43 protein-coding genes and 2 pseudogenes (1 of these 45 running past the window's edge) are annotated in these 57,671 nt (G+C 74.8%); 26 read left to right on the top strand and 19 right to left on the bottom strand.

Annotation, left to right across the window (positions count from 1 at the left end; translation table 11 throughout):
• From ACZ6EJ_RS12645 to ACZ6EJ_RS12595, 11 genes are all read right to left on the bottom strand, one after another.
• A protein-coding gene (locus tag ACZ6EJ_RS12645; RefSeq protein ID WP_469266721.1) for a phosphatidylinositol-specific phospholipase C/glycerophosphodiester phosphodiesterase family protein crosses the window boundary here: on the bottom strand, positions 1–108 show its 5' portion. The gene continues 783 nt to the left of window position 1, outside the view; 108 of the gene's 891 nt are visible here — the first part of the coding sequence; its start codon is at positions 106–108; its stop codon lies beyond the left edge, outside the window.
• A 170-nt stretch (positions 109–278) separates the two neighbouring features.
• On the bottom strand, positions 279–959 hold the full coding sequence (locus ACZ6EJ_RS12640; RefSeq protein ID WP_469266720.1) for an ABC transporter ATP-binding protein: 681 nt from the start codon (positions 957–959) through the stop codon (positions 279–281).
• On the bottom strand, positions 952–1,944 hold the full coding sequence (locus tag ACZ6EJ_RS12635; protein WP_469266719.1) for an ABC transporter ATP-binding protein: 993 nt from the start codon (positions 1,942–1,944) through the stop codon (positions 952–954). Before ACZ6EJ_RS12635 ends, ACZ6EJ_RS12640 begins: the two co-directional genes overlap by 8 nt.
• Positions 1,941–2,798 (bottom strand): ABC transporter permease, encoded by an 858-nt coding sequence (locus tag ACZ6EJ_RS12630; protein ID WP_469266717.1) that lies wholly within the window; start codon positions 2,796–2,798, stop codon positions 1,941–1,943. Before ACZ6EJ_RS12630 ends, ACZ6EJ_RS12635 begins: the two co-directional genes overlap by 4 nt.
• The gene (locus ACZ6EJ_RS12625; RefSeq protein ID WP_469266799.1) at positions 2,791–3,756 is read right to left on the bottom strand and encodes an ABC transporter permease; all 966 of its coding nucleotides are present in this window, start codon (positions 3,754–3,756) and stop codon (positions 2,791–2,793) included. Before ACZ6EJ_RS12625 ends, ACZ6EJ_RS12630 begins: the two co-directional genes overlap by 8 nt.
• 23 nt (positions 3,757–3,779) lie before the next feature.
• Entirely contained in the window at positions 3,780–5,390 is a 1,611-nt protein-coding gene (locus ACZ6EJ_RS12620) for an ABC transporter substrate-binding protein (RefSeq protein ID WP_469266797.1), read from the bottom strand.
• Positions 5,391–5,525: 135 nt separating this feature from the next.
• Positions 5,526–6,644, bottom strand: a complete 1,119-nt coding sequence (locus tag ACZ6EJ_RS12615) for an acyl-CoA dehydrogenase family protein (RefSeq protein WP_469266716.1) — start codon at positions 6,642–6,644, stop codon at positions 5,526–5,528.
• On the bottom strand, positions 6,641–7,828 hold the full coding sequence (locus ACZ6EJ_RS12610; protein WP_469266715.1) for an acyl-CoA dehydrogenase family protein: 1,188 nt from the start codon (positions 7,826–7,828) through the stop codon (positions 6,641–6,643). Before ACZ6EJ_RS12610 ends, ACZ6EJ_RS12615 begins: the two co-directional genes overlap by 4 nt.
• A complete protein-coding gene (locus ACZ6EJ_RS12605; protein ID WP_469266713.1) occupies positions 7,825–8,790 on the bottom strand; it encodes an NADPH:quinone oxidoreductase family protein in 966 nt (321 codons plus the stop codon). The genes ACZ6EJ_RS12610 and ACZ6EJ_RS12605 overlap by 4 nt, the downstream gene beginning before the upstream one ends.
• Positions 8,791–8,907: 117 nt before the next feature.
• A complete protein-coding gene (locus ACZ6EJ_RS12600) occupies positions 8,908–9,504 on the bottom strand; it encodes a helix-turn-helix domain-containing protein (protein WP_469266711.1) in 597 nt (198 codons plus the stop codon).
• A 42-nt stretch (positions 9,505–9,546) separates the two neighbouring features.
• Positions 9,547–10,842: an alpha/beta fold hydrolase gene (locus ACZ6EJ_RS12595; RefSeq protein WP_469266710.1), complete on the bottom strand. Its 1,296-nt coding sequence runs from the start codon at positions 10,840–10,842 to the stop codon at positions 9,547–9,549.
• Between the two features lie 141 nt (positions 10,843–10,983).
• Here ACZ6EJ_RS12595 and ACZ6EJ_RS12590 point away from each other — a divergent pair, with 141 nt between their 5' ends.
• Positions 10,984–12,147, top strand: coding sequence for an ABC transporter ATP-binding protein (locus ACZ6EJ_RS12590; RefSeq protein WP_469266709.1), 1,164 nt, complete (start codon positions 10,984–10,986; stop codon positions 12,145–12,147).
• 24 nt (positions 12,148–12,171) lie between these two features.
• Here ACZ6EJ_RS12590 and ACZ6EJ_RS12585 read toward each other — a convergent pair whose 3' ends face one another.
• From ACZ6EJ_RS12585 to ACZ6EJ_RS12575, 3 genes are read right to left on the bottom strand one after another with little or no spacing between them, the layout of a single operon-like run.
• A complete protein-coding gene (locus tag ACZ6EJ_RS12585; protein ID WP_469266708.1) occupies positions 12,172–13,125 on the bottom strand; it encodes an ABC transporter substrate-binding protein in 954 nt (317 codons plus the stop codon).
• Positions 13,122–13,790 (bottom strand): ABC transporter permease, encoded by a 669-nt coding sequence (locus ACZ6EJ_RS12580; protein ID WP_469266706.1) that lies wholly within the window; start codon positions 13,788–13,790, stop codon positions 13,122–13,124. Before ACZ6EJ_RS12580 ends, ACZ6EJ_RS12585 begins: the two co-directional genes overlap by 4 nt.
• Positions 13,787–14,464, bottom strand: a complete 678-nt coding sequence (locus ACZ6EJ_RS12575; protein ID WP_469266704.1) for an ABC transporter permease — start codon at positions 14,462–14,464, stop codon at positions 13,787–13,789. Before ACZ6EJ_RS12575 ends, ACZ6EJ_RS12580 begins: the two co-directional genes overlap by 4 nt.
• A gap of 539 nt (positions 14,465–15,003) precedes the next feature.
• Here ACZ6EJ_RS12575 and ACZ6EJ_RS12570 point away from each other — a divergent pair.
• The 9 genes from ACZ6EJ_RS12570 (at position 15,004) to ACZ6EJ_RS12530 (ending at position 24,811) form a co-directional block, all read left to right on the top strand.
• Positions 15,004–16,170, top strand: coding sequence for a glycosyltransferase (locus ACZ6EJ_RS12570; protein ID WP_469266795.1), 1,167 nt, complete (start codon positions 15,004–15,006; stop codon positions 16,168–16,170).
• Positions 16,167–17,648 (top strand): exopolysaccharide biosynthesis polyprenyl glycosylphosphotransferase, encoded by a 1,482-nt coding sequence (locus tag ACZ6EJ_RS12565; protein WP_469266702.1) that lies wholly within the window; start codon positions 16,167–16,169, stop codon positions 17,646–17,648. Before ACZ6EJ_RS12570 ends, ACZ6EJ_RS12565 begins: the two co-directional genes overlap by 4 nt.
• 2 nt (positions 17,649–17,650) lie before the next feature.
• Positions 17,651–19,006, top strand: a complete 1,356-nt coding sequence (locus ACZ6EJ_RS12560; protein ID WP_469266701.1) for an O-antigen ligase family protein — start codon at positions 17,651–17,653, stop codon at positions 19,004–19,006.
• On the top strand, positions 19,003–20,652 hold the full coding sequence (locus ACZ6EJ_RS12555) for a lipid II flippase MurJ (RefSeq protein ID WP_469266699.1): 1,650 nt from the start codon (positions 19,003–19,005) through the stop codon (positions 20,650–20,652). Before ACZ6EJ_RS12560 ends, ACZ6EJ_RS12555 begins: the two co-directional genes overlap by 4 nt.
• Positions 20,642–21,454 (top strand): polysaccharide deacetylase family protein, encoded by an 813-nt coding sequence (locus ACZ6EJ_RS12550; protein ID WP_469266697.1) that lies wholly within the window; start codon positions 20,642–20,644, stop codon positions 21,452–21,454. The genes ACZ6EJ_RS12555 and ACZ6EJ_RS12550 overlap by 11 nt, the downstream gene beginning before the upstream one ends.
• Positions 21,451–22,587 carry a glycosyltransferase gene (locus ACZ6EJ_RS12545; RefSeq protein ID WP_469266696.1) on the top strand — a complete coding sequence of 379 codons (1,137 nt, stop codon included), beginning with the start codon at positions 21,451–21,453 and terminating at the stop codon, positions 22,585–22,587. The genes ACZ6EJ_RS12550 and ACZ6EJ_RS12545 overlap by 4 nt, the downstream gene beginning before the upstream one ends.
• Positions 22,584–23,258, top strand: coding sequence for a YveK family protein (locus tag ACZ6EJ_RS12540; protein ID WP_469266694.1), 675 nt, complete (start codon positions 22,584–22,586; stop codon positions 23,256–23,258). Before ACZ6EJ_RS12545 ends, ACZ6EJ_RS12540 begins: the two co-directional genes overlap by 4 nt.
• On the top strand, positions 23,255–24,400 hold the full coding sequence (locus ACZ6EJ_RS12535; RefSeq protein ID WP_469266692.1) for a GNAT family N-acetyltransferase: 1,146 nt from the start codon (positions 23,255–23,257) through the stop codon (positions 24,398–24,400). The genes ACZ6EJ_RS12540 and ACZ6EJ_RS12535 overlap by 4 nt, the downstream gene beginning before the upstream one ends.
• A 138-nt stretch (positions 24,401–24,538) precedes the next feature.
• On the top strand, positions 24,539–24,811 hold the full coding sequence (locus ACZ6EJ_RS12530; protein ID WP_469266691.1) for a chaplin: 273 nt from the start codon (positions 24,539–24,541) through the stop codon (positions 24,809–24,811).
• A 76-nt stretch (positions 24,812–24,887) separates the two neighbouring features.
• On the opposite strand, the gene ACZ6EJ_RS12525 is transcribed toward ACZ6EJ_RS12530, so the two are convergent.
• Both ACZ6EJ_RS12525 and ACZ6EJ_RS12520 read right to left on the bottom strand, forming a co-directional pair.
• Entirely contained in the window at positions 24,888–25,751 is an 864-nt protein-coding gene (locus ACZ6EJ_RS12525; RefSeq protein WP_469266689.1) for a tyrosinase family protein, read from the bottom strand.
• A gap of 19 nt (positions 25,752–25,770) precedes the next feature.
• The gene (locus ACZ6EJ_RS12520) at positions 25,771–26,229 is read right to left on the bottom strand and encodes a tyrosinase family oxidase copper chaperone (RefSeq protein WP_469266687.1); all 459 of its coding nucleotides are present in this window, start codon (positions 26,227–26,229) and stop codon (positions 25,771–25,773) included.
• A gap of 230 nt (positions 26,230–26,459) precedes the next feature.
• Between ACZ6EJ_RS12520 and ACZ6EJ_RS12515 the strand changes: the two genes are divergently transcribed.
• The 3 genes and pseudogenes from ACZ6EJ_RS12515 (at position 26,460) to ACZ6EJ_RS12505 (ending at position 30,378) form a co-directional block, all read left to right on the top strand.
• Positions 26,460–27,740, top strand: coding sequence for a cytochrome P450 (locus ACZ6EJ_RS12515; protein ID WP_469266685.1), 1,281 nt, complete (start codon positions 26,460–26,462; stop codon positions 27,738–27,740).
• Between the two features lie 97 nt (positions 27,741–27,837).
• Positions 27,838–29,191, top strand: a pseudogene (locus ACZ6EJ_RS12510) (glycoside hydrolase family 26 protein).
• Positions 29,128–30,378 carry an APC family permease gene (locus ACZ6EJ_RS12505; protein WP_469266683.1) on the top strand — a complete coding sequence of 417 codons (1,251 nt, stop codon included), beginning with the start codon at positions 29,128–29,130 and terminating at the stop codon, positions 30,376–30,378. Before ACZ6EJ_RS12510 ends, ACZ6EJ_RS12505 begins: the two are co-directional and overlap by 64 nt.
• A 37-nt stretch (positions 30,379–30,415) precedes the next feature.
• Here the strand turns inward: ACZ6EJ_RS12505 and ACZ6EJ_RS12500 are convergent, their stop codons facing one another.
• Positions 30,416–30,856, bottom strand: a complete 441-nt coding sequence (locus tag ACZ6EJ_RS12500; RefSeq protein ID WP_469266681.1) for an SSI family serine proteinase inhibitor — start codon at positions 30,854–30,856, stop codon at positions 30,416–30,418.
• 264 nt (positions 30,857–31,120) lie between these two features.
• The gene (locus ACZ6EJ_RS12495) at positions 31,121–31,780 is read right to left on the bottom strand and encodes a TOPRIM nucleotidyl transferase/hydrolase domain-containing protein (RefSeq protein ID WP_469266680.1); all 660 of its coding nucleotides are present in this window, start codon (positions 31,778–31,780) and stop codon (positions 31,121–31,123) included.
• A gap of 251 nt (positions 31,781–32,031) precedes the next feature.
• Between ACZ6EJ_RS12495 and ACZ6EJ_RS12490 the strand changes: the two genes are divergently transcribed.
• From ACZ6EJ_RS12490 to ACZ6EJ_RS12475, 4 genes are all read left to right on the top strand, one after another.
• Positions 32,032–32,781, top strand: a complete 750-nt coding sequence (locus ACZ6EJ_RS12490; RefSeq protein WP_469266678.1) for a type VII secretion system-associated protein — start codon at positions 32,032–32,034, stop codon at positions 32,779–32,781.
• Positions 32,778–34,079 (top strand): ricin-type beta-trefoil lectin domain protein, encoded by a 1,302-nt coding sequence (locus ACZ6EJ_RS12485; RefSeq protein ID WP_469266676.1) that lies wholly within the window; start codon positions 32,778–32,780, stop codon positions 34,077–34,079. The genes ACZ6EJ_RS12490 and ACZ6EJ_RS12485 overlap by 4 nt, the downstream gene beginning before the upstream one ends.
• A gap of 133 nt (positions 34,080–34,212) precedes the next feature.
• Positions 34,213–37,518 (top strand): right-handed parallel beta-helix repeat-containing protein, encoded by a 3,306-nt coding sequence (locus ACZ6EJ_RS12480; RefSeq protein WP_469266674.1) that lies wholly within the window; start codon positions 34,213–34,215, stop codon positions 37,516–37,518.
• A gap of 14 nt (positions 37,519–37,532) precedes the next feature.
• Positions 37,533–38,780, top strand: a complete 1,248-nt coding sequence (locus tag ACZ6EJ_RS12475) for a S8 family serine peptidase (RefSeq protein ID WP_469266673.1) — start codon at positions 37,533–37,535, stop codon at positions 38,778–38,780.
• 214 nt (positions 38,781–38,994) lie between these two features.
• Here the strand turns inward: ACZ6EJ_RS12475 and eccCa are convergent, their stop codons facing one another.
• Positions 38,995–42,927, bottom strand: a complete 3,933-nt coding sequence (gene eccCa, locus ACZ6EJ_RS12470; protein WP_469266671.1) for a type VII secretion protein EccCa — start codon at positions 42,925–42,927, stop codon at positions 38,995–38,997.
• 418 nt (positions 42,928–43,345) lie between these two features.
• Here eccCa and eccD point away from each other — a divergent pair, with 418 nt between their 5' ends.
• The 9 genes and pseudogenes from eccD to ACZ6EJ_RS12425 form a co-directional block, all read left to right on the top strand.
• Positions 43,346–44,746 (top strand): type VII secretion integral membrane protein EccD, encoded by a 1,401-nt coding sequence (gene eccD / locus ACZ6EJ_RS12465; RefSeq protein WP_469266669.1) that lies wholly within the window; start codon positions 43,346–43,348, stop codon positions 44,744–44,746.
• A 51-nt stretch (positions 44,747–44,797) separates the two neighbouring features.
• Positions 44,798–46,321 carry a type VII secretion protein EccB gene (eccB, locus tag ACZ6EJ_RS12460; protein ID WP_469266667.1) on the top strand — a complete coding sequence of 508 codons (1,524 nt, stop codon included), beginning with the start codon at positions 44,798–44,800 and terminating at the stop codon, positions 46,319–46,321.
• A 281-nt stretch (positions 46,322–46,602) separates the two neighbouring features.
• Positions 46,603–46,926: a hypothetical protein gene (locus ACZ6EJ_RS12455; protein WP_469266665.1), complete on the top strand. Its 324-nt coding sequence runs from the start codon at positions 46,603–46,605 to the stop codon at positions 46,924–46,926.
• 109 nt (positions 46,927–47,035) lie between these two features.
• Positions 47,036–47,359, top strand: coding sequence for a WXG100 family type VII secretion target (locus tag ACZ6EJ_RS12450; RefSeq protein WP_469266664.1), 324 nt, complete (start codon positions 47,036–47,038; stop codon positions 47,357–47,359).
• Positions 47,360–47,614: 255 nt separating this feature from the next.
• The gene (locus ACZ6EJ_RS12445; RefSeq protein WP_469266662.1) at positions 47,615–48,094 is read left to right on the top strand and encodes a type VII secretion system-associated protein; all 480 of its coding nucleotides are present in this window, start codon (positions 47,615–47,617) and stop codon (positions 48,092–48,094) included.
• A 72-nt stretch (positions 48,095–48,166) separates the two neighbouring features.
• Complete coding sequence (locus tag ACZ6EJ_RS12440) at positions 48,167–51,931, top strand: AAWKG family protein (protein WP_469266660.1); 3,765 nt, start codon at positions 48,167–48,169, stop codon at positions 51,929–51,931.
• Between the two features lie 112 nt (positions 51,932–52,043).
• Positions 52,044–52,493, top strand: coding sequence for a YbaB/EbfC family nucleoid-associated protein (locus tag ACZ6EJ_RS12435; RefSeq protein ID WP_307671080.1), 450 nt, complete (start codon positions 52,044–52,046; stop codon positions 52,491–52,493).
• Between the two features lie 2 nt (positions 52,494–52,495).
• Complete coding sequence (locus tag ACZ6EJ_RS12430) at positions 52,496–52,852, top strand: hypothetical protein (RefSeq protein ID WP_469266658.1); 357 nt, start codon at positions 52,496–52,498, stop codon at positions 52,850–52,852.
• A gap of 84 nt (positions 52,853–52,936) precedes the next feature.
• Positions 52,937–57,671, top strand: a pseudogene (locus tag ACZ6EJ_RS12425) (lonely Cys domain-containing protein); the annotation flags it as partial.

The following is a 57,671-nucleotide window of genomic DNA, read 5'->3' as shown; positions in this document are numbered from 1 at the left end:
GGAGGCCGCGCGGGTCGCGGCGGACGCGGTCCCGGTCGGGAGGGCGAGCCCCGCGGTCGCGGTGGCGAGGGCGACCGTGAGCGCGCGGCGGCGGGTGGGGTGGGCCATGGGAGCTCCCTGGGTGCGGTCGGGCGGGGTGGGGTCGCGACGAGTATGGGGGCGCGCGCCGCCCTGCAGAGCAGGTACCTGACAAGTCTTCGGTGATGTTCACGCCCCGGTCACCTCCCCTCCCGCCGCGCCGCCCGCCGGACCCGCGGCGGCCGTCGTGCGCGCCCGGCTCAGAGGGGCGCGGTGCGCGGGGCGTCCGCGTCCTGCCGGCCCCAGCGGACCGTGCGGTCGCACCAGCGCTCCAGCAGGACCCGGTCGTGGCCGACGGCCAGGAGGGCGGCCCCGGACGCGGCGCGGTAGCGCTCCACCACGGCGACCAGGGCCGCCGTCGTGGACGCGTCGAGCATCGCGGTCATCTCGTCGCAGATGAGCAGCTTGGGGCTCAGGGCCAGCGACCGGGCCAGGCAGGCGCGTTGCAACTGGCCGTCGCTCACCGCGTGCGGGCGGCGCTCCAGCAGCTCCTCTGAGAGGCCGACCAGCGGGGCCAGTTCGGCCACCCGCGCCGGCGCCTCCCGGCGCCGCCCGGTGGCGCGCAGCGGCTGGGCGATCAACTCGCGCAGGCTGAGCCGGGGGTCGGCGGAGAGCCGGGGCTGCTGGAAGACGACGCCGACGGCCGTGCGCTGCTCCCTCGGGGCCCGGTGCCGCCAGCCGCGCACCACCGTGCCGTCCAGGGTCATCGTCCCGGAGTCGGGGCGGTGCAGGAGGGCGGCGACCTTGGCCAGGGTGGACTTGCCGCAGCCGCTGGGGCCCAGCAGCCCGACCGCCTCGCCCGGCGCGACGCGCAGGGAGACGTCGCGGACGACGGGATCGCGGCGGTCGTATCCGGCCGAGATCCCGGTCAGCTCAAGCATCGGCGGTCTCCTTCAGGGGGTGCGCCCGGCCGGGCGGCGCGTGGTGGCAGGCCAGCTCCGCCGCGAAGGCCGGGCGCTCGGCGGTGCAGCGGGCGTCGGCGTACGGGCAGCGGGCGGCGAAGGCGCACCCCTCGGGGAGCGCACCGAGTTCGGGCGGCATACCGGGGATCGGGACGAAGTCGCGCTCCGGCAGGGCGGCCAGCAACCCCCTGGCGTACGGGTGGCGGGGGCCGGGCGCACCGAAGAAGCGCCCGGCGCCGGCGATCTCGACGATCCGTCCCGCGTACATGACGGCGACCCGGTCCGCGACGCGTTCGGCGGCCGCCAGGTCGTGGGTGATGAGCAGCAGCGCCCGGCCCTCGTCGGTGTGGCGGCGCAGTTCGTCGACGGTCCGCTCGACGAGGTCCCGGTCGAGCCCGGTGGTCGGCTCGTCCGCGAGCAGCAGCGGGGCGTCGCCGACCAGGGCGAGGGCGAGGGCGGCGCGCTGGGCCAGGCCGCCGGAGAGCTGGTGCGGGTAGCGGTCGAGGTGGTCCTCGGGGAACGAGGCGCGGGCCGCGGCCGCCGCGCCGGCGCTCCGCAGGGCGTCCCCGCGCACCCCGGTCAGCTCCCGCAGCGCCTCCTCCACCTGGGCCCGGACGGTGCGGACGGGCGTCAGATGGGCGGCGGGGCTCTGCGGTACGAGGCCGACGCGCCGGCCGCGCACCGTGCGGGCGAGGGTGCGCTCGCCGACCGCCAGCAGGTCCGTGTCGCCGCCGAGCACGGCGCTGCCGCTCGTGCGGGCGTTGGCGGGCAGCAGCCCGAGCAGGGCGGAGGCCAGCACGGACTTGCCGCAGCCGCTCTCCCCCACCAGGGCCAGGCACTCCCCCGCCGCGACGGAGAAGCGGGCCCCGGTGACGGCCGCGATGTCCCGGCCGCCGCGCATCCGGAACCGGACGGACAGGTCCTCGACGGCGAGGACGGGAACGGCTTCGCGGGGGGCGGTCACAGCATCAGCTCCGATTTCCGGCGCGGGTTGATCCGGTCGCGCCAGGCTCCGGCGAGGCCGGCCAGCGCGAGGGTCGGGATGATCAGGAAGAGGCCGGGGAAGAGCGTGGGCCACCAGTCCCCCGCGAGGAGCGAGCCGCGCGCCGACTGGACGAGGTTGCCCAGGCTCGCCTGGTGCGCGGGGAGCCCGAGCCCGAGGAAGGAGAGCGCGGACTCGTGCCACATGGCGTGCGGCACCATGAGGACCGCGGCGAGGGCGGCCTGCGGGAACACGCCGGGCAGCAGGTGCCGCACGATGATCCGGCCGCGGGAGGCCCCGCCGGAGACCGCCGCGTCGATGAAGGGGCGCGAGCGCAGCGACAGGATCTCGGAGCGGACGATCCGGGCGGTGGAGAGCCAGTGGGTCAGCGCGACCGAGACGATCACGGGCCAGACGCCGGGCCGGAACATCGCCACGATGAAGATGCCGAGCAGCAGGTGGGGCACGGAGGACAGGGCGTCGACGACCCGCATCACGATCCGGTCCGTCCAGCCGCCGAACGCCCCGGCGAGCGCGCCGATCGCGGTGCCGACGACGGTGGCGGTGAGGGCCGCGACCACCCCGACGAGCAGCGAGACGCGCAGCCCGTAGACGCAGCGCAGCAGCAGGTCGCGTCCGACGTCGTCGGTGCCGAAGGGGTGGGCCCACGAGGGCGGGTGGAGCTTGGCGCCCAGGTCGACGGCCTGCTGGTCGAGCTGGGCCAGCGGCGGTACGACGACCACGGCGAGCAGCACGGCGACGACGATCGCGGCCGACGCGGTGACCCGGACGCGGCGGGCGGTGCGGCCCGGCAGGGCGAGGGCGGTCTCAGCCATCGAAGGCCACCCTCGGGTCGGCCAGCCCGTACAGGAGGTCGGAGAGCAGGTTGCCCAGCAGGACGGCGGCGGTGGCCACCACGGTGAGGGCGGCCAGCAGGGAGAAGTCGACGGAGGTGGCGGCCTCCACGGTGGCGGCGGCGATGCCGGGCCAACTGAAGACCGTCTCCACCAGCAGGGCCCCGGTGATGAGTTCGGGGACGCGGGAGCCGATCAGGGTGAGCATCGGCAGCATCCCCGAGCGCAGGGCGTGCCCCAGGAGCACGGTGCGCTCGCTCAGCCCGCGGGCGCGGGCGCCGCGGACCGGGTCCTCGGCGAGCGCGTCGGCGACCCCCTGGCGTACGTACAGGAAGAACCACGGCGCCTGGGAGACGCCGAGGACGGCGGCGGGGAGCACGAGGTGGGAGGCGACCTGGCCGAAGGTGACGGCGTCGCTGCCCGCGTCGGTCAGTCCGCCGGCCGGCAGGACGTCCAGCTTCAGGGCGAAGAACCAGATGGCGAGCAGCCCGAGCCAGAAGGCGGGGGCGGCCTCCAGGGTGTACGCGGCGGAGGCGGCGCACCGGTCGAGCCAGCCGCCGGGCCTGCGGGCCGCGAGGACGCCGAGGCCGGCGCCGAGCAGGATCGCGACGGCGAACGCGCTGGCGGCGAGCAGGACGGACCAGCCCATGCGTTCGGCGATGACGTCCGCGACGGGCTGGCGCATCACGCTGGAGTCCCCGAGGTCGCCCCGGAGCGCCGAGGTCAGCCAGTCCCACCAGCGGGCGACCAGCGGCTGGTCGACGCCGAGGTTGGCCCGCAGTCGGTCGAGGTTCTCCTGCGAGGCGGTGAGGCCGGCGGTGCCCGCGTACGCCTTGACGGGGTCGAAGGGGGACGCGGCGGCGACGGCGAAGACCCCGAAGGTGACGACGCCGAGGACGGGGACGGCGAACAGGGCCCGCCGTCCCGCCATCCGCGCCATCGGTCCCCAGGGGAGGCGGGGGCTCACTTCTTCGAGCCTCCGGAACCCGCCGCGGACCACTTCTCGACGTTCCACCAGGGGCCGGAGGCCAGCCCGTGGTCGTGCGGCTCGACCTGGGTGGTGAGCGGGCCGAAGCGGTCGTCGACTACGTAGAGGTGGTCGATGTGGGTGAGGAAGGTGTAGCCCGGATTCCTCACCAGCTCGCGCTGGACGGTGTCGTACGCCTTCTTCCGCTCGGCCTCGTCGCCGCTGCGGCGCCCCTTCTCCAGGGCGGCGTCGACGGCCTTGTTGTCGTACCAGGCCATGTTGTTGAAGCCGTCGCCCGCGAGGGAGGACTTCAGCAGGGTGTACTGGTCGAAGTCGGGGTCGGCGGGCGAGCCGCCGCCCGCGAGGACGGCGTCGTGCTTCATCCGGGGCTCGATGACCTCCCAGGTCCCGGCCTCGGTGGTGATGGCGATGCCGGCCTTCTTGGCGTCGGAGGCGTAGGCCAGGGCGTGCTCCTGGCGGAGCTTGTCGCCGGAGAGGTACCAGAGCGGGAAGGCGGCGCGCACGCCGTCCTTGACGCGGACGCCGTCCTCGCCCGGCTTCCAGCCTGCGTCGTCGAGGATCTTCTTCGCGGCGGCGAGGTCGTGGGGGCGCTCGGTGCCCTCGGCGAACCACGGGCTGCCGGTGGGGACGGGGCCGTAGGCGGGCTTGCCGCCGCCGTTGAGGACGGCCTCGACCATCGCCTCGCGGTCGACCGCGAGGTCGAGGGCGCGGCGCACGGCGGTGTCGCCGGCGACCTTGTTGTGCGTCGGCAGCGTCACCGTGCGGTAGTCGTAGGTGGTGGCGGCGTACGTGGTGCGGCCCTTGTCGTCGGCGAAGCCCTTGGCGAGGTTGGGCGGCAGGATCGCGCCGTCGAGGTCGCCGGAGCGCAGCCGGGTGGCGCGCACGTCGTCGTCCTTGATGATCGCCATGGTGAACTTCTTCACCTCGGGCGCGCCGCCCCAGTAGTGGGGGTTGGCGGTGAAACTGATCTTCTCGCCCTTGGACCACTTGGTCAGGACGTAGGGCCCGGTGCCGATGGGGCGGGTGGTGAAGGCCCCGGTGTTGACGTCCTGCCGGCCCGCGACGTGCTGGGGGACGATGGGCAGGACGGTGCGCTGGGCGAAGGGCGCGTAGGGGTACTTGAGGGTGAAGACGACCGTGTCCTCGCCCTTGGCCGTGACGTCCTCGACGGCGTCCAGCTCGGTGCGGGAGGGGTTGTTCGTCTTCTCGTCGAGGATGGTGCGGTAAGTGAAGACGACGTCCTTCGCGCCGAACGGCTCGCCGTCGCTGAACTTCACCCCCTGGCGCAGTCGGTACGTGTACGTGAGGCCGTCCGCGCTGATCTCGGGGAGCGCGGCGGCCAGGGCCGGGCGCAGGCGCATGTCGGCGTCCAGGGCGAGGAGCCCGTCGAAGATCTTGGAGTTGCCGTCCTTGCCGTAGCCGAGCAGCGGGCTCAGGGTGTCGGGCTCGTAGGCGATGCCGACGACGGCCGAGGAGGTCCCGGCGCCGCCCTGGGCGGCGTCCGGGTTCGAGCAGGCCGCCGCGGTCAGGGACAGGGCGGTCACCAGCGCGGCGGCGACCGCCGGCCGTATCGATCGGGCCGTCATACTCTGCACATCCATGTTCAAGATCGACAGTTGTTGCGAACAACGTGCAATTAAACAGCACCGCCAGGACGCCGGACACCCCGCGTCGCGGGGCGGTGCGGAGCGGAGCCGGGCGGGGGCCGCGGCACGGCGGCGTCAGGGGGCCGGCAGCTCCGCCGGCTCCGCGACGGCCGCGCGGTGGCCGCCCGCCGTGCCGTAGGCGATCGAGTCGGCCTTGGCGCGCTTGAGGTACAGGTGTGCCGGGTGCTCCCAGGTCATCCCGGTCCCGCCGTGCAGTTGCACGCACTCCTCGGCGGCGTGGACCGCCACGCCCGAGCAGTACGCCTGGGCCACCGCGACGGCGAGCGGGGCGTCCGGGCTGCCGGTGGCGAGGGCGTCGGCGGCGCTGCGGGCGGCGGCGCGGGCGGAGACGACCTCCAGCCAGAGCCGGGCCATCCTGTGCTTGAGCGCCTGGAACGACCCCACGGGCCGGTTGAACTGGCGTCGTTCGCGGGTGTGCCGGACCGTCTCGGCCAGGCACCACTCGGCGACTCCGAGCTGTTCGGAGGCGAGCAGCCCGGCCCCGGCGAGCAGTCCGCGCCGTACGGCGGCGACGCCGGGGCCGGGTGCGGCCAGGAGCGTCCCGGTCGGGCCGGCCAGGGTGACGGCGGCGAGCGGGCGGGTCAGGTCGAGGGGGACCAGGGGTTCCACCGCCACCCCGCGGGCCGCCGCGTCGACCGCGTACAGGCCCTCGGCGGTCGGCACCAGCAGCACGTCGGCCGCCGCCGCGTCGGCCACGCCCCGCACCGTCCCCGCCAGCGAGGCGGTGACCGCGCCCGCGCCGGCGGGCGGGGTGGCGAAGGGGACGGCGAGCACTGCGGTGGTGCGGCCCGCGGCCAGGTCGCCCAGGAGGGCTGCGGCCGGCCCGCCCGCGCCGCCCAGGGCGAGCAGCGTCTCGGTGGCCGTGACGGAGCTGGTCAGAAACGGGGCGGGGGCTACGGCGCGGCCCAGTTCCTCCAGCACCACGGCGGCCTCGCGGTGGGAGGCCCCCTGTCCGCCGAGCACCTCGGGGACGAGGAGTCCGGCCGCGCCGATGCCGGTGGCGAGCGCCTCCCACAACCGCGGGTCGTACGGCGTGCCGGCCTCGGCCGCCGCGAGCACCGCCGGGGCGGCGGCCCGGTCGGCGAGGAGGGCGCGCACGGAGCGGCGCAGGTCCTCCTCGTCGCGCGAGTAGAGCAGGTCGGGGGCGGCGGGGGGCTGCGCGGGCGCGGTCATCGGCTCAGGTCCTTCCAGGCGGCGTCCTTGTCGTCGCGGGGCTCGGCGGGCAGGCCGAGGACGCGTTCGGCGACGATGTTCAGCAGCACCTCGCTGGTGCCCCCTTCGATGGAGTTGCCCTTGGAGCGCAGGTAGCGGTAGCCGGCGTCGCGTCCGGTGAAGTCGACCAGCTCCGGGCGGCGCATGGTCCAGTCGCCGTACAGCAGGCCCTCGTCGCCGAGCAGTTCCACCTCCAGGCCGCTGATCTCCTGGTTGAGGCGGGCGAAGGCGAGCTTCATGCCCGAGCCCTCGGGGCCGGGCTGTCCGGCGGCGAGCTGCTGGCGCAGCCGCTCGCCGGCGAGCCGGGCGACCTCGGCCTCCACCCACAGGGCCAGCAGGCGCTGGTGGGCGTCGTGGGTGCGCAGCTCGGGGCGTTCGCGCCAGGTCCGCGCGACGGGGCCGATCATGCCGCCCTCGCGCGGGAGGCGGGAGCCGCCGATGGAGACCCGCTCGTTCATCAGGGTGGTCCGCGCGACGTTCCAGCCCTCCCCCACCGGGCCGAGCCGGTGGCTGTCGGGGATGCGCACGCCGGTGAGGAAGACCTCGTTGAACTCCGCCTCGCCGGTGATCTGGCGCAGGGGCCGGACCTCGACGCCCGGATCGGTCATGTCGCAGACGAAGTAGGTGAGGCCCCGGTGCTTGGGCAGGTCCGGGTCGGTGCGGGCGAGGAGGATCGCCCAGCGGGCCAGATGGGCGCTGGACGTCCAGACCTTCTGGCCGTCGACGATCCAGTCGTCGCCCTCGCGGACGGCGCGGGTGGCGAGCGCCGCGAGGTCGGAGCCGGCGCCGGGTTCGCTGAAGAGCTGGCACCACACCTCCTCCCCCGCCCACAGGGGGCGCAGGAAGCGCCGCTTCTGCTCGTCGCCGCCGAAGGCGAGGAGGGTGGGCGCGGCCATGCCGAGGCCGATGCCGATGCGCCGGGGGTCGTTGTCGGGCGCGCCGGCGGCGGCGAGTGCGGCGTCGGCGACCGGCTGGAGGGAGCGGGGGGCGTCGAGGCCGCCGAGCCCCACCGGGTAGTGGACCCAGGCGAGGCCGGCGTCGAAGCGGGCCCGGAGGAAGTCGGTGCGGCCGGTGGCGGCGGGCGAGTGGGCGGCGAGCAGGTCGCGGACGCGGCGGCGGATCTCCTCCGCGTCGGCGGGGCTCATCGGACGCCTCGCGGCAGGACGGAGACGCGGCCGGTGCCGGCGCCGTCCGCGACGCGCTGGACGGCGTCGGCGGCCCGGCTCAGCGGGACCCGCTCGCTGATCAGGGGGGCGACGACGCCCCGCGCGGCCAGTTCGCCCAGCTCCTCGTGGCAGGCGCGGACGGCGGCCGGGTCCTTCGCGGCGTAGAGGCCCCAGTGGAGCCCGAGGACGGAGTAGTTCTTCACCAGGGCGTGGTTGAGGCCCGGTGCGGGGATGACCCCGCTGGCGAAGCCGACGACGAGGATGCGCCCCTCGAAGGCGACGCACTTGGCCGACTGGGTGTACGCCTCGCCGCCGACCGGGTCGTAGACGACGTCCGCGCCGCGCCCGCCGGTGGCTTCCCTGACGGCGGCGACGACGTCCTCGGCGTGCCGGTCGACGACCAGGTCGCAGCCGAGCCGGCGGGCCACGGCCGCCTTCGCGGGGCCGCCGACGACGCCGACGACCTTCGCGCCCGCCGCTCTGCCGAGCTGGACGGCGGCGCTGCCGACGCCGCCCGCCGCCGCGTGGACGAGGAGGGTCTCGCCGGGTTGGAGGCGGGCGCGGCGGTGCAGGCCGAACCAGCCGGTCTGGTAGCCGATGTGCAGGGCGGCGGCCTCGGCGTCGTCCAGCGCGTCGGGGGCGGGCAGCAGCGCCGCCCCGTCGGCGACGGCGTACTCGGCGAAGCCCCCGTACGGCAGGGCGGGGGTGGCGACGACCCGCCGGCCGTCCTCGGTCGTGCCGCACACCTCGACGCCCGGAGTGAACGGGAGCGGCGGCCGGACCTGGTACTGGCCCCGGCAGAGCAGGGCGTCGGGGAAGTTGACGTTGGCCGCGCGGACCTCGATGAGCACCTGGCCGTCGCCGGGCGTGGGTCTCGGCGCCTCCTCCAGCCGCATCACCTCGCGCGGCTCGCCGTTCCGGTGCACTCGCCATGCCTGCATGAGGGGCCTCCACAACGCTGTCGGCGGCGACCGCCGCCGTGGCCGGCACTACCACTGCCGCTCGGCATACTAAGCGGTCGCTTGCCTCGCTGGGAACACCTCGGCCCGACGCCCTCCTCAGCCCCGCTTCGGCTTGGCCCGCACATGCATCCGCTCGCCCTGCGGGCCGAACAGGCTGAGGAATTCCACCGGCTTGTCCTCCGCCGGCCCGAACCAGTGCGGCAGCCGGGTGTCGAACTCGGCGGCCTCTCCCGGCTCCAGCACCAGGTCGTGCTCGGCCAGCCGCAGCCGCAGCTTCCCGGAGAGCACGAACAGCCACTCGTACCCCTCGTGCGTGCGCTGCTCCGCCGGTTCCCCGCCGGGCTCCTGGACCATCTTGTACGCCTGGAGCCCGCCCGGCCGGGCGGTCAGCGGCAGCATGGTCCGCCCGTGCCGCACGATCGGCTTGGCCCGCACCCGCGGGTCGCCGACCGGCGGGGCGCCCACCAGGTCGTCGAGCGGCACCTCGTGGGCGCGGGCGATGGGCAGGATCAGCTCCAGGCTGGGGCGGCGGCCGCCGGACTCCAGCCGGGAGAGGGTGGAGACGGAGATCCCGGTGGCGGCCGAGAGGGCGGAGAGGGTGACCCCGCGGTCCTTGCGCAGACGGCGCAGGCGGGGGCCGACGCCGGAGAGCACCGCTTCGAGTTCCGGGTCGTCCCGGTCGTGTTCCTTCATCCCGCCATTGCAGAATCGGCAAGCCTGTTTGTCAACACGCGCTCATACCTCGCCCCTGACCAGGGCCAGCAGCCGGTCCAGGACCCTGGGCCCGCCCGCGCGCACCCCGTCGTGCTCGTACTCGTCGGTCACCCAGGTGCGCAGCCCCCGGATCGCCCTCGCCGTGCGCAGCGCGTGCCCGGTGTCCACGTACATGTCGTCGTGGTAGACGGCCGCCGCCACGGGGACCTCGTTGGCGGCGAGCCGGGCGGGGTCGTACAGCGCGGGCCAGGGGGTGCGGTGCGCCAGCAGGTCGGCGGTCTCGCGCAGCGGGCGCAGCGCCGGGTCGACGTCGAAGTGCCAGGGGTGGATGGTCTCGCCCGTGAAGAGGACCGGTCCGCCGCCCCGCAGCGCGGCCGCCGCGTCGAACTGCGGGAACTCGGCGCGCACCCGCTCGGCCGCCCAGCCGGTGGCGCGCTCGCCCTGCCCGTAGACGGCCTCGTGCAGCAGGGCGTACAGCGGGTGCCCGGCGAAGGAGGTGGCCGCGCGCACGGCTTCCTGGAAGGCGTCGGAGAGCCGTGGGCCGTGCGGGGTGGGGACGAAGGCGTTCTCCAGGAGGTAGTGGAGCCGGTGGCTGCCGTCGCCGCTGCCGAGCATGATGCCGAGCGACTGGAAGCTCTCGGGGGTCAGCCCGCGCCCGGCGGACTCGGGCCGGTGCTCGGCCAGGTGGGCGGTGATGGCGCGGGCGCGCTCGACGTCCTGCGGGTAGCGGGCGTAGTGCGCGGCGACCTTCCGCTCGATGCGGGGGTAGGCGGCCCGGTAGACGTCGTCCGCGTGCGCGTCCAGCGAGGGCAGCCCGCCGGTGATCAGGGCCGCCGACAGCCCCTCGGGGGCGGCCGACAGGTAGCGGACCGCGCAGAAGCCGCCGAAGGACTGGCCCAGCACCGTCCAGGGGGCCCCGCCGGTGAGCTCGCGGCGGATCAGCTCGCAGTCCCGGACGATGGCGTCGGCGCGGAAGTGGGCCAGGTAGTCGGCCTGTTCGCGCGGGCCGCCGCGCAGCGGGAGCGTCTGCCGGTCGGCCGGGGTGGACAGGCCGGTGCCGCGCTGGTCCAGAAGGAGCACCCGGTACTCGCGCAGCGCACGGCCGAGCCAGGCCTCCGCCCCCACGAACCGGCGCGCGCCGAAGCCGGGGCCGCCCTCCAGGTAGACCAGCCAGGGCAGTGCGCGGCCGGCGAGGGAGGCGGCCACCGCTTCCCGCCCGTAGACCTCGATCCGCTCGCCGCCGGGGGCGTCGTGGTCCAGGGGGACGGTGAAACGCCGGTCGGTGAGGACGACGCCGGGCTGACGGTACGTGTTCACGGGGCTCCTGCGTCCGAGGGAGGGGGGAGGGCATGGTCCCAGGGGAAAGGCCCCAGTTCAGCACAGCTCCCGGCCGAAGGGCCGTGCCCCCAACGGGCCCGCCCGTGTGCGGCGGGGCCCGGGCGCTCCTAGCGTGCAGACATGATCCGGTTCGAGCAGGTCGGCAAGGTCTACCCGGACGGGACGACGGCGGTCGACGGGTTGTCCTTCGAGGTCGCCGAGGGGGAGCTGGTGACCCTGGTGGGCCCGTCCGGCTGCGGCAAGACCACCACCATGATGATGGTGAACCGGCTGATCGAGCCCACGTCGGGCCGCGTCCTGGTGGCCGGCGAGGACATCGCCGAGGTCGACCCGGTGGGGCTGCGCCGCCGGATCGGCTACGTCATCCAGCAGGTCGGCCTCTTCCCGCACCGCACGGTCCTGGACAACACCGCCACCGTGCCGTCGCTGCTCGGCTGGAGGCGGGGGCGGGCCCGGCGGCGGGCGGCGGAGCTGCTGGAGCTGGTCGGGTTGGACCCGGCGACGTACGGCCCGCGCTATCCCGCGCAGCTCTCCGGCGGCGAGCGCCAGCGGGTGGGGGTGGCGCGGGCGCTCGCCGCCGACCCGCCGGTGCTGCTGATGGACGAGCCGTTCGGGGCGGTGGACCCGGTGGTGCGGGAGCGGTTGCAGAACGAGTTCCTGGCGCTCCAGGCGCGGGTGCGCAAGACGGTGCTCCTGGTGACCCACGACATCGAGGAGGCGGTGCGGATGGGCGACCGCATCGCGGTGTACGGGCAGGGGCGCGTCGAGCAGTTCGACACTCCGGCGGCCGTGCTCGGCGCCCCCGCGACCCCGTACGTCGCGCGGTTCGTCGGCGCCGACCGGGGGTTGAAGCGGCTCTCGGTCACCGCGATCGAGCCGGAGGACCTGGAGGAGCCGCCGGTGGCCCGCCTGGGGGAGCCCGCCCGCGAGGCGGCGGCGCGGCTCGCGGCGGCGGGGGCCCGGTGGGCGGTGGTCCTCGGCGGTGCGGGCGAGCTGCACGGCTGGGTGTCGGCGGACGCGCTGCGGGGGGCCGGGGAGCGGGGGACGGTGGGCGGGCTGGCGCGCCGGATGGAGGCGTGGGTGCCGGTCGGCGCCCCGTTGAAGCAGGCGTTCAGCGAGATGCTCCAGTACGACGCGGGGTGGGTGGCGGTGCTGGACGGGGCGCGCTTCCTCGGGGTGCTCACCCCGGCCAAGCTGCACGAGGCGCTGCGCCGGTCGGTGGACGCCGACGCCCGGGGCGTGGGACGCGACGAGGTGGACTTCGACTCGGTCGCGGACGCGTAGGGCACGGGTTTCCGCCGGGGCCGCTCACCGCGCCGCCAGGAGCCCCTTCGACTCCAGGTATCCGCGTGCGACGTCCTCGGGGAGCCTGCGCCAACTGTCGACCCGCTCGTTCATCGACGCGAGGTCGGCCGTGGTCAGCACGGTGTTGAGCCGGTCGAGGGCGTCGCGCACCCCGGTGCTCCCGGCGCCGGCCCGGTTGACGACGGGGACGACGTGGTCGGCGTTCTGGAGGCGCTTGTCGTCCGCCAGCAGGACCAGGCCGAACCGGTCCAGCGTGGCGTCGGTCGTGGTGGTGAGCACCATCTGGTCCTGGCCGTTCTGGACCGCCCGCTTCGCCTGGGTGGTGCCGACGCCCTTGGGGTCGACGGCGACGACGTCGATGCCGTACGTGCGGCGCAGCCCCGGTGCGCAGGAGGGCCGTCGCACGCATTCGTCGCCCGCCGCCAGCCGCACGGGCAGCCCGGCGGCGCCCAGGTCGCTGAGGGTCCTCAGGCGGTGCTTCCTCGCGTACGCGGCGGTGACCGCGAAGGCGTTCTGGTCGACGGCCCGGCCGGGGTCGAGCACGGTCAGCCCGCGCGGGGCGGCCAGCGCGCGCAGCGCCTTCATGGTGGCGTCGAGGTCGGGCGAGCCGGCGGGGGGCGCGTCGGCGCCGCGGGCCTTCGCGTTGAGCCAGTCGGCGAAGGTCGCCGCGTACTCCGGTACGACGTCGATCCGGCCGCTCTCCAGGGCGGGTTCGTAGATCTCCCGGTTGGTGACGGAGATGAGGTCGGTGGAGTATCCGGCGCGCTCCAGGAGCAGGGCGTACATCCGGGCCAGCAGCTCGCTCTCGGTGAACCCGGCCGATCCGACGGTGAGTTCCCTGCTGTCGCCGGGCGGCCCGGTGACCTCGCCCTGGTCCTCCAGGCTGGGGCCGGTGGCGCAGGCGGTGGCGGCGACGAGCAGGAGGGCCGCGAGGCAGCGGCGGGAGGCGGGCCTCACGCGCTCCCCCGCCGGCGCGGGGCGAGCCGCTGCCCGGCCTCGAACAGGCACTCGACCAGCAGGGCGAGGGCGGCCACCAGGGCCGCTCCGGCGACCACCTGCGGGGTGGAGGCGAGGTGGAAGCCCGCGGTGATGACGCGGCCCAGCCCGCCGCCGCCCGCGAGTGCGGCGAGGGTGGCGGTGGCCACGAGTTGGACCGCGGCGATCCGCACCCCGGTGAGGATCAGCGGCAGGGCGAGGGGCAGTTCCACCCCCAGCAGCAACTGGCGACCGGTCATGCCCATCCCCCGGGCGGCCCGGACGACGTCGCGGTCGACCTCGCGCATTCCGACGTAGGCGTTGGTCAGGAGCGGCGGCACGGCGAACAGGACCAGCGCGATGATCGTCGGCCACTGGCCGTGCGTGCCGATCGGGGTGAGCAGCAGCAGGACCAGCACAGCGAAGGTGGGGACGGCCCGGCCGACGTTGGAGAGGTTGACGGCGAGCGCACCGCCCTTGCCGAGGTGGCCGAGGACGAGGGCGACGGGCAGGGCGATCAGGCAGCTCAGGAGGAGGCAGACGGCGGTGAGGCGGAGGTGTTCGCCGAGCCGGTCGCCGATCCCCTCGGGGCCCGACCAGTGGGAGGCGGTGGTGAGCCAGGCCCAGGCGTCGGCGAGCGTGTTCACGCCCGCCTCCGGGTCCAGGGGGTCAGCAGCCGGCCGGCTCCCAGGAGCAGCAGGTCGGCGGCGACCGCGATGGCGACGCAGAGGACGGAGGCGGTGAGCACCTGGGCCTTGAAGTAGGTGTTCATGCCGGAGTAGATGAGGTTGCCGAGTCCGCCGTGGCCGACGATCGCCCCGACGGTGGCCAGGGAGACCGCGGAGACGGTGGCGATGCGCAGGCCGGCCATCGCGGCCGGGAGGGCGAGCGGGAGTTCCACGGCGAGCAGGAGGCGCAGCGGCCCGTACCCCATGCCCCGCGCCGCCTGCCGGGTCTCCTCGGGGACGGCCCGGAGCCCGGCCAGGATGTTGCGGACCAGCAGCGTCAGGGAGTAGAGGACGAGCCCCGCGACGACGAGCGCGGCGGAGAGCCCGTACAGCGGCAGCAGCAGCGAGAACATCGCCAGCGAGGGGATGGTGTAGAGGACGGTGGTGAGAGCGAGCACCGGCCCGGAGGCCCAGCGCCACCGGCGGGCCGCCACGGCCAGCGGGACGGCGAGCAGCAGGGCGATGGCCACCGAGGCGGCCGTCATCTGCACGTGCTGCACCACCGCGTCCACGAGGATCTCGCGGCGGCTGGAGAGATAGGCGCCGCAGAACCACTCGTTGCGGGCGAGGCAGTCGTCCGGGGGCGCGGTCACCCGTCCATTCCAGCGCGGCGGCCGAGCCCGCGCAGGCCGGGGGCGGCCGTTCGCGGGACGTGCGGGCCTGCCCCGACGCGAGCGGGACCGGCGGCAGAGCGGCCGGGCCCGCACCGGCGGCGGTTCCACGGGGGCGGAACGGTCCCCGGCCATGGAGCGGGCCTGCCGCCCGCGCCGGGCAGGCCATTCCACGAAAACGGGGACGGCGCAATTCGCCGCTCCCGCGGTGCCGCCGTTCGGCGTGGCGAACGGGGGTGTGCGGCACGCCGGGAAAAGAGTGACGGAACACCTGCGGAAAGGGCGCGGGGAAACGCCCTCCCCTTTCGCGGGCTCCTGCGCCGCGAGCCTTCCACCGCCTGCCCAAGACGCCTCACGAGCAGGTGGGAGCCCGTCCCGCCCTCACTCGAACAGCCGCGCATCAGGGCTACTCCCCATGTGGTCGTATGAGCGAGTCATACCCATGATTGGGCCAGATGTCTGCCAAAGTGCATTTCGGCTTTACTCACCGTATTGAGCGAAGAGAGCCGTGCGTGCTGCACATGTGTCGTACTGACGAAAGACCTTTGACGGTCCTTCACCTGGTCCAGCCCGTCGACGGTGGTGTGGCTCGGGTCGTCGCCGACCTCGTCGAAGTCCAGGCCCGGTCGGGGCTGCGCCCCCTGGTGGCCTGTCCGCCCGGCAGTCCGCTGGCCCGCAGGGCCGCCGAGGCGGGCGCGGAGGTGCACGGCTGGGCCGCCACCCGCGCCCCCGGCCCCCGGTTGGCCGGCGAGGTCGCGGCCGCGCGCCGGATCGTCCGCACGAGCCGCCCGGACGTGGTGCACGCCCACAGTGCGAAAGCCGGGCTGGCGGGGCGCATCGCCGTACGCGGGTCGGTGCCGACGGTGTTCCAGCCGCACGCCTGGTCGTTCGAGGCCGTCGACGGACGCACCGCCGAACTGGCGGTGCGCTGGGAGCGGTTCGCGGCCCGCTGGGCCGACCACATCCTGTGCGTCAGCGACGCCGAACGCCGCGCCGGCCAGCGGGCGGGGATCACGGCCCGCTGGTCGGTGGTCCACAACGGCGTCGACCTCGACCGCTTCCGCCCCGGCGGCGGCGCCGAGCGCGCGGCGGCCCGCGCCGCTCTGCCCCTGCTGGCCGACGCCCCCGCCCGGGCCCCGGTGGTCGTCTGCGTCGGCCGGCTGACCCGGCAGAAGGGGCAGGACGTCCTGCTGCGGGCCTGGAGCCGCGTCCGGGTGCCTGCGGCGCGCCTGGTCCTGGTGGGCGACGGGCCCGACCGCGGGCGGCTGGAGCGATCGGCCCCGCCCGGCGTGCTGTTCACCGGGGACTGCGAGGACGTGCTGCCGTGGATGCACGCCGCGGACGTCCTCGTGCTGCCCTCCCGCTGGGAGGGCATGGCGCTGGCGCCGCTGGAGGCCATGGCCTGCGGGCGCCCCGTCGTGGTCACCGACGTCGACGGGGCGCGGGAGAGCCTCGCACCGGGCCACGAGGAGCACTGCCTCGTGCCGCCCGAGGACCCGGCGGCCCTCGCACGGGCGCTCACCGCGCTGCTCACCGACCCGGAACTGCGCGAGACGGTCTCCCGCCGGGCCCTGCGGCACACCCGGTCGGTCTTCGACGTGCGGCGCACGGCGGGGGCGATCGCCGCTCTCTACCAGGATCTTGTCGGCCTGTCGGACCCCACGATGAGGAAGCGCACCGAGCGATGACGATGGAGAGCGCCCCCGTTCCCGCCGCCGGACAGGCGACCGCCGTGCAGGCGCGCACGGTGCACCCGCAGCGAAGGGGGAGCGGGCACGCCCGGCCCCCGCGCGGCGGGCGCCGGGCCGTCCGGTGCGGCCGGGTGGCGCAGCTCGTGTGCGGCGACGCCCTCGCGCCCGTCGCGGCGTGCGCGCTGCTCGCCCCCGCGCCGTGGCCCTGGACGGTGGCGGCCGCCCAGGCGGCGGCGCAGGTGCTCCTCTTCGCCCACCGGGGGCTCTACCGCAGGCGGCTGTCCGCCTCCGTGCTCACCGAACTCCCCGCGCTCCTCGGTCTCGTCCTCCTCCAGTGGTACGTGACGTCGGAGGTGCTGAGCCTGTGGACCGGCCGCCCCGCGGCGGGCTGGGCGGTGCTCGCCCACGGGGCGGCCGCGCAGGCGGCGCTGACCTGCGCGGCGCGGGCGGCGGTGCACCGGGCGCGGCGGCGCGAGGGCGCGCGCCGGCCCCGCTCCGCCCTGGTCGTCGGCGACGGCGCGCTCGCCCGCCGGGTGGCGGCCGCCCTGTGCGACCACCCCGAGTACGGGCTGCGCCCGGTCGCCCTGGTCGCCGGCCGCGGGGGCGAGGGCGTCGCGGTGGGGTGCGGGGCGCGGCCGCTGCCGGTCCTGGGCGCCCCGCGGGAGGTGGGGCGGGCGGTGGTGCGCCACAGCGTGCGGCACGCGGTGTTCACCGCCCCGCCCGACGCCGCCCCGGACGGCGCCGCCCTCCTCTCCCTGCTCACCGGCTACGGCTGCCGGGTGTGGCTGGTCACCGATCCGGGCGCCGGGGCCCCCGCCGCGCGCCCGGTCGTGGACCGCCCGGACCATGTGTGGGGCTTCGCCGTCCACCGGCTGCGCGAGGAGGCCCGGCGCCCCCTCGGCCACGGCGCCAAGCGGGTGATGGACACGGTCCTGGCGGCGCTCGGCCTGCTGGCGGCCGCGCCGGTGATGGCGGTCTGCGCGCTGGCGGTGCGGCTGGCGGACGGGCCGGGGGTGATCTTCCGCCAGGAGCGCGTCGGCCGCGGCGGCCGCCCGTTCGTCCTGCTGAAGTTCCGTACGCTGCGGCCCGCCGACGCCCAGGAGTCGGCGACCCGGTGGAACGTCGCCTCCGACGGGCGGATGAGCCGGGTGGGCCGGGCGCTGCGCCGCACCTCCCTCGACGAGCTGCCGCAACTGTGGAACGTCCTGCGCGGCGACATGAGCCTGGTCGGACCGCGCCCCGAACGCCCCTTCTTCGTCGCCCAGTTCAGCCGCGCCCACCCCGGATACCCGGCCCGCCACCGGATGCCGGTGGGCCTCACCGGGCTGGCCCAGGTGAACGGGTTGCGCGGCGACACCTCGATCGAGGAGCGGGCCCGCTTCGACAACCACTACATCGAGACCTGGTCGCTCTGGCGGGACGCGTGCGTGCTGATGCGGACCGCGGGCTCCCTGTTCCGGCTCGGAGGGAGCTGACCATGGCCGCCGTCCTCGCCGCGCCCGCACCCGCCGTCCCCGCCGTCCGCCGTCCGGCGGCGGCCGGATGGCGGAGCAGGTGGCCGCTGCTGCCGCTGGTCGCGACCGTCCTGCTGCCCGCCCTCCCCCTCGGCGCGTCCGGCGGCGGCCCGGCGGTCACCCCGGCCGACCTCGCCTCCGGCCTCGCGGTCCTGGTGTGCGCGGGGCGGCTGCTGTACCTGCGGCGGCGCCCGCTGAGCCCCGCGGCCGCCCTCGTCCTGGGCCTGCCCGCCGCGGGGTTCGCCGTGGCCACCGTGACCGCCGCGGACCCGGCGGCGGCCCTGCCGGGGCTGGTCCGCTACCTCCAGGTCTTCGTCCTGGTGCCGGCCGCCGTGTTCCTGCTGCTCCGCGACGCCCGCGGCTTCCGGATCGTCGCCGGCTGCCTGGTCCTGCCGGCGCTCGTCCAGGGCGCCGTCGGCGTCCACCAGTACGCCACCGGGACCGGGGCCTCGTACATGGGCGAGGACGTGCGGGCGGTCGGCACGTTCGGGCCGGGCGACGTCATGGGGATGGCCACCGTGGTCGCCTACGGGCTGCTCGCCGCGGCCGCCTGCGCGCTGCGGCCGCCCGGCTCCGCGCCCCGCCTGCTGCGGCCGTGCGCCGCCCTCGTCGCCGCCGCGCTGCTCGTGCCGCTGGCGCTCTCGTTCAGCCGGGGCGTGTGGATCGCCACGGCCGCCGCCCTCCTCGCGGCCCTGGCGTTGAGCGGGCGGCGCCGGGCCCTGGCCTCGCTGGCCGTGCTCGCCGCGGCGGGGGTGGTGCTGGTCGGCGGGTTCGGCGTCGGCTCCGCGATGCTCGCGGACCGGGTCGCCAGCGTGACCGAGGTGACCCGGTCCCCGGACCGCTCGGTGAGCGACCGGTACGCGATGTGGAGCGCCGCGGGCTCGATGTGGCGCGAGCGCCCCGCGGTCGGGGTCGGCCTCAAGGGGTTCCCCGCCCACCGGGACGCGCACGCCTCGATCGGCCTCTCCTCCGGGAGCGACACCGCCGGGGCGGGCCGGCGGTTCCGCAGGCAGGCCCTCCTGTCGCCGCACAACATGTACCTCCTCGTCCTGAGCGAACAGGGCCTCGTCGGCCTCACCGCGGTCGTCGGCGGCTGGGCGGCGATCCTGGTCGCGGCCGTCCGCAGGCTCCGCTCGGCCCGTGCCCGCCGGGGCGCGCCCCTCGACTGCGGTCTCGTGGCGGTCGCGCTGATGACGTGGCAGAGCGTCGACTTCCTGTACGCGGACATCGGCGGGCCCACGACGGTGCTGAGCGGCGTCGTGCTGGGGCTGGCCGCCTGGTGGGCGCTGGCGGAACCGGGCGCGGAGACGGCCGGATGAGCGGCGCGGGGACGCGGACCGCGCCGCTCCCGGCCCCCGAGCCCGCGTCGAAGGAGTGCGGCGGCGGCAGCCCCCGGCTCGGGTCCTTCCTCGCCCGTGCGGCGGCGGCCACCGCCGGTCTGACCGTGCTGGGGGCCCTCCTCGGCCTGGTGCGGGACCAGGCCGTCGCCCGCTACTTCGGCGCGAGCGGCGCGAGCGACGCGTTCCTGGTCGCCTGGACGATCCCCGAGATGGCGGCGACGCTGCTGATCGAGGACGGCATGGCGCTGCTGCTCGTCCCGGCCTTCTCCCTCGCCCTGACCCGGCGGGCGGCGGCGCTCGGGGGCGGGGATGGACCGGGGGCCGACCCCGTGCGCGCCCTGGTCGCGGCCACGCTCCCCCGGCTGTCGGCCCTGCTCGCGGGCGCGGCGGCGCTGCTCGCCGCCGGGGCCCCGTGGATCGTGGACGTGCTGGCGCCGGGGCTGGCCGATCCCCGGCTCGCGGTGGACTGCACCCGGTTGACGGGGCTCACCGTGCTCACGTTCGGGATCACCGGCTACTTCAGCGCCGCCCTGCGCGCGCACGGCAGCTTCCTGCCCCCCGCCGGGGTCTACGCCGCCTACAACGTCGGCATCATCGGCATGACGCTGGCCCTGCACACCGCGTGGGGGGTGCGGGCCGCGGCGGCGGGCGTCGCGGTCGGCGGCGTCCTGATGGTCCTGACCCAACTCCCCGTCTTCCTGCGCCTGGTGCCGCCCGCGCGCCCGCGGTTCGGCCGGACCGGGCGGCGGGTCGCGCGGGCGGCCGCGCCGCTGGGGGCCGCGGTGCTGGCCCCGGTGGTCCTGTTCGTGGTGGGCCGCCAGTCCCAGGTGCTGATCGAGCGGTTCCTGGCCTCCACGCTGCCCGCCGGGGCGATCTCCCATCTGAACTACGCGCAGAAGGTCGCGCAGGTGCCGATGGTGCTGTCGCTGATGGTCTGCACGGTGACCTTCCCGGTCGTCGCCCGCGCCATCGCCGCCGGGGACCGGGAGAGGGCCCGGCTGCGCGTCGAACGGGACCTGACGCTGGCCGCGGCGGTGGTGCTGCTGGGCACGGCGCTCCTCCTCGGACACGCCCCCCACATCATCGAGGTGCTCTTCCAGCGCGGCGCGTTCGACGCCCACGACACGGAAGTCACCGCGCGGGCGATGCGGGTCTACGCGGCGGGGCTGCTCGGGCACTGCCTGGTCGGCGCGTTGAGCAGGCCGTTCTTCTCTTCCGGGCGGCCCACCTGGTTCCCCGCGGCCGCCATGGGCGCCGGGCTGCTGGTCACCCTGGGGGCCGGGCTCGCCCTCACGCACCGCTTCGGCGTCGACGGCATCGCGGCGGCCAACGCGTGCGGGATCAGCACGGCCGCCCTGCTCCTCCTCCTCGGGCTCGGCAGCCGGGTCGTGCCCGTCCGCCCGAGGGCCGTGGCGCTCTCCCTGGGGCGGCTCGCCCTCGCCGCGCTCGCCGCCGGGGCGGCGGGCTGGGCGGCCGCCGCGGCCGTCCACGACCCGTTGCCGAGCCTGGCCGCCGGGTGCCTGATCGTCCCCGGCGTGTTCGTCCTGACCGGGCTCGCCCTGCGCTCGCCCGACATCGCTTCCCTGCTCGCCCTCACCCGACGGAGGCTCCTCCATGGCCGCTGACCGCCCGGCGCGCCGCGCCGACGCTCCCCCGCCCCGGTCCCGCCCGCCCGCCCGCCGCCGGCCGTGGATCCTCACGTACCACTCGGTGAGCGACACGGGCGACGACCCGTACGGCATCACCGTCTCCCCCGCGCGCCTGGCCGAGCAGTTGTCCTGGCTGCGCGGCAGGGGGCTGACGGGGGTGGGGGTCGCGGAGCTGCTGCGGGCGGAGGCGGCGGGGCGGCGCGGCCTGGTCGGGCTGACCTTCGACGACGGGTACGCGGACTTCCTCGGCGAGGCGCTGCCGGTGCTGCGCGCGCACGGCTTCCGGGCGACCGTCTTCGTCCTGCCGGGGCGCGACGGCGGCGTGAACGCGTGGGACCCGCTGGGGCCGCGCAAGCCGCTGCTGACCCGCGCGGACCTCCGGCGCGTCGCCGAGGCCGGCATGGAGGTCGGCTCGCACGGCCTGTACCACCGGGACCTGACCGCGCTGGCCGACGCGGAACTGCACCGCGAGACGCGGCACAGCCGGGAGCTGATCGGCGACCTCACCGGCGCCCTCCCGGAGGGCTTCTGCTACCCGTACGGCATCCTCGACCGCCGCGTCGCGGCCGCCGCCCGCTCCGCCGGATACGCCTACGCCTGCGCGCTGGCGGCCGGCCCGCCGCTCGGCCGCTTCGCGCTCCCCCGCACCCACGTCAGCCAGGCCGACCGGGGCGTACGGCTGTGGGCGAAGGCGCTGCGCCACGGACTGCGGCACGGCGGGGCGGCCGGGGAGCGCCCGGCGGCGGCCGGCCCGGTGCGGACGGGGGGCTCCCGGTGAGGGCGCTGCACGTCATCACCGGGCTGGGCGTCGGCGGGGCGGAGCTCCAGTTGCGGCTGCTGCTGCGCCATCTGCCGGTGCCCTGCGACGTGGTGACGCTCACCAACCCCGGCCCGGTGGCCGAGGGGCTGCGGGCCGACGGGGTCCGGGTGGCCCATCTGGGGATGCGCGGCAACCGGGACCTCCCGGCCGTGGGGAGGCTGGCCCGGCTGATCCGGCGCGGCCGCTACGACCTGGTCCACACGCACCTGTACCGGGCCTGCGTGTACGGCCGGGTCGCGGCCCGGCTCGCGGGCGCGCGGGCGGTGGTCGCCACCGAGCACTCCCTGGGCCGCGCCGAGATCGAGGGCCGGCCGCTCGGCCGCGGCGTCCGCGCCCTCTACCTCTCCACCGAGCGGCTCGGCTCGGCCACCGTCGCCGTCTCCCCGACCGTGGCCGGGCGGCTGCGGGACTGGGGGGTGCCCGCGAACCGCATCCGGCTGGTGCCCAACGGCATCGACGCGGACCGCTTCCGCTACGACGCGGAGCGGCGGGCGGCCGTGCGGGCGGCGCTGGACATCCCCGGCGACGCGTTCACGGTGGGCGGGGTCGGCCGCCTGGTGCCCGGCAAACGCTTCGACGTGCTGCTCCGCGCGGTGGCCGCCCTGCCGCCCGCCCGCCTGCTGCTGGCCGGCGACGGTCCCGAGGCCGGGCCGCTGCGGGCCCTGGCCCACCGCCTCGGGGCGGCGGACCGGGTGCGCTTCCTCGGGGAGTGCGGCGAGGCGGGCGGCGGGCCGGCGCCCGGCGTCCCGGCGCTGCTCAGCGCCGTGGACGTGTTCGTCTCCACCTCCCGCGAGGAGTCCTTCGGCCTGGCGGCCGTGGAGGCGCTCGCGGCGGGGCTGCCGGTGCTGCACGACGCCTGCCCCGCCATCGACGACCTGCCCTCCTCCCACGCGCCCGGCGCCACCCGGATCTCCGGGAGCGCCGAGGAGTTGGCGGCCGGGCTGCGGCAGCGGATACACGCCCGCGCCCACCGGCTGCCGCCGCCCCGAGCCGTCGGCCACTACGACATCAGGCGCAGCGCCGAGCGCCTGATGGAGGTCTACGCGTACGCCCTCGACACCGCCCCACCGAACCGGAGAGCCCTGCCATGACCGAGAACCCCGAGCGGCGGCGACACCTCGTCGCACGCCGGCTGCGCACCACCCTGTCCCAACTGCCGCACTGGTGGCCCCTGCCCGCCTGCGCACTGCTCGGCACGGTGTCCGGGCTCGGGTACGGCGTGCTCGCCGAGCCCCGGTACGAGTCCACCGGCTACGCGGTGGTCGTCGCCGAGAAGGGGACCGACCCCTCGGCGGCGCTGGGCTACGCCCAGTCGTTCGGGCGGCTGGCCACCACCGACGCGACCCTGTCGTACGCGCAGGGCGCGGCCGGCGAGCCGGTGCGCGAACTGCGGTCGCTGGTGCGGTCGGAGACCTCTCCCGACGCGCCGATGATCGCGGTGACCGGCTCGTCCGGCGAGGGGCGCCGGGCGGCCGACATCGCGAACGCGGTCATCGAGGCCGTCGTCGTGAGCAGCGGCCATGTCTCCGAGGACACCGGGGTGAAGCTGGTCAAGTTCACCCACGCGATGGCGCCGGACCGGCCGGTCGCGCCGTCCGTGCCGCTGGGCACGGCCGTGGGAGCGGCCGCCGGCGGCCTGCTGGGGGGCCTGGTCCTGCTGGTGCGCCCGCGCCGGGCCGGCTGGAGCGTCGCGGCCCAGGTCCCCGCCCCGGCCTCGGGCGGCGCGTCCGCGGCCCTGGACGACCGGGGGGCCGTGCGATGAGGGGACGGACGGGCGGCGTCGCCGTGACCCTGTGCCGGGACTTCCGGGAGTTCGGCGCGCTCGCCGGGGAGTGGGACGCCCTGCACCGCCGCTGCGCCACCGCCACCCCGTTCCAGAGCCACGCCTGGCTGCACTCGTGGTGGATCTCCTACGGCCGCCGGGACCGTCTGCGGGTCGTCCTGGTGCGGCGGGCGGGCCGGCTGATCGGGGCGGCGCCGCTGATGCTGGCGCACCGCCCGATGCCGCTGCTCGTCCCGATGGGCGGAGCCGTCTCCGACTTCTTCGACATCCTGCTGGACGAGGAGGAGGCGGGGTACGCGGTGGGGGCGCTGGGGCGCGGCCTGGACCGGGCGGCCCGGCACGCCGTGATCGACCTGCGGGAGGTGCGGCCCGACGCCTCCGCGCAGTTGCTGTTCGGCCGGTGGACGGGGCCGCGGAGCCGGCTCGCGGACTCGACGTGCATGGAGCTGCCCGCCCGGCCGCTGGACGACCTGGCGGCGCGGCTGACCGGAGCGCGGGGGCAGCGGCTGCGGGCCAGGCTGCGCGGGGTGGAGGCGCTGGGGATCACGGCGAGCACGGTCCCGCAGGACGGCGTCCCCGCGGCGATCGGGACGCTGCTGCGGCTGCACCGGCGGCAGTGGGAGGGGCGGGCGGTCAATCCCGAGCATCTCAGGGCGCGCTTCTCGGACCACCTGGTCCGCTCGGTGGGGCGGATGACGGCGGACGGGACGGGGGCCGTGACGGAGTTCCGGCTGGCGGGCGAGGTGGTGGCCTCCGGCCTGTCGTTGCAGTCCGGGCCCCTGGTCGGCGGCTACCTGTTCGGCGCGGACCCGGCGCTGCGCGCACGGAAGGTCGACGTGTCGACGTTGCTGCTGCGCGACCTCGCCCGGCGCGCCTGGGAGGACGGGCGCGAGGTGGTGAGCCTGCTGCGCGGCGCGGAGCGGTACAAGGCGCACTGGCAGCCCGTCACCGTGGCCAACCAGCGGCTGCTGCTGGCCCGTCCCGAGCTGGAGCCCCTGCTGCGGCTGCGCGAGTCCCAGGCGGCGGTGCGGGAGCGGGCGGCGCGGACCGTGAAGGCCCGCTTCCCGGCGGCGCGGGACTGGCGCGACCGGCTGGCCGCGCTGCCCTCGATCGGGCGCTGACCCGGCGCCGGGTGACCCGGACGGCGGCGTCGGAGATATCGCCTATGGGAGATCCGTTACCGTTCGGCGCTTTGCGCGTTGTCAGGGGGTGCGGGCCTCACGTCCGCACACCATCCCCTTCCTTACAAGGAGTTCTGAATGTCTCGTATGACGAAGGTCGCCGCTGTCATGGCCGGTACCGGCGCCCTCATCGCCGGCGGCGCCGGCATGGCGTCCGCGGACGCCGGCGCCCAGGGCCTCGCCGCCGGCTCCCCCGGCGTCGTCTCGGGCAACGTCATCCAGGTGCCCGTGCACGTGCCGGTGAACCTCTGCGGCAACACGATCAACGTGATCGGCGTCCTGAACCCGGCGTTCGGCAACACCTGCATCAACGCCGACGGCGACCACGGGGACTACGGCCACGGCCGCTGATCCGCCGCATTGACCGAGCGGCCGGCCCTCTCCTTCCGGAGGGGCCGGCCGTTTCCGTGCGGGGGGTTCGCCACGATCAGGCGTAGCGGTAGAGCTTGCCGTGGTCGAGCAGGCGCGCGGGCGCCACGTTCCAGGGGGGCATCGGATCGTCGAGGCCGAAGACGTAGGCGCGGTCCCGGTCGGGCGAGGCGGGTTTGCGGCCCGGCAGGTAGGCGGAGCGCGGGTGGGCCTTCCGCCACCGGTCCCACAGCAGGTCGATGAAGGAGTGGTGCAGCCAGAAGACCGGGTCCTCGGGGGAGGCCGCGCCCGCCATCGGGCCGCCGACCCATTGGTGCACGCGGTTGTGGTTGGCCACCGCGCGCACACCGCGGATGCCCCAGCCCTCGACGCGGTTGCGGAAGCCCTCGGTGCTGGTGCTGTTCCACGGCTCGGTGTCGTAGACCGGGTCCTGGAGCGCCCGCGCCACGTCGTCCTTGGTGGGGAGGGAGACGGGGTCCCTGCCGGGCCTGCCGAAGTTGCGGGTGAGGTAGTGCTCGTCGGTGACTCCGCCCCCGACGCTCCAGTTGCCCGCCTCGTAGGCGAACGGCCCGGTGGTGACCATGCGGTCGCCCGCCCTGCCGTTGCCGCCGAGGAAGTCCTCCGCCCACAGCGAGGAGTCGGGCCGGTTGTCGGTGGTCCAGTCCCAGTAGGGGACGCTGACCCCGGCGTCGACGCTCTGGAGGGCTTTCTCGAACTCCAGCAGGTACTGGCGGTGCCAGGGGAAGAACGAGGCCGTCATGTGGGCCGGGCGCGGCCGGCGCTCGGTGTCCATGACGTAGTACTCCCGGTGCATGACGACGAAGTCGTCGTAGCGGCCGGAGCGCTTCAGTTTCAGGATGGCGTCGACGAGCCGGCGCTTCTCGGCGCGGGTCAGGTCGCGTTGGTTCTTGCGGGTGTACACCGGTGCTGGTCCTCCTCTTTCACATGCGGTGCGCGGCGGGGGGTGCGAGCCGGGCGGCGCCCAGCTCGTCGACGGCGGCGCGCGCCGTCTCCAGCAGCGTCGGATACGACTCGTAGTGCCGGACGTCGCTCAGGTAGGTGCCGTCCGCCCGCCTCATGACGTGCAGGGGCCTGCCGTCGATGCGGACGTCGGGGACCGGTTCGTCGGCGTCGCGGTCGGCGGCGGGGACGACGGCGGTCACCGTCCCCCGGATCTCCCGGCCCCGGTACATCTCGGTGAACTCCTCCGCGGCGAACTCCTCCGCGGCGGGCCGGGGCGCTTCGGGGCCGGGACGGGCGGCGGCTCCGCGCTCGCGTTCGAGCGCGGGGAGCAGGGCGGCGGCGGTGCCGGTGACCACGGCGGCGGTGAACGCGCCGCGCAGGACGAACCGGCGTGGGAAACGGTGTGCGCCGCCGGGTTCGGCGGGGATGGGGCTCATGGGGGTGACTTCCTGCCTCTCGTCGAGTCGTTGGGGGTGATGGTGGTGATGTCGACAACGAGTCGGTGGCGAATCGGTTCTCGTGCGCTCGGCGTACGGCCCCCTGGGCGCGCTCACGCTCCGTCAAACGCGTGAGGCTGTGCGGCGGCGGCCCGCCGGGGGCCGCGTCGGACGGCCCGCCGGGGCCCGTGGGCCGGAACATGGTCTGCGAACCCGTGGAGGTGGTGGGCATGACCGGTCCGTACGAGGTGTCCGGGGACCGCGCGTCGAGCGCGGCGGACGTCGACCTGGCCGACCCGGCCTTCTGGCGGCTGCCGCGGCCCGAGCGGCTCAGGGCCTTCGCCCTGCTGCGCGAACGCGACGCTCCGGTGCTCTTCACCCCCCGGCCGGGCGCCGCGCGCACGGTCGGGGGGCCCTTCTACGCCCTGGTGCGCCACGCCGACGTACGGGCCGCGAGCCGCGCACCGCGGGTGTTCGCGAGCGCTCCGGGGGTCACGGCCCCGGAGCCGGCCGGCTGGGCGAAGGCGGTCTTCGGGAACGCGATGGTCCACATGGACGGGGCCGAGCACGCGGCGCTGCGCCGGATCGTCTCGCGGCGCTTCACCCCGAGGCTGCTGGCCGGCGCGGAGGAGAACATCAACCGCCTCGCCGAGCGCCTGGTCGACGAGCTGATCGCCGCGCGCCCCCGCGACCTCGTGCCGTCGGCGGCCTCACGGCTGCCGCTGGAGGCGATCTGCGACCTGATGGGCGTGCCGGGGCCGTACCGGGCGCGGATCGCGGCGCGGGTCGACCGCACCTCGGAGCGCGTGGGGGTGGAGCGCCGGGGGCCGCGGGTGCCGGGGCGCGGGGTGGCGTCCCTGGCCCGTCTGCAGTGGCTGATGGCGCGGCTCGCCCGTGAGCGCCGGCGGCGGCCCGAGGACGACCTGGTCTCGGCGCTGGTGCACGCGGACGTCGACGGGGAGGCGCTGTCCGGGCGGCAACTGGCGGCGTTCTTCTCGCTGCTGCTGGTCGCCGGGGTGGAGACCACCCGCAACGCGATCGCGCACGGGCTGCACCTGCTCGACCGGCATCCGGAGCAGCGGGCCCTGCTGCGGTCCGACTTCGACCGGTACATCGGCGGCGCGGTCGACGAGATCGTGCGCCATTCGACGCCGATCATCCAGTTCCGCCGGACGGTCACCGCCCCCTGCGAGCTGGGCGGCCGCATGTTCCGTCCGGGCGAGAGGGTCGCCCTCGTCTACGCGTCGGCCAACCGCGACGAGGCCGTCTTCCCCCGTCCTGACGCCTTCGACATCACCCGCTCGCCCAATCCCCATCTGGGATACGGCGGAGGGGGCCCGCACCACTGCCTCGGCGCGCGTCTGGCCCACCTGGAGATGGCGGCACTCCTCCGGGAACTGCTCGTCCGGCGGCCGGTCGTCCGGACCCTGGGCGATCCGCGACTGGTCGACTCGCACTTCGACAACCGCGTCCGATCGCTCCCCATCACCTGCGGCCCCGCCCTCGCCTGAACGGGACGCCCGCCGGCCCTGCCCGAGCCGCCCGACGACGAGAACCCCTTGCCAACGCACCGGACCGACCCGGACCCTCACCCTGCCAGGAGAAGCAATGCCGGCACAGCGGCGTCTCATCAGTACGTGCATCGCGGCGGTGGCTCTCAGCCTCGCGGCCGGCGCCGGCGTCGCGGGCCGGCTGCCGGACGCCCACACCGTCGACGGCACGGCTCCCGGAGCGGCCGCGGTGCGCACGGCGCACGGCGCGTACCTCGACTACGGGCCCGCGGGCGTGGAGCGGATGGCCGATCTCGCGCGCTGGCTCGGCGGGGCCGAGCTGCGCGTGGGCCACACCTACCTGCCGGGCGACCTGTGGGTGAACATCGAGGGCGCTCCCGCGTTCCTCGAAGCCTGGGCCGCGTGGCGGCGGGCGGACGAGGAGCGGATGTTCGTCCTGAACGTGCCGATGCTGGAGCGCAACGAGGAGCAAGTGCCGGACGACGAGGTCCGCGCGCTGCTCAGGGCGGGCGCGGCCGGCGACTTCGACCAGCACTTCACCCGCCTGGCGGAGCGCCTGGTGCGGCTGGGCGTGCCGGACACGGTGGTCGTGCTCGGCTGGGAGATGAACGGCACCACGTACACGCACCGGTGCGGCCCCGACCCCGCGGCGTGGAAGGCGTACTGGCGGCGGATCGTCACCGCGATGCGCGCGGTGCCGGGCCAGGCGTTCCGCTTCGACTTCGCCCCCAGCCGGGGACGGGACGCGGTGCCGTGGACCGAGTGCTATCCGGGCGACGGCGTCGTGGACATCATCGGGATGGACTCCTACGACCAGCCGGCCGGCGAGACCTTCGACGACCAGGTCTCCGGTCCGTACGGGCTGAGGAAGCACGTGGACTTCGCCGCCGAGCACGGCAAGCCGATCTCGTTCCCGGAGTGGGGGCTCTTCCGCAACGGGGACAACCCCGTGTACATGCGGCGGATGCTCGCCTGGATCGACCGGCACGAGCCGCTCTACCAGACCGTCACGGACTACTGCCCGCACGGGGTCTGGCAGTGCGCGGACCACCCGCGGTCCTCGGAGGTCTACCGGACGGCGATGACGAGGATGGCCGCACCCTCCACGCCCGAGCCGTAGCCGGCCCCGACGCCCTCCGCCGACCGGGACCCCGCGCTGTCCGCGCGCCGGTAGTGCGTCACCGCCCCGGACGATGACGTACCGGGGCGGCGGCCGGAGCGGCGCGGCCCCCGCCCGCCCCGTACGCCCGTGCCTCCGCGCCGGAGGGGCCCTCCCGCTCGCTCGCGCCCCTCCGCGCCACCGGCCCGACACCGCCACCCTCTATCGTGCGCCCGTACCGGCGTCCGATTCCGTTCGGCCGGCAGGGTGTCACGGAGGGAGTGGGCGATGGGCAGCTCAACGGCGGCCGGGGGGTTGGAGCGCCGCCTGGGGGTGTTCGACGCCGTGGTGATCGGGCTCGGCTCGATGATCGGCGCGGGCATCTTCGCCGCGCTGGCGCCGGCCGCCTCGGCGGCGGGGTCCGGGCTGCTGCTCGGCCTGGCACTGGCCGCGGCCGTGGCGTACTGCAACGCGACGTCGTCCGCCCGGCTCGCCGCCCGCTATCCGGTGTCGGGCGGCACGTACGTGTACGGCCGCGAGCGCCTTGGGCCCTTCTGGGGCTACCTCGCCGGGTGGGCGTTCGTGGTCGGCAAGACCGCGTCGTGTGCGGCGATGGCCCTGACCGTGGGTTCGTACGTGTGGCCCCGGCACACCCACGCGGTGGCCGTCGCCTCGGTGGTGGCGCTCACCGCGGTCAACTACGCCGGGGTGCGGAAGTCCGCGCTCCTGACGCGGGGCATCGTCGCCGTCGCCCTCGCGGTGCTCGCCGCGGTGGTGACCGCCTGCCTCACCGGAGGCACGGCCGACGCCGCCCGGCTGGGCATCGGCGGGGACGCCACCGCGGGCGGGGTGCTCCAGGCGGCGGGGCTGCTGTTCTTCGCCTTCGCCGGGTACGCGCGCATCACGACGCTCGGCGAGGAGGTCCGCGACCCGGCCCGCACCATCCCGCGGGCGATCCGCACCGGGCTCGGCATCGCCCTGGCCGTGTACGCGGCCGTAGCGGTCTCGGCCCTGCTCGTGCTGGGCCCGGACGGGCTGAGCGGGGCCACCGCCCCGCTGGCCGACGCCGTGCGCGCCGCCGGCGCTCCCGCCCTGGCGCCCGTCGTGGGCGCCGGGGCCGCGGTCGCCGCGCTGGGCTCCCTGCTGGCGCTGATCCTCGGCGTCTCGCGCACTACGCTCGCGATGGCCCGCGACCGGCACCTGCCGCACGCGCTGGCCGCCGTCCACCCCCGCTTCCAGGTCCCCCACCGCGCCGAACTCGCCGTGGGCGCCGTCGTCGCGGTGCTGGCCGCGGTGGTGGACCTGCGCGGGGCGATCGGCTTCTCGTCCTTCGGCGTGCTGGTGTACTACGCCGTGGCCAACGCCTCCGCCCTCACCCTCCCCGGCCGCCGCGCCGCGCGGGTGACGCCGGTGCTCGGCGCCGTCGGCTGCGCGGCCCTGGCCTGTGCGCTGCCGGGCGCCTCCGTGCTGGCCGGGGCGGCGGTCATCGCGCTCGGCGCCGCGCTCTACGGCGCGCGTGGGGCGGGCCGCCGCCCCTGACGGCCGAAGACCTCGCGTCCCCGGCGGGGGCGCGAGGTCAGAAGGCGAACACCGAGCTGTCGTTCGTGCTCCCCGCCAGCTCGCAGGCGTTGCCGTACGTGGCGGTGAACTCGACCCGCTCCCCCTCCCACACACCGCGGGCGGTGACCGCGACCGGGTCCCACTGCCGGGTGCAGACCCGCTTCACGGGCCCGGCGGCGAGCTGGGCGAACTCGCCCGCGACGGCGGCGATCTCCTCGCAGGCCGCCTCGGGGGCGGGGTGGGTGCCCTCGGCGCGCGGGGCGCAGGTGAGCGTCACGGCCCGCTCGACGGGGGCGGTGAGGGGCTTCTCGCCGCGGGCGACGGTGAGCACCAGCGAGGACGGCGCGTTCGGGGCCCCGCCCGCCGGTGCGGCCTGGGCGGCGCCGGTCGCGTAACCGCCGACCAGAAGAGCGCTCGCGGTGGTGATGGCGAAGGTCGCGTGAAGATCGAGGCGCATGGCTGGAAGTCCCCTTGGTCGGATGCCTGGTCGCGGTCAGGAGTCTGACGCATACGGACCGTGAACGCATCTCGGCGACCGGCCTCCGCACGGCTCTCGCACGCGCCGCGCAGGGCGTACGGCAGCGGGGCGCCGGTTCGCGGGCTGTGGCGAACGCCCCTTGAGCTGCGACCGCTTCCGGGCGTCCGGCCGACGGGGCGCTCCCCGTTCGGCCGGAGGGACGCGCCGACCCCGTGCACCCGATCGCCGTATCGGCCGCCGCGCTCAGAGGTGGGCGAGGAGGCGGTCCAGGGGCGTCGGCAGGCGGGCGAGGTCCAGCGCGCCGACGAGTGCGCGGGCGTACTGCTCCTTGCGGCCGCCGATGGTGCCCATGAAGCGCTTCACCTGCGCTTCCACGGCCCGCTCCCGCTGTGCGGGCTGCCGTTGGAAGATCCGCAGGGCCCGCAGGTCGCCCTGGTCCTCGATGACCCGCTGGACTCCGGCCGCGCCGAGCGAGCGGATCAGTTCGTCCTCCAGGTCGGCGTGGCACACGAAGAAGCCCAGCGCCTCGGTGTCGCCGTCCGTGAGGCGGTCGCCGAACCCGGTCCGCTCCAGACCCCGGCGGAAGAAGCGCTGCTCCGCCGCGTCGCACAGGCCGGCCAGCCGGAGGCCGAGCCCGTGGGGGCCGAGGGGCCGCAGGAAGCGGGTGACGCTGGTCGCGCCCCCGATCGGCACGACCACCACGCCCTCGGCGGACGGCGAGCGCCCCTGCCGCGCGGCGAGCGCCTCGACGGCCGCCCGGTCGCTGACGCCCTCGACGAGGACCACCGTGCGCAACTCCATGGCGGCGGCCAGGTCGCGGACGAGGTCGGCCCGGACCCCGGCCGGAGCGCCGTCCGCCACCCAGGCGATGACCGTCTGCCGAAAGCGCGTCGCCGTGTCCATCGCCCCAGTCTCACATCCCTGCCCCCGAGCTCCACCATGGTTTGCGCGCACGCCGGTCGCGGCCCCGCCGCCCACCCCGGCCGGGCGGATCGGCGCACCGGGACGCCCGTCCCTCCGGTCGGTCGGCGGGGCGACCGGAACAGCTCGCTCCGGGAGCGTCCGAAGGCTCCGCCGACATGGCATCCTGTTGCCTTCCACGGACAGGTTGCGGCGCTCGCCGCCCGTGCACGACCCCCGAAGGCAGGTGCAGGATGCGGTCCGCAGAACGACGAGCGGATGCGGGGAGCGACGCCGTCGCGCCCCCCGGGACCACGGCCGGCGGAGAGCCGCCGGCGGAGGAGGAGCCCCCCGTCATACCCGACGCGGTGCGCGCCGCGGCGCGGGACGCTCCGGACCACTGGCTGGGCGCCGTCGATCCGCAGTGGCCGCAGGACCGGCCGCCGCCGGAGTGGGCGGTGGTCGGCGAGTGGCGCTCCGACGAGGACGGGGACGTCGTCGCGTACCGGCCCAACCCCCTTTACCGGCCGTCCCCTTCGGCGCTCGGGTGGCCTGAGCCCACTGATCCGGTGGACGCGGCGGCGCAACGGGCGGCGACCGGATACGGCTCCGTCGACGAGGCGTTGACGGCCCTGGCCGCCGCGGAGGTCAGCGTGGTGCGCGGTCTCGACGGACGGCCGCTGACGGCAGCCGGAGCGGACGGCCGCCCCGTCGTCCTGGTCTTCACCGATCCCGCACATCAGTTCACGCCCGCGTCATTGATCCATGACACCCTGCCCGCAGCGGAGTTGGCGCGGGATGTGCGAGAATCACGCACGCTGCTGCTGGTCAACGCCCTGGCCTCCGCGCCCCTGGCCGTACCGGCGGAGAGCCTGCCGGACCCCGTGCCCGGCGAGGACGAGGGCGCGCGCGAGACCGGTGCCCACGAATCCGGCATCTCCGCTCCGCTGCCCGAAGGTTCAGTATCGGCCCCCTGGCCCCCTACCTCGGTGAGGACCCCGTGACGCGTTCGACCCCTGCTCCCGCCGTGCCTCCGGCCGGTGAGGACTCCACCGCCACCTCCACGGCCGCGACCCGGACGGACGGCGAGGAGAGCCGCGCCGGGGCCGCCGTGACGGCGACCGCGAGCACCGTCGCCGACGCCGCGGCGCCGGCCGCCGCGAAGGCCGCCGAGAAGTCCGAAGGCATGGCAGGCTCCGGGAGCGGGCCCGTCGGCGAGGACGCCTCGGCAGCTCCCCGTGCCGAGAGCGGCGCGGAGGCCGGAGGCGGCGCGGGGGCCCCGCGCGCCCAGGACGCCCCGGACGCCGCAACCGCCGGCGCGTCCCTACCCGACGGCGGAACCCGCGCCGAGGCCGACGCCGCGGCCGCGGTGTCGCAGAGCCGGCTGCCCGCCTTCGTACGGAACCTGACGTCGACGGCGGCCGGCGACGAGTCGCCGAAAACCGCGGCGGTGGGCCGGCCCGGCAAGGCGGCGCTGGCCGGAGCGGCGGTCGCCGGAACGCTTCTGCTGTCCGTGCCGTTCCTGGTGCTCGGCGGGGACGACGACGAACGGCCGCGGACGGCCAACGCCGCCGGGACCGTGCTGGGCGGTGACGAGCAGGGCAGGCCGGGCGAGTTCGGGGTAGCGGAGCCCGAGAAGTCCGGGGGCGGCGGGCCGAAGGCCGCCACCCCCTCGGTCGGCGCCTCCCCGTCCGGTGGTCCGGCCAGGAGCGCGCCCACCCGGGCCGGCACGTCCCCCACCGCCGCCACCCCCTCGGACAAGGCCGGCGGCGGCGGGAAGGCGGCCGGCGGCACGGGCGCGGCACCGGCCAAGCCGGCGTCGCAGGCCAGGTCGAAGGCGGCGGACGGAACGTCGGGCAGCCGCAGGGCTCCGGCGGGCGGGGGCGGCCAGGCGGCGCCCGCGTCCGGGGTGACGCTGGGCAACCCGGTGGTCATCCGCAACCATCTCTCGGGCCGCTGCCTGAACGTGCCCCACAGCATGTTCAACGACGGTATGCCGCTGGAGGTCTGGGACTGCAACGGCACCAACGCCCAGAGCTGGCAGTTCGCTTCGGACGGTACGCTGCGGATCGGCGGGAAGTGCCTCGACGTGGCCAACGCGAACTTCAACGACGGCACCCCCATCCAGCTCGCCCACTGCAGCGACAACGCCGCCCAGAAGTTCGTGCTCAACGAGGCCCACGACCTGGTGAACACCGTGGTCGGCAAGTGCGTCGACGTGAACCAGCACACCGACCACCGCATCGAGCTGCGGCTGTGGACGTGCACGGGCGCGGACAACCAGAAGTGGAGCTTCGCCTGACCGGCGCCGACCGGCGTCCTCGGCGGGAGCACGCGCGAACAACAGAGCGACGTACTGGCATGATCGTGGTTCCGGGTGCTCCCGGAAGCGGCGGGCGCATCGGATGGCGCCGCCCAGGCGAGGAGGTTCACGCGTGTCTCGGCAGGTACTGACGGTCGGTCCGGCAGGTTCCGACCGCTTCCGGACGATCGGGGAGGCGCTGGCGGCGGCGCGCATCGGGGCCGTCGTCAGCATCCGTCCGGGGACGTACGTCGAGAGCCTGGTGATCCACACACGGGTCACGCTCACGGCGGCCGAGGGACGGGGCACCGTGGAGATCCGGCCGCGTTCGGGCAGCGCGCTGTCGCTGCGCGCCGACGCCGTGATGCTCTCCGAGCTGACGCTGCGCGGCACCGACCCCGACCAGCCGGTCGTGGACGTGCGGCGCGGCCAGGCGGCGCTGGACGGCTGCGAGATCAGCGGTTCCTCGTGGACCGCGCTGCTGGCCGGCGGCACCGGCTCGCTGGCGCTGCGCGACTGCCGGGTGAGCAACCCCCAGGGCGCCGGGATCGTGATCACCTCGGCGGCCGGCAGTTCGGTGGAGTCCTGCTCCGTGGAGCACCTGGCGACCAGCGGCATCGTCCTGGCCGAGCAGGGGGACGCCACGATCCGCGGCTGCACCGTCCGCGACGCCCGAGGCAACGGCGTGCTCGCCAACGGCGACGCGGCCGGCTCCGTCGAGGACTGCGACATCTCCTCCACCGACAAGCCCTCGATCGCGCTGGAGGAACGCTGCACGACCCGCGTCGTGCGCTCGGTGGTGCACGACACCAGCACCGGCGTCCACATCACGAGCGCGGGCCGCACCACGCTGGAGGACGTACGGGTCACCGGCACGTCCGCGTCCGGCATCGTGCTGGCGCAGGGCACCGACCCGGTGCTCCGCCGCTGCCGCACCTCGCGCACACGGGGCAGCGGGCTGCTGGTGACCGACCGGGCGCGCGGCATGTTCGAGGACTGCTGGGTGGACACCGCCCAGGGCGCCGCGCTCAAGGTGAGCGGCGCGGCCTCGCCGGCCCTGACCGGGCTGACCGTGCGGGACTGCGACGAGGCCGGTCTGCTGCTGGAGGAGGACTCGGCGGCGGAGCTGGACCGGCTGGAGGTGATCGGCGGGTCCCCCGCCGTCCTGGTGCGCAGCGGCGCCAATCCGCTGCTGCGCCGGGCGCGGCTGGTGGAGCCGGCCGGCGACGGCATCGCGGCGTCGAAGGACGCGCGGGGTCGGGTGGAGGACTGCGAGGTGGTCCGTCCGCAGGGCGCCGGGGTGCGGGCGGGCTCGGGCAGCACGCTGTACCTGGCGGGCGGCGGCGTCTCCGGCAGCGGGGGCGACGGGCTCCTCGTCGAGGACGGCGGCAACGTGACCGTGCGGGACTTCCGCGTCGAGACGCCCGCCGAGGACGGCGTGGCGGTCGACGGCGGCGGCGAGGTGACCGCGAGCCGGCTCACCGTGCACGCCCCGAAGGGGCACGGGTTCGCGTTCCGGGAGGGCAGCCACGGCTCGCTGAGCGCCTGCGAGGTGACCAGCGGCGAGAAGGACGGCTTCCGGGTGGAGACGACGGCCCCGGTCTCGCTGGTGAACTGCACGGCGCGCGAGAACGCGGGCGGCGGACTGGTTCAGTCGACCCCCGGTGAGCGGCTGGCCGTGGAGGGGCTGACCAGCGTGGACAACGGCAAGCGGGACGCGTGGGGCACCGGCGCGGCGGAGAACACCGACCCGGCGGGGTCCGGCAGCGCCGAGGACTCCCCGCTCACCCGCGAGGGCGGCCCGTTGAGCGCGCTCAACGAGCTGATCGGCCTGGAGAACGTCAAGCAGCAGGTGCGCACCCTGGTGAACCTCACCCAACTCGCCCAGAAACGCGAGCAGTTGGGGATGTCCGCGCCGCCGATGAGCCGCCATCTGGTGTTCACGGGTCCGCCCGGCACCGGCAAGACGACCGTCGCGCGGCTCTACGGCTCGATCCTGGCGGAGCTGGGCTCGCTGCGCAGCGGCCATCTGGTCGAGGTGTCCCGTGCGGACCTGGTGGCGCAGATCGTGGGCGGTACGGCGATCAAGACGACGGAGACGTTCAACCGCGCCCTGGGCGGGGTGCTGTTCGTCGACGAGGCGTACACGCTGACCGCGGACAGCGGGAGCGGCGGAGCGGACTTCGGCCGGGAGGCCGTGGACACGCTGCTGAAGCTGATGGAGGACCACCGCGACGACGTGGTGGTCATCGTGGCGGGCTACTCGCGGGAGATGGAGTCGTTCCTGGCCTCCAACCCCGGTCTGGCGTCCCGGTTCTCGCGGACCGTGGAGTTCGAGAACTACTCGGTCCCCGAACTCGTGGCGATCATGGAGAACATGTGCACCCGGCACCAGTACGAGCTGGGCGAGGGCGCCGCCGAGGCGCTGGCGGCTCACTTCGAACGGATGCCGCGCGACGCGGGGTTCGGCAACGGCCGTGCCGCGCGCGGGGTGTTCGAGGAGATGGTGGACCGGCAGGCGGTGCGGCTCGCCTCGCAGGCGGACATCGGCGAGCGCGATCTGCGCCTCCTGCTCCCGCAGGACGTGTCCGACGCCGCCGTGCCGTCGACCGATGAGCCGGTCCAGGACCCGCTGACCGGCCTCGCGGACATGGTGGGGCTGGCGGAGGTCAAGCGGGACGTCACCGACCTGGTGAACCTGATCACGACGGCCCGGCACCGGGCGGCCGCCGGGCTGCCGGTGCCCTCGATCAGCCACCATCTGGTCTTCACCGGCCCGCCCGGTACCGGCAAGACCACGGTGGCCCGGTTGTACGGAGAGATCCTGACCCAGTTGGGCATCCTGACCAGCGGGCAGTTGGTCGAGGTGGCGCGGGCCGACCTGGTCGGCCGGTACATCGGCCACACCGCCCAGTTGACCAAGGAGGTCTTCGAACGGGCGCGCGGCGGTGTGCTGTTCATCGACGAGGCGTACACGCTCACCCCGGCGGGCGGCGGGGCCGACTTCGGCCAGGAGGCCGTGGACACCCTGCTGAAGCTGATGGAGGACCACCGCGACGACGTGGTGGTCATCGTCGCCGGGTACACCGAGGAGATGGAGCGGTTCCTCGCCTCCAACCCCGGTCTGTCGTCGCGGTTCTCGCGGCGCGTCGCCTTCTCCGACTACTCGTCCCAGGAGCTGGTCACCATCGTCCGCACCCACGCCGCCTCGATGGGCTACGAGTGCGGGCCGGGCACCGGTCCGCTGCTGGAGGAGTACTTCGACGCGCTGCCGCGGGACCGGACGTTCGGCAACGCGCGGTTGGCCCGCCAGGTCGTGGAGACGATGATCACGCGGCAGGCGGGGCGGCTCAGTTCGCTGGTCTCCCCCACCCTGGACGACCTGCGCACCCTCGTCCCGCAGGACGTCGTGCCGACGCGCAGGGGGGCCGGGCTGTGAGGGAGCGGGACTCGATGGACCATGCGGGCGCGACCGCTCGGGCGTCCGGAGGCGCACGTCCGGCGCACACGGCCGCACGTGCGGCGGGCGCGGGGCTGGCGGCCGGACTGGTGCTGCTGGCGGCGGTGCCGGCGGGGGCCTCGGTGCGCGCGGACGGGGAGCAGAAGCTTCCCGCCATGCCGTCGGCGCTCGGCGACGACGCGCAGCGCTCACCGTGCACGCCCGCGTCCAGAACCGCGGCGGAGCAGGGGGACTGGTCCCGCCAGCGCCTGGACCTCGGCCGGCTGCGCGAGCACGGCACGGGCGAGGGGGTGACGGTCGCCGTCATCGACACCGGCGTGGCGGCGGACGCGCGCGCCCTCAGGGGCCGGGTGACCGCTCACGGCGGGGCCGGCGAGGACTGCGTCGGGCACGGCACGTTCGTCGCGCACCTGGTGGCGGGCGCGGGCGGATCCTCGTCCGACCTCGCGGGCGTCGCACCGGGGGCCCGCGTGCTGGGGCTGCGCGGCACGGACGACCGCGGCAGGCCGGACGCCGCCCTGGTCGCGCGGGCGCTGCGGGACGCGACGGAGGCGAAGGCCGACGTGATCACGGTCTCCGTCGCACTGCCGCGGCGGAGCGGGGAGCTGACCCGTGCGGTCGAGGCCGCCGTGCGTTCGGGAGCGGTGGTCGTGGCGGCGGCGGTCCCCGACCCGCCCGCCGCCACCGAGGACCCGGTGCCGAGCCGGCCGTACTGGCCCGCGTCGGAGCCCGGCGTCATCTCGGTCCTGGACATGCAGCCCTCGGGCGCGCGGTCGGAGCGGGCGCTGCGGACGACGGGCGTCGACCTGGCCGCGCCGGGGGTCGGCGTGGTGGCCGGGGGGCCGCGCGGCTCCGGCCACTTCCTGGGCTCGGGGGCCTCGTTGGCCGCCGCGTACACCGCGGGTGCGGCGGCCGTCGTGCGTTCCGCGCACCCGGACGCCTCGGCCGACGAGGTGACCCGCCGCCTGGTGTCGGCGGCCTACCCGGCCGACGTCCCGCAGCTCGACCCGTACGCCGCCGTCACCGCCGTGGCCGACTTCGCGGCCCAGGAGGCGGCGCCGGCGCCCGTGCAGACGGTGCGGATGCGCGACACCTCGGCCGCGGACCGGGCCACCGACCGGGCGACGCTGCTGACGGTGGGCGGCGGGGCGGGGCTGCTCGCCGTGGTGTGGGCGGCGATGACGCTGCCCAGGGCGCGCGCCCGCGGCTGGCGCCCGGCGGAGCCGGAGCCGCGCGACTGACGGGTAGGGCGCCCGGCTCCGGTTTCCGCCGGCACGCCGGGCCTCCCGCCGTCCGCCGGGCTCCCCCGGCGCGGACCGCCGTCCGTACGGGCCGGGCCCGGCGACACCGCCGGGCCCGGCCCGTACGCGTCCGCGTCCCGTGCCCGCGCCGGGCGGCCGCTGACGCGAAGAGGGGTCCGACCCGCGGGTCGGACCCCTCTCGCTCACCGGTTGCTCACTCCGTGCCGTCCGCCATGGCGGTCTGCACGAGCTTCGCCTTGCGGCGCGCGATGTGGAAGGCGCGGCCCGGAGGCAGGTTCCTCGGCTTCACGTTGCCGAAGAGGAATCCCTCGGTGGGCGGGCAGGACATCAGCAGCGCCGGGGTGTTCCCCTCGTCCAGCCGTCGCAGCAGCGCTTCGTTGAGCCCGCGGCCCGCGCCCATGGCACTGCGGGCGATGACCATGTGCAGGCCCAGCTCGAAGCCGAGCGTGAGGTGGTCGAAGAGCGGCTCGAAGGGGCTCTGGAACGAGTTGCCCGCCACCATGTCGTAGTCGTCCACCAGGACGAACAACCGGGGCCCGGTCCACCAGTCGCACTGCCGCATCCGGGCGGGCGCGATGTCGGGGCCCGGCTGCCGGGTCTGTATCGCGCGGGCCGCGCCGTCGACGGTCTCCCGCAGGTTGTCCAGCGAGACGACGTGGCTGATGCGGTACTCGTCGGGCACGGCCTCCACCAGCTCACGGCGGTAGTCGACCACGATGATCTTCGCTTCGGCGGGGGTGTACCGGGCGGTGATCCCCGCCGCGACGCGGCGCAGCAGGTTGGTCTTGCCGCTCTCCGTGTCGCCCACAGCGACCAGGTGCGGGGTGCGGCTGAAGTCGTGCCAGACCGGCTCCAGCACGTCCTGGTCGAGGCCGAGGGCCATGCGCATCCCGCCGCCCTCGGTCGCCTCGACCGCGGGCAGCTCGGTGACCGACAGGCGGTGCGGCAGCATCCGCACGGCGGGCGCCGTCCGGCCCGGCCACTGGGCGGCGACCCGGCTGACCAGGTCGGCGACGCCGTCCCCCAGGTCGTCGGTGTCGCCGCTGCCGTCGATGCGGGGCAGCCCGGCGAGGAAGTGCAGCTTGCTGTCGGCGGTGAGGCCGCGCCCGCCGGAGCGCGGGACCGAGCGGGCCTTGCGCATGTCGACCTCGGAGTCCATCGGGTCGCCCATGCGCAGCTCCAGCCGGGTCGCGGCCTGGTCGCGGACCTGGGCGGACAGCTCGACCCAGCGGGCGGTGGTCACGACGAGGTGGATGCCGTAGTTGAGGCCGCGTGCGGCCAGTTCGTTGAACTTGGTGATGAGGTCGTCGTAGTCCTGGCGCACCGTGGACCAGCCGTCCACGACCATGAAGATGTCCCCGAACCGCTCGTCGGGGAACTCCCCCGCCGCCCGGCGGCGACGGTAGGAGGCCATGGAGTCCACGGTGTGGTCGGTGAAGAACTGCTCGCGCCGGGCCAGGACCGTCATCACCTCGGCCACCGTGCGGTTGACCCGCTCCGGGTCCAGGCGTGCGGCGACGCCGCCGACGTGCGGCAGCCCGGCGAGCTGCGCGAGCCCGCCGCCGCCGAAGTCCAGGCAGTAGAACTGCACTTCGGCCGGGGTGTGGGTGAGGGCCAGGGAGCAGATCAGCGTACGGGCGAGCGTCGACTTGCCGCTCTGCGAGCCGCCGGCGATGGCGACGTGGCCGCCCGCGCCCGCCAGGTCCACGACCAGCGGGTCGCGGCGCTGCTCGAACGGCTTGTCCACCAGGCCGACCGGCACGCGCAGGGTGCCGCGCTCCGTCCGGTCCGCGGCGGTCAGGCCGCGCTCGGGGTCCGTGACGAGCCCGGCGAGCAGTTCGTCCAGCGGGGAGGGCGAGTCCAGGGGCGGCAGCCACACCTGGTGCGCCGGGGGCCCCGAGTCGCGCAGCCGGTCGAGCGCCACGTCGATCAGGGCCTCCTCCGCCTCCGGCTCCTCGGCCTCGGGCTGTACGGCGGGCTCCAGCTCCGGCGCGACGGTGCGCGGCACCACCCAGCCGCTCGTCCACGGCACGACCTGGCTGGCGACGCGCGCCCGCACGACGGCTCCGGTGCGCCGGCGGTAGCCGCCGGAGGAGTAGGCGGCGCGGAAGCGGACCAACTGCTCCACTCCGGACTTCAGATAGCCGTTGCCCGGCTCGGAGGGGAGCTGGTAGGCGTCGGGGACGCCGAGCACGCCGCGGCTCTCCATGGCGGAGAAGGTGCGCAGGCCCACCCGGTAGGACAGGTGGCTCTCCAGTTGGTGCATCCGGCCCTCGTCCAAGCGCTGGGAGGCGAGGAGGAGGTGGACGCCGAGCGATCGGCCGAGCCGCCCGATCATCACGAAGAGGTCCATGAACTCGCGGTGCGCGGCGAGGAGTTCGCTGAACTCGTCGACGACCACGAACAGGCTGGGCAGCGGGGTGAGGTCGGCCCCCTGGGCGCGGGCCCGCTCGTACTCCAGCGCCGAGGTGTAGTTGCCCGCCGCCCTCAGCAGCTCCTGGCGGCGGAGCAGTTCACCGTGGAGGGCGTCCTGCATCCGCTCGACCAGGGCGACCTCGTCGGCGAGGTTGGTGATGACCGCCGAGGTGTGCGGCAGTTCGTCCAGTCCGAGGAAGGTCGCGCCGCCCTTGAAGTCGACGAGGACGAAGTTCAGGGTCTCGGAGGAGTTGGTGAGCGCGAGGCCGAGCACCAGGGTGCGCAGCAGTTCGCTCTTGCCGGATCCGGTCGCGCCGATCAGCATCCCGTGCGGGCCCATGCCGCCCTGCGCGGACTCCTTGATGTCCAGCTCCACGGGCCGGCCGTCCACGCCGACCGCCACGGGCACCCGCAGCCGACCGGAGCCGGTGTGCTTGTCCCAGAGGGTCTTCGGGTCGTGCCGGTGCAGGTCGGGGATGCCGAGCAGGGCGGTCAGCTCGATGTCCGTCTCCAGGGGCTGCGTGATGTCGCCGCCCATGCTGAGCCGGGAGGAGGACAGCAGCCGCGCGAGGGACTCCGCCGCGACGGACCCCAGCCGGTCGGCCCGGCCGAGCACCGCGGTGCGCTCCTTGCGGCTGCGGTCGGTGCGCACGAGGCCGACCTGGCCGTCCTCGACGGTCAGCCGCAGGGTGTTCCGGCCGGGCCGCCACCGCAGGGCCTCGGACAGGTCGAGGATGACGGCGTTGCGGTAGCCGGGCCCGTCCCAGCGGTGCCCCTCGGGCACGGTGGCGCCGTCGACGACGACGACGGTGTACGGCTCGTCGCGGCCGGGCGTCGCCTCCGGGTCGAAGTCCGGGCGTTCGGCGAACTCCGCGCCCAGCAGGTCGTCGAGTTCGGAGATGTCGGCGGTGATCCTGCGGACCGGGCCGGCGCCGTCCTCCTCGTACGGGTGCAGGGCGTGCGGGAGCCATTTGGCCCACTCCCACTGAGAGCGGCGCTCGTCGCTGGTGCACACCGCGATCCACAGCTCCTCGGGGGCGTGGAAGACGGCGAGTTGGCACAGGGCGGCGCGGACCAGTCCCCGTACGTCGTCCTCGTCACCGCGCAGCAGGATGCGCGCGGAGGAACGCAGGTACAGGCCGATGGGCTGCTCGGGGACGGTGGAGTAGGCGCGGATGAACCGGCGCAGCGCGTGCGCGCACAGCGGTTCCAGGTCCTCCACCGGGTGGGTGGACAGGGGGGTGAGGGTGAGCGCGAGCTGCTGCTCGCCGACGGCGAGGCGCACTTCTCCGAAGTCCTCGTCGGCGGGACGGCGTTCCCACAGCCGGGTGGTGCGCACCATGGAGCGCAGCGCCGCCGGGTCGGGGTGCCGCCAGGCGAGGGCGCGCTGCTGCTCGACGATGGTCTGCCGCACCCGCCGCCTGGTCTGGGACAGGTAGCGCAGGTAGTCCCGGCGCTCGCCCTTCAGGCGCTGCTTGCGTTCGCCGGCGGTCCGCATGAACTGCCCGACCAGCATGGCCGCGGAAGCCAGCAGCATCATACCCATGGCGATGTACATGAAGACGCCGTTGGAGCCGCCGGGCCGCAGGAACATCAGCATCATCGACACCGACATCATCGCCATCGGGAGGTAGGTCCAGACGGCCGAGGTGTCGGGAACCGTCTCGGCGAGGACCGGCGGCTCCTGGAGCGTCAATTCCCCTTCGGGCATTTCCGGCCCCCGTCTACGCGCGGGCCGGCGAATCAGAACGACACTCAAGGGACGAAACCTCCGGTTCGATAAGCGATGGCTCCCGCGCCCTCTTTCGCCGGTGCGGGGAATCCACGCACGAGATGCGCGACGCGGCGCACTCGGATCACAACTCTGCGGTGAAAGGCCGGTGAACAGTCCGGGAGAATCACACCGAGATCGGTCACCGGCGTACCGGGGAAACAGAGGTCCCCGGAACAATCAGGCCGGCAGCGGCAGTAGTCTGCACTCGCAACATCTCACATGTCCATGTGCACCGGCCCGTCGCCGGCCCCTTCCGCACAGCCCCCGAGACCTCCGAGGCCCCCGTGCCTCCGTCGCACCGTCTCGGCGCGGCCACCCCCGTTCGACCCCGTACCGGGAGACGAGAGTTCACACCATGACCGACAGCACGGTGGCAGAGCTGTGCCGCCTCACCGTACGCGCACCGGCCCGCTCCATAGATCTGGCGGTGCCGTCCGACGTGCCCGTCGCCGACCTGTTGCCGACCTTGTTGCGGTACGTCGGCGAGGAGGCCGAGGAGAGCGGCCTCGACCACGCCGGCTGGGTCCTCCAGCAGGCCGGCGACGCCCCGCTCGACGAGGAGGGCACGCTCGCGCAGGCCGGGCTCGCCGACGGGGCGGTGCTGTATCTGCGGCCGCACACCGAGGCGTTGCCCGAGGCCCGCCTGGACGACCTCGTGGACGGCATCGCCGACACCGCGGGGCGGCGGCTGCACAACTGGAGCCCGCAGGCGACCCGGATCTTTCTGGCCGGGGCCGCCGTGGCGGCGGTCCTGGCGGCGCTGGTCCTGCTGTTCCGGCCGGGTCTGCCCGCCGACTCCCGCGCGCTGTGCGCGGCGGTCGCGGGGCTGCTGATCCTGGCGGGCGCGGGGTCCGCGAGTCGTGCGGTGGGCGACCGGGTCTCCGCCGCGGCGCTCGGCGCACTGGTCGCCCCGTGCCTGGCCCTGGCCGGCTGGGTGCTGCCCGGCGGTGACGTGACCGGCCCGGACGCGGTGCAGGTGATCGGCGCGCGGCTGTTGGCGGCGGGCGCGGCGGGCGCCGGGGGCGCGGTGCTCGCGCTGGCGGCCACCGCGGTGGGCGCGCCGATGCTGCTGGCCACGGCCGTGGTGTCGGTGGCGGGGGCCGTGAGCGGGGTGCTCATGGGCTTCGCCGGGCTCGATCCGCAGGCCGCCGTGGCGATCGTGGCGACGGTGACGAGCCTGTGCGCCGGGTTCATGCCGGCGTTGGCGTTCAAGCTCGCCGGGATGCGGATGCCCGCGCTGCCCTCGTCGGCGCAGCAGCTCCAGGAGGGCATCGAGCCGTACCGCGGGGACGAGGTCGCCGAGCGTACGGAGTTGGCGGGACGCTGGATCACCGCACTGTTCGGGGCGACCGGGGTGATCGCCGCGGCGGCCCTGTTCCCGCTGGCCCACCGCCCCGGCCTCGCCGAGGTGCTGACCTCCCTCGCCCTGTCCGTGCTGCTCCTCCTGCACGCCCGCGGCCTGGTGCACGTGGGGCAGCGGCTCACCCTGGCCGCGCCGGGCATCCTCGGGCTGCTGCTCCTCGCCCACGCCTGGGCGAGGAGCGCGGAACCGGGCGGCAGGACCGTGGTGTTCGCGGTGCTGCTGGGGGTCGCCGCGGCGCTGACCGTCGCGGCCTGGACGGTGCCGGGCCGCCGGATGCTGCCGTACTGGGGGCGGGCGGCGGAGATCGCGCACACCCTGTTCGCCGTGGCCCTGCTGCCGTTGGCGCTGTGGGTGGCCGGGCTGTTCGGCTGGTTGCGCGGCCTGTTCGGCTGACCGCGCGACCGCGCAGCCGTACCGAGAGAGAACGACGAGAGGGCAGAGGCAGTGCAGTCCAAGCGGGACCAGGTCCAGGCGCACGGATTCCTGATGGGCAGGCTCAGTTCGGGCTTGCTGATGGCCGATCCGGACGCGCCCGAAAGCCCGTTGGGGCGCACCACGCGGGGCGTCCTGTTCGGCCTGCTCGTCACGCTGCTGATCGCGGCGGGGGCGACGGTGTACGGGCTGCTGCGGCCGGGCGGCAACGACGCGTGGCGCTCGGGCGAGAACCTGGTGGTGAACCGGGAGACCGGTGCGCGGTACCTCTACATCGAGGGGACGCTGCACCCGGTGCGCAACTACGCCTCCGCGCGGTTGATCGGGGGCGGCCGGATGACGTCGGTGGACGTCGCCACGGCCTCCCTGCGCGGCGCCCCGGTGGGCGCGCCGGTGGGCATTCCGGGCGCGCCCGACGCCGTGCCGGGCCCCGGAGACCTGGACGGCGGCGCCTGGCACATGTGCGTGACCGGTGCGGCCGGGGCGCTGCCCAGCACGGGCGGCGCCTCCGAGGAGGGCGTGCACCGGCCCGGCGTGACGACCGTGGTGGCCGGGGCCCCGCTGCGGACGCGTCCGGTCGGCGGCGACCGCGGGGTGCTGGTGCGCGGCCCGGACGAGCGGGAGTACCTGGTGTGGCGCGGCAGCCGGCTGCGGGTCGACGAGAAGTCCGACGCCCGCAACGCCCTCGGCTACGGCTCCGAGCCGGCGCTGCCCGTCTCCGCCGCGTTCCTGGACGCGCTCGCCCCCGGCCCGGACCTGGCTCCGCCGAGGGTGCCGGGGCGCGGGAAGGCAGGTCCGCGGCTCGGCGGCGAACCCACCCGTGTGGGCCAGGTGTTCACGGTCGCCGTGCCGGGCGGCAGCAGCAGCTACCACCTGCTGCGCGCGGACGGCCTGACGCCGCTCACCCGCACCGGCGCGGCGCTGGTGCTGGGCGACCCGGCCACGCAGAAGGAGGCGTACGGGGGTCAGTCGCCGACCGCTCGTACGGTGGGCGCGGACGCCCTGCGCCAGCACCGGGCGGCCTCCGACGCCCGGCTCCCGGACGCGGACGAGATGCCGTCGGCCCCGCCGCTGTCCGAGTCCGTGCCGCGTGGCACGGCGATCTGCGCGAAGGTGCTCGGCGGCTCGGAAGGGGCGCGCATCAGCACCGTGTTCGCCCCGTTGGAGGGTCTGGCTCCGGCGGCCGTCGCGGACGGGACGGACGGCGCCGTGGAGCCGGCGTGCGTGCGGCCGGACGTCCGGGTGGTGCGGCCGGGGCACGGGGCGCTGGTCCGGGCGCTGCACGCCAGCGGGGCGGCGCACGCGGGCACCACGTACCTGGTGGCGGAGAACGGCGTGAAGCACCGCGTGGCGTCCGAGGAGGCGCTGTCGGCCCTCGGCTACGGCCAGGGCGACATCGGGTCGATCCCGGCGCCGCTGCTCGCGACGCTGCCCACCGGTCCGGATCTCGACAAGCGGGCCGCGGCGGGCGCCGCGCCGCCGCGCACCACGGCGCCCGCGTGCGGCGGGAAGAAGGAGACCGCACGAGGGCGATGAGGGCGGGACGTCCGGAATGGGAAGGACGCGCAACCTCAGAGGAACCTCAGGGATTTTCGTCCGCGAGCCTTTCGGTAGGGCACAGAACGCGCCAACACGCTCCCCCTCCGCGCGCAGGACGCCCACCTCGCACAAAGGCACCTCCAGGTAACCGTGTCCGGTGGGGTCCGTTTGCTCAACTCCGGTACAGCAGAAGGAAACCTGCTCGCTTGATCTGCGCACCCGAATCTCCCTAACATCAGCGGACACGCCACCCGAACCTTGATCGATGGGAGCGCTCTATGGCCGAAAACCGGTTGGTAGACGACAAGAAGGTACAGAACGGTGTCCTCGCCCTGGGCCTGGCCAAGGACGGGGTCAACCGCATCCGCGAGAACGTCCGCTCGACGGCGCTCGGCGTCGGCGGCGACGAGGGCCGCGCGTTCCTGAACCTGTTCGCGAAGTGGGACGAGCAGGCGCAGCGCATCCTCCGCCAGATCGGCCGCATGACGGACGCGCTGGAGGACAACCGCTCCCTGGCGCGGAACACGTCGCTGCAGCACCAGGACGCCATCGGGCAGCAGTCCAGCAAGGTGTCCTCGGGCGTCTTCGAAGCCCTGTCCTGACGCCTGATCTCGCCCGGAGCCGAGTCGCCCGGTATGGGCCACCTCTCCGCGCCGGCTCTCCACCACGACCCCACGGACCCCCGGTCCGACGACCAGAGAGGCTTCTCCCATGCCCGGCGAGAACCTGACCGACGGCATCATCGATGTCCAGTACAACGCCGCCGCCAACGCCGCGCTCTCGATCCAGCAGCAGACCAAGGCGATCGAGGGCACGCTGAAGGCCCTGGAAGCCGAGCTGCAGGCGCTCAGCACCGGCTGGGCCGGTGACGACCAGCGCGAGTACACCAAGGTGCAGCAGCAGTGGAACGCCGCCGTCTCGGCGATGCAGCAGTTGCTCCTGGAGAACGGCGCCCTGCTGGAGCACGTCGCGGACAGCCACAAGAAGGACGAGCGGCGCAGCAGCCAGATGTGGCAGGAAGTCTCCGCCCGCTAGGAGCCCCGGCGGGACGTGCCGGCGTACGCGCGACCGTCCCGCCGCTGAACGGCGCCCCGGCCCCGCACCTGTGACGCGGGAGTCCAGGGGCCGCGGCGGCTCCCCGGAGCCGCCACCAGCCGCACCCGTACGGCCCACCGGGCGGCGCTCCCCGCGCGAGCGCCGCCCGGCACGGCGGCGGTGGCGGCAGACCGAACACGACCGGCACCGAGCAGCAGGAGGGCGAGCCGCATGGCCGACCGGACCTTTTTCGACGTGAAGAAGCTGGAAAGCTTCCGCGATAAGGAAGTCACCGCTGCGCACAAGGCGGCGGACACGTATCGCAACCACGAGGTGCACGGGATCCGTCCGCTCGCACACCTCGTCGGCGGCTACACCACACCGCAGAACACGGACAAGGGCCAGCAGGTACTGCGGCTCGGCAACATGCTCGGGACCGGGGCCGAGACCGGCGGCGGCCTGGCCGGGGCGCAGACGATGGTGACCAACATCACCGCCGCCGGCACCGCCATCGACAAGCTCCTCGGCGACCAGATCACCCTCTTCCGGGAGATGAAGGAAGCCCTCCAGGACACCATCACCCAGATGAAGAAGACCAACCAGAACAACCTGGAGGCCATCGAGGCACAGGCCCTGCTCCAGTTGTTCTCCGATGTGGACGACGTTCTCGCGGGCGGGACGGGCGCCGGCACCACCGGCGGCAGCAGCAGCAGCACGACCACCAGCGCGAAATAGGCACGCCCCTGCAAGCACCGGCTTCGTGCGCGCCGGTCGGGACGGACAGAAAACGATGAGAAAGGGCACGCGGTGGCTGAAGAGCGGTTCGACCCCCAATCCGGGAAGATCGTCGAAGATAACGTGGGCAGGATCGCCCATTCCGACGCCGACGACGCGTGGGCCAAAACCGTCAAGCTGCTCACCGGTTACCCCGTCCCCACGCGAGCCGCCGTCTTCGAGAAACTCACCGCCAAAGCCGGCGGACCGCTCTTTCGGATGGACTTCCAGCCGCATGACCTTCAGAAAGTCCTCGACAAGTCCGGTTTCGCCGTCGGAAAGGGCCAGGACTATGACATCTGGTTCTTCGACAAGGGCAAAGACAAAACAAGCAAAAAAGAGCCCCAGCTCTGGCAGGCCCGTATCGTCTTCGAGGGTCGGACCGTCGACTCCAACAACAAGACACAGTTCGCGAACACCAAAGGCGCGAACGCGAACGAGGTCCAGTACAGCAAGGGAAACGCCTTCACGGACCACGACGGGAATGCGCTGACCACCGTCCCTCTCGCCCAGTACACGCACGGCTCGCGCGCCGCGCTGCTGGCTCTGGCCTCGGGAAACACCGAAGGCATGGCCTTCAGCAACATCGGTGTGTCGCCGTCGGGAATCGTGGACCTCGATTCCTTCACCCGCACCGGGGAATCCTTCGACCGCGCCGCACATTTCTTCCGGAGCCATCTGGAGACCATCCGGGGATTGGAGAAGAAATTCGGCGGTGAGGGCTCCTCGTGGCAGGGCGGATCCGCCGAAGCCTTCCTGGGCCTCCTCAAGAGGATCAGGGAGAACTACGAGAGCTATAACAACACCTTCTACGGAACGCCGGTCAACGACGCCGGCTCCGCCGACCCGCAGAGCCTGCCCGAAACCGTCTACTCGCAGAACCTGGCCAAGGGGCGAGAGCAACTGCGGGACGCCGCGAAGACGCTCCTGAAGTCTTGGTACACATGGTCCCAGTCGCCCTACTTCGATCCACTCCGCGTTCTGCGCTATGTGCTGGACGACTTGGCCCAGTGGTGCGAGGCGAACAACATCAAGCAGACGTCGATCTACACCAAGAAGTATCCCGTCGAAGGCCAAGAGACCGTCTCGGCGGAAACGAAGGCCGGCTACAGTCAAGTCCACCCCGAATACGGCGATCTTCATGACTGGACCAGCTGGGCGAACGTCGGCCATGCGGCGGTGCGCATCTGGAGTCAGGCCGTCGACGAATACCTCGGCGAACCGGCCGCCCAGGTCCACTCCGCTTTGAACAACGCGTTCCTGGACCTGGGGTCGGTCTTCACGCAGAACGTTCCGCGCCCCAAGTCGACCAAGACCGTCGCCTCGGAGTTCAAGGAGGCACAGGCCGAGAAGGAGAAGAAGAAGCTCGAGAAGGAGAGGGAGGAGACCAAGGCCGAGCAGAAGAAGGAGAAGGAGGAAGCGAAGACGGAACGGGAGAAGGAGAAGGAGGAGTACAAGAAGGAGAAGGCGGAGGCCAAGGCCGAACGGGACCAGGAGAAGGCCGAGTACAAGAAGGAGAAGGAAGAGGCCGAGCGGAAGGCGGAGGAAGATCGGAAGAAGATCGAGGAGAACCTCGGCACCCTCAACAAGCCCAGCTCCGATTTCAGCAAGTCTCTTCTCAATGAGATGCCCCCCACCGTCAGCCTGGGCGATCTCGGCGGTCTGAACGGCAAAAGCGGTGGCGGACTCGGCGGCCCCGTGACCACCTCGCTGGGCAGTCTGGGGAACCTCGGCGGCGGCCTCACCGACACGGCGGGCAGCCCCGCCGGCGGCGGCCTGGCGGACAAGCTGGGCGACATCACCGCCGGACTCGGCGGCCCCATCACCACGCCCCTGGGCAGTCTCGGCAACCTCAACGGCGGCCCGACGACGCGGTCGGGCGACCTCGGCGGCGGCCTGGCGGACAAGCTGGGCGACATCACCGCCGGACTCGGCGGCCCCATCACCACGCCCCTGGGCAGTCTCGGCAACCTCAACGGCGGGTTGGGCGGGGCCGGCGGTCTCGGCCTCACGAGGCCGACCGGCGGCCAGACCTCGCTGACCGACGACGGGGCTCTCGGCTCCACCTTCCCGGACGGCAGCCGCACCTCCTTCGACCCCCGCACCGGAACGCTCACCACCACGGCCCCGGACGGGTCCACCACCGCCAAGAAGCTCGGCGGCGACGCCTCGGTGACCAACCCCGACGGCTCCACCACCCGGCTGGGAGCCGACGGCGACCTCGTCACCACCTACCCCGACGGAACCGTCGAGAAGATCGACCCGGCCACCGGTGAGGCGTCCACGACCCGCCCGGACGGCACGACGACCAGGACGGACCTCGGCAACCTGGAGGGCCTGAACGGGAAGCGCATTCCGATCGGGCTCGAGACGCCCACCGGCGGCACCATCTCCCTCGCCGGCGGCGACTTCACCACCCACCACCCCGGCGGCGGCAGCACGTCCTTCGACCCGGACACCGGGGTCCTCACGACCACCGCCCCGGACGGCGCCACCACGACGACGGACCTGACGCACGGGGCCACCCGCACCAACCCCGACGGGTCCACGACCTCCCTGCGGAACGGGCAGCTCACCACGGAGTTCCCCGACGGCAGCAAGCAGGTCATCGACCCCGACACCGGCATCGCCACCACCACCGACCCGCAGGGGAAGGTCACGCGGACCGACCTGGGCGACCTCGGCGGGATCAACAGCCCCTCCAGCGACCTGGCGGACCTGGACAGCAGGAGGGTCGCGACCCCGACCGGCGGCAGCACGACCATGCGCGGCGGGGACGTGGACCTGCGGTATCCGGACGGCAGCCGCGCCTCCTTCGACCCGGACACCGGGAAGCTGACCACCACCGGCCCGAACGGCGCCCTCACCACGACGGACCTCTCCGGCGGCACCAGCCACACCGCCCCGGACGGGTCCAAGGTGACCTACGAGAACGGGAAGCTGACCACCGAGTTCCCCGACGGCAGCAAGCAGGTCGTCGACCCGAAGACCGGGGTCGCCACGACCACCGACCCGCGGGGCAACACCAGCCGCGTGGATCTCGACGGCCTCGACTTCCCCCGCGACCTGGGCATTCCGAAGACGATCGGAAGCGACTTCGGCAGCGGTTCGCCGTCCTTCGACAGGCCCTCCCTCGGCAACCTCGACCTCGACCTCGGTGGAGGCGCGAGGAGTGGGGGCGGCAGCCAGAGCCTCGGCTCGCTCGACGGCCTGGGCGGCGGCCAGAGCCTCGGCTCGCTCGACGGCCTGGGCGGCGGCTCCTCGTCCACGGAGGCCCCTCGGGGCGTCGACGCCTCGGGCAACGCCGTACCGCTGTCGGACCTGCCGACGAGCGGCGCCGGGACGGACGGCGCCGCGTTCGCCGGCGCCGGACTGGGAGCCGGGGCGGGTGCCGGCCTGGGAGCCGGGGCGGGTGCCGGCCTGGGGGCCGGGGCCGGCGCCGGCGCCGGAGGCGCGGGCACCCCCGGAGCGCCGATGATGCCTCCGATGGGCGGCATGGGCGGTGCCGGTGGCGACAAGGGATCGCACAACGAGCGCGTGCGCGCCATCCTCACCGACGCGCTCGAGGAGGGGAAGCGCCGCAACCGCCGCAGGCGCGGCCCCTGGGGGCGGTCCGAGGACGAGGACACCTTCCTCGCCGCCGGCAAGCGCCCCGCCACCACGGGCGGCCGCGGCGCCGACCGCGACGCGGAGGACCCGGCCCGGCCGCGTACGACCACGTCCTCCGAATACCTGGAGGAGGACGAGGACGTCTGGGGCACGGAGGGCGGCAGCGCACCTGCCGTGATCGGACGATGACGGGTCGCGTAACACCAGGTCACGGCGGGGGTGGCCGAACTTCCCCCGCCTGCGGGCCCGTACGATATGGGGCGACGGCCGAGACACGGCGGCGCCGGAGGGGTGGGAATCGGTGACCGATTCGCTGGATCAGCGCGTCGAGCGGGCCATGGCGGAGTTGAAGGCCACCGAGGAGGCCGTCGCCCGCACCGAGCGCGAGTTGCGGGAGGCCTCTTTCGACGCCGTCTCCTCCGACCGGGCGGTACGGGTCACCGTGGGGCCGCAGGGCGAGTTGAGCAACCTGGAGTTCCTGGAGGGCAAGTACCGGGGCATGACGTCCCAGCAGTTGGCCGCCAGTGTGCTGGAGGCCTCCCAGGAGGCCCGGACGCGCATGGGCCGGCATGTGATGCAGGCGATGGCCCCGTTCGCCGGGACCAGCGAGGGGATGCCGGAGCTGAGCGGCCTGGACGTCGACTGGGGCAAGCTCTTCGGCCCGGAGGTACTGAGCGACCCGCGCGACGAGCCGGGAAGGAAGAACGGCGCGTCCTGGCGGGACGCGCTCGGCGAGGACGGCGAGGAGTAGCCATGTCGAACAGGTACTACGCGAACCCCAACCGCATCGAGGCCGGCACACGGCACTTGGAGGCCATCGCGGAGCTGGCCCGCAAGATGACCAGCGATTTCCTCATCGAGAGCAACGGCACGTCCACCTGGCCGGGGGCCGACGACGACTTCGCCAAGCAGGTCCGTCCGCAGGAGAAGAAGGACCGCGAGGCCACACGGGAGACCTGTGAGGCCCTCGGCAAGGCCGTGGCCGGCATCTCCCAGGGCACCCTCGAGAACGTCAAGTCCATGCACGCGCTGCGCGGCGAGACCCTGGGGAACATCGCCAAGCAGGACAGCCGGATATCCGACGTCAACGGCGGTCATGGCCGGCGCTGACCCCTCCTCGACCGTCCGGCCCCGCAACGCGTCCACGCGCTGCGGGGTCGCGACGGCGTGCGCGCGGCGAAAGGGCTGCCCCCGGTGAGTATTCAGGCATCACCCGCGGTGAACGCGATGCTGTTCATCCTGACCGGGGAAAAGCTCCTCCAGGCCGACGAGGACCTGGCGTACGAGAGTCAGCGGCCGTTCGGGCAGTTGAGCAAGCGGACGCGCGAACTGTCCCAGCTCATCGAGACGTCGGTGCGGGATATCGCGGAGTCCATGCCCGGGGACGTGGCGGACTCCTACGTCAAGGCGATGAGCCTGCTCATCGACGACGCCGGCAAGAACCATCTGCGTGAGTTCGGCGACCAGTTGGACAAGATCGCGGCCAGCCGGGTCAAGCTGTCCATGGACATCATGGAGGCCAAGTGGCAGGTGATCGCCGAGGTCATCCGGCTCCTGATCGAGGTCGCGTTCTACATGGCGCTGGCCTACTTCACCGGCGGCGCGTCGCTCAGCCGCATCGCTCTCGCCAAGGCTCGCAGCAGGTTCGCCATCCTCGCCACGATGAGCCACCTGCTGCAGCGCACCCACCTGCTGCCCGCGGTGAGCGAGGCGCTGTCGGAGGCGTTCACCTCGTTCGCCGTACGGCTCGGCATGATCGTGGGCGCCCCGGAGGGGCGGCGGCCCGACGGCTTCGACTGGAAGCAGATCGCCAAGGACGGCGCGTTCGGGGCGTTCGCCGGTGGGTTCACCAGTGTGTTCCACAGCTGGTCGAAGGGGCTCGTCAAGGGCTACGACGCCAAGTTCCTCAAGAACTCCCCCGACGTCGACTTCAAGAACGGGCCGAACTTCTCGAAGGGCGGCCTGAACTCCCCCGGAACCGGGCCGGTCGGCGGCGCGATGGTGGGCCACCACGTCGTCAAGGAGACAGCTGACTTCGTCGCGTCCGGCAGCGGTGAGGCGTTGGCGGAAGTCGTCGCGGGCGGCATCCTGTACGGCAAGTGGGAGACCAGTTGGTCCACCTTCGTGGGCGCGGGTGTGAGCAACCGCGTGGGCGGGGCGCTCCAGAGCGGCGGCGTCAATCTCGGCACGGCGCTGCGGGACGCGGCGAACAAGGCCAGTGCGCAGACCTCACCGCCTCCTGGAGGCGGGCCCGTCACGACGGTCGGCGGCGCGGGCGGATCAGCGCGTGGCGAGGGCCGAGCGGACGGCACGACGACGGACGGGGCCGCCGGGCAGGACGCCTCGGCAACGGACATCGACGCCGGCTCGACCGCCCCGCTCGGAGGCGTGCCGTCGTCCTCCCCCTTCTTCCCGTCGTCCACCGGCCCGACTTCGTCGCTCGCGGAGGCCGCGCTGTGGCAGCAGGCGCAGACCGGTTCCGCCGCCGAGCGCGCCGCCGCGCTCAGCGCCATCGGTGAGCTGCGCGGCCAGGAACCGCCGACCGCCGCCGAGGTCAACGCGCGCGCCGCGCTGCACCAGAGCCTGGCGAACGTCCCCGAGGTGCGGGTCGTCTCCGGCGGCCAGAGCCCCGAGGCGCTCCAGGACACCGCCGCCGTACGCCGCGGCCTGGAGGGCCTGGGCCCGGACGTCACCGGACACGAGCGCCCCGGCACGGGCACGGCGACCGGCGACACCGTCGGCACCGTCGGCACGGGCGCGGGCACGGCGACCGGCGGCACCATCGGCACCGTCGGCACGGGCACGGCGACCGGCAACACCGTCGGCACGGGCGCGGGCACGGCGACCGGCGACACCATCGGCACCGTCGGCACGGGCACGGCGACCGGCGACACCGTCGGCACGGGCACGGCGACCGGCAACACCATCGGCACCGTCGGCACGGGCACGGCGACCGGCAGTACGGGCGGTGCCACGGGTACGACCGGCGCGGGCAGCGGGGCCGAGACGAGCGACACGGGCCGCACGACGGACGGGACGGACGCGACCGACGCGACCGACGCGACCGACGCCCGAGGCTCGACCGACACCGCCCCCGGAAGCACCACGGGGACGGCCACCCCGCCCGCCTCGGTCGGCAGCGCGGACCAGGCGACCAGCGTCCCCGCGCCCCCGACGGCTCCCGTCACCACCCCCTCCAGTACCCAGTCCCCAGCGCCCGCGGCGGACAGCCGGCAGGCTTCCGACGCCCGCACGGCTGCGGACGGGACCGACACCACCGCGCAGGACGCCGCCGCCGAGACGTCTCCCACCGGCACGGACAGCAGGACCGGCACGGACACGAGCGCGGAGCACGGCTCCGAGACGGCGCCCGACGCCCGTACGAACGCCCCGGCCGAGGACCGTACGGGCAGTGACACACCCGGTGGCCCCGCCCCCGCGCCCGGCAGTGATCCCGCGACCGCGCGGGAGGCCGCGACCGGCTCCCCCGCGCCCCTGTCGCAGCCCGCCGCGCCGATCACCACCGTGTCCGGCGCACCCGGATCGACCGGAGCACCGGGTGCACCCCCTGGTTCCCCGTCCGCCAACAGCCCTGCCGCAACGGGCCGTTCGGCTTCCGGCGCGCAGAGCGGCGACGGTACGCCCGCCGCGGCCGCCGACACGGATCCGACCGACTCGGCCCCGCTCCCGCCGACGGAGACCCGCGACGGCCAGGAGGCCCAGGACCCCGCGGCGCAGAGCGACGCGGCGCGGGACCCGGCGCGGCAGACGCCTCCTTCGACGGTGGACGCGCAGCAGACTCCCCTCACCGTCGTGGTGTCGGACGGGCCGCTGCCGTACGGGGACCCGGAGGCGGCCTCGCGGTTGCTCGACCTGTCCGGCGGGGACCGCGCCGTCGTCCTCGGCCCTCCGGTCGCCCCACCGGGCTCCGACGCACCGGGTTCGGGCCGCCCGGCGCACCGCGAGGCCGCCGTGCTCTCCCGCGAGAAGTCCGGCGCGCCCACCCAGATCCGTACGGTCTCGACCGCCCCTCCGGCGGCGTCCGACGCCGCCGCGCACGCCTTCCCCGACGCCGACGTGCTGCTGCCGCTCACCGACGCCCTGACGTCGGAAGCCGCCGCCGACCTGGGCCTCGTCCCCCCTCCGGCGCAGCGTCCCGGCACGGGCGAGGTGGACGAAGCGCCCCGGCCCGTCGCCACCACGAGCAGCACGACCGAGGACGGCTCCGCGCCCGCCGAGCCCGCGCGGACGGAGTCCCGAGCGGAGGAGCGGACCGAGCCGCCCGCAACCGCCCCCCGCACCACCAGCACCGGCACCGGCACCGGCACCGGCACCGGCACCGAGGACGCCGCCTCCGAGGTGTACCTGGAGTCGGGCGCCGCGCGGGCCGACGGCCCGGCCGCCCCCGCTTCGCTCGGCACCGCTTCCCCGGCCGCGGCGGCGTCGCCGTCCCCCCGGCCCGCCCCCCGGAAGCGGAGGACCCCGTCGTTCGCCCGGATCGTGGCCCGCCCCTCCCGCTCGCGCGATTCCCAGACCACCGCCACCGCCACCGCGCCGGTCATCAGGACCCTGGACGGGCACACCCTCCCGATCGACCACGTGCGCCGCCTGGTCCCCGATGACGCCACGCGTCCCCAACAGGGGCGCACCGTACGCACGCTGACGGTGTCGCAGAGTACGGAAGAGGACAACTCCGCCCACTCGGAAGGCCGTCAGCGCCTGACGGAGCTGGCCTCCTACCGCCCCACGCGCACCGTCACGCGACCGGCCGGGAACGCCGAGGACGGGTCCCCCCGACCGGCCACGACCGCCACCTACTTCACCGGTCCTCCCGAGGAGCTGCCCGGCGCCGGCACGTCCGAGGGTGCGGACTACTTCGTCGCCCACGGCACCCCGCGTACCGTCACGCTCGGCACGGACGACGCCGACCGGCCCTCCGTGGTGGTCAGCGGCGTCCAACTGGGCGAGGTGCTGCGGGCCTGGGGCAAGGACGCCGACCGGGACCGCCCGCTGGTGCTGTACTCCTGCGAGACCGGCAGGCAGCCCGAGGTGGCGGGGTTGCCGGTCGCCCAGCACGTGGCGAACCGGACCGGCCGCCCCGTGTACGCCCCCACCACGGAGGCGGGCACCGCCAAGGAATCCGACGGCACCCTGCGGGCCACGCTCGCCGAGGGGCCCGACGGGCCGGGCGAGTGGCGGATGTTCACGCCGGAGCCCTCGGGGCAGCGGCTCGAGGACCTGGCACGGTCGGCCGGTCTGCACCAAGGCCCTGGGCCCGTCGACGCGTTCGCCCTGGCCCGGACGCTCCAGGCCGTCCGCACCCTGCGGGGGGCGTTGGGCACGGACGCCGAACAGCGGGAAGACAGCGAGCGGTTGATCAGCGGTCTGGCCTTCGCGGACGGTCTGCGATGGCTCTCCCCCGAGCCGCGGTACGCCGACGCGCGGATGACCCCCGCGCTGCTGCGCCGCATGGTCGCGGACCTCAACGGGCTCGACGAGAACACGCCGCCCACCCAGGACCAGTACACCGACTTCCTGCGAGCGGCGGACGGGCTGCGGGAAGACGCCCGTCCGGACATGTCGTTCGACTCGCTGGTGCCGCCGCCTCCCCCCGAGGTGCCGCCGACCGCCCCGATCTCGCCCGAGGACGTCCACGGGCTCGCCTACTCCCCCTCGGCGCGCGTGACATGGCAGTTGTCGAGCGCCCCGCTGCCGTTCTCCGAGTTGGAGCTGAGCCCGGAGGACACCGCCACGCTGCTGCGCCGCAGGCCGGACCTGGTCGGTGGGGCCGTGCCCGCACCGACCGCTGCGCGGTCGTGGGGGGGGGAGGCGGCCCGCAACACAGACAGAGGGTGGGCAGGGACAGACAGGCCTACCCCGCCCCAGGTAAATCCGGTGTCAGCCGCCAGACGCGACTTCCCCCGCTTTC

Source organism: Streptomyces sp. NPDC041970 (assembly GCF_055588985.1).
This window is presented reverse-complemented; position numbering and strand designations above follow the sequence as displayed.

Excerpts from the sequence above, each read along its gene's own strand:
- ACZ6EJ_RS12450 (WP_469266664.1), top strand. The coding sequence starts at position 47,036 with ATGCCCGGCGAGAACCTGACCGACGGCATCATCGATGTCCAGTACAAC.
- ACZ6EJ_RS12430 (WP_469266658.1), top strand. The coding sequence starts at position 52,496 with ATGTCGAACAGGTACTACGCGAACCCCAACCGCATCGAGGCCGGCACA.
- ACZ6EJ_RS12600 (WP_469266711.1), bottom strand. The coding sequence starts at position 9,504 with ATGAAGGAACACGACCGGGACGACCCGGAACTCGAAGCGGTGCTCTCC.
- ACZ6EJ_RS12615 (WP_469266716.1), bottom strand. The coding sequence starts at position 6,644 with ATGACCGCGCCCGCGCAGCCCCCCGCCGCCCCCGACCTGCTCTACTCG.
- ACZ6EJ_RS12605 (WP_469266713.1), bottom strand. The coding sequence starts at position 8,790 with ATGCAGGCATGGCGAGTGCACCGGAACGGCGAGCCGCGCGAGGTGATG.
- ACZ6EJ_RS12520 (WP_469266687.1), bottom strand. The coding sequence starts at position 26,229 with ATGAGCCCCATCCCCGCCGAACCCGGCGGCGCACACCGTTTCCCACGC.
- ACZ6EJ_RS12540 (WP_469266694.1), top strand. The coding sequence starts at position 22,584 with ATGACCGAGAACCCCGAGCGGCGGCGACACCTCGTCGCACGCCGGCTG.
- ACZ6EJ_RS12500 (WP_469266681.1), bottom strand. The coding sequence starts at position 30,856 with ATGCGCCTCGATCTTCACGCGACCTTCGCCATCACCACCGCGAGCGCT.
- ACZ6EJ_RS12530 (WP_469266691.1), top strand. The coding sequence starts at position 24,539 with ATGTCTCGTATGACGAAGGTCGCCGCTGTCATGGCCGGTACCGGCGCC.
- ACZ6EJ_RS12640 (WP_469266720.1), bottom strand. The coding sequence starts at position 959 with ATGCTTGAGCTGACCGGGATCTCGGCCGGATACGACCGCCGCGATCCC.
- ACZ6EJ_RS12630 (WP_469266717.1), bottom strand. The coding sequence starts at position 2,798 with ATGGCTGAGACCGCCCTCGCCCTGCCGGGCCGCACCGCCCGCCGCGTC.
- ACZ6EJ_RS12515 (WP_469266685.1), top strand. The coding sequence starts at position 26,460 with ATGACCGGTCCGTACGAGGTGTCCGGGGACCGCGCGTCGAGCGCGGCG.
- ACZ6EJ_RS12495 (WP_469266680.1), bottom strand. The coding sequence starts at position 31,780 with ATGGACACGGCGACGCGCTTTCGGCAGACGGTCATCGCCTGGGTGGCG.
- ACZ6EJ_RS12565 (WP_469266702.1), top strand. The coding sequence starts at position 16,167 with ATGACGATGGAGAGCGCCCCCGTTCCCGCCGCCGGACAGGCGACCGCC.
- ACZ6EJ_RS12550 (WP_469266697.1), top strand. The coding sequence starts at position 20,642 with ATGGCCGCTGACCGCCCGGCGCGCCGCGCCGACGCTCCCCCGCCCCGG.
- ACZ6EJ_RS12505 (WP_469266683.1), top strand. The coding sequence starts at position 29,128 with ATGGGCAGCTCAACGGCGGCCGGGGGGTTGGAGCGCCGCCTGGGGGTG.
- ACZ6EJ_RS12535 (WP_469266692.1), top strand. The coding sequence starts at position 23,255 with ATGAGGGGACGGACGGGCGGCGTCGCCGTGACCCTGTGCCGGGACTTC.
- ACZ6EJ_RS12610 (WP_469266715.1), bottom strand. The coding sequence starts at position 7,828 with ATGAGCCCCGCCGACGCGGAGGAGATCCGCCGCCGCGTCCGCGACCTG.
- ACZ6EJ_RS12475 (WP_469266673.1), top strand. The coding sequence starts at position 37,533 with ATGGACCATGCGGGCGCGACCGCTCGGGCGTCCGGAGGCGCACGTCCG.
- ACZ6EJ_RS12570 (WP_469266795.1), top strand. The coding sequence starts at position 15,004 with ATGTGTCGTACTGACGAAAGACCTTTGACGGTCCTTCACCTGGTCCAG.
- ACZ6EJ_RS12590 (WP_469266709.1), top strand. The coding sequence starts at position 10,984 with ATGATCCGGTTCGAGCAGGTCGGCAAGGTCTACCCGGACGGGACGACG.
- eccD (WP_469266669.1), top strand. The coding sequence starts at position 43,346 with ATGACCGACAGCACGGTGGCAGAGCTGTGCCGCCTCACCGTACGCGCA.
- ACZ6EJ_RS12560 (WP_469266701.1), top strand. The coding sequence starts at position 17,651 with ATGGCCGCCGTCCTCGCCGCGCCCGCACCCGCCGTCCCCGCCGTCCGC.
- ACZ6EJ_RS12620 (WP_469266797.1), bottom strand. The coding sequence starts at position 5,390 with ATGACGGCCCGATCGATACGGCCGGCGGTCGCCGCCGCGCTGGTGACC.
- ACZ6EJ_RS12490 (WP_469266678.1), top strand. The coding sequence starts at position 32,032 with ATGCGGTCCGCAGAACGACGAGCGGATGCGGGGAGCGACGCCGTCGCG.
- ACZ6EJ_RS12555 (WP_469266699.1), top strand. The coding sequence starts at position 19,003 with ATGAGCGGCGCGGGGACGCGGACCGCGCCGCTCCCGGCCCCCGAGCCC.
- eccCa (WP_469266671.1), bottom strand. The coding sequence starts at position 42,927 with ATGCCCGAAGGGGAATTGACGCTCCAGGAGCCGCCGGTCCTCGCCGAG.
- ACZ6EJ_RS12455 (WP_469266665.1), top strand. The coding sequence starts at position 46,603 with ATGGCCGAAAACCGGTTGGTAGACGACAAGAAGGTACAGAACGGTGTC.
- ACZ6EJ_RS12625 (WP_469266799.1), bottom strand. The coding sequence starts at position 3,756 with ATGGCGCGGATGGCGGGACGGCGGGCCCTGTTCGCCGTCCCCGTCCTC.